Consider the following 56,789-nt stretch of genomic DNA (forward strand, 5'->3'; position numbering starts at 1 on the left):
GGGTTTGCCCCCCCCCGCCCAACCCCCGGCCGGGCCCCGCCCCCGGCGGGCCCCCCACCCCCCCCGGGGCGGCCGGCGGCCCCCCCAACGCCACCGTGCCGCAAACCCTGACCCGGCGCGAAGTGCAGTGCCTGCGCTGGGCCGCCGCCGGCAAGACCGACAGCGAAATCGGGATCATCCTCGACGTGTCGGTTTCGACCGTGCGGTTCCACTTGCGCAATGCCGCGGCCAAGCTGGGCGCGACGGGCCGCGCCCAGTCGATCCAGCTGGCCGCGGGGCTCGGCTATGTCGGGGCGGGCGCCGCCTGACCCCCTGCCCCGGCGCGGCTTGCGCGGTGCCTAGCCCTTCCTGACCGAGATGGTCTGCGCGGCGGTATATTCCATCAGCCCTTCGCGCCCGCCTTCGACGCCGACGCCCGACTGGCGCATCCCGCCAAAAGCCGCGAGCGGGCTGAGCGCCTGGGTTTCATTGACCCACACCGTGCCGCTCGCCACGCGCTCGGCAATCGCCAGGGCGCGGTCGGTATCGGCGCTCCACACCGAACCGCCCAGGCCATAATCGCTGGCATTGGCGCGGGCGAGCACGTCCTCGACATTGTCGAACTGGAGCAGCGGCAGCACCGGGCCGAACTGTTCCTCCTGCACGATCCGGCTGGTTTCGGGCGGGTTGTCGATGATCGTTACCGGGATGAAATAGCCCGGCCCCTCGATCGCATCGCCGCCCAGCACGATATTGTGCCCCTGCGCCCTGGAATCCGCGATCAGCCCCTTCACCCGGTCATATTGCGCGCGGTTGTTGATCGGGCCGATCTGGGTGCCCTGTTCCGACCCGTCGCCAACTTTCACCGTTTTCGCATATTCGACGATCGCATCGCGCAGCGGGGCGTAGATGTCCTTGTGAATGTACATCCGCTTGGTCGCGATGCAGATCTGGCCGTTGTTGTTGAACGCCGCCCAGAACAGCTTGGGCGCGATTTCCGCCACGTCGACATCGGGCATGACGATGGCCGGATCGTTGCCGCCCAGTTCCAGCGTGATCCGCTTGAGCCGGGGCGCGGCGCTTTCCATCACCTTGCGCCCGGTGGCGGTGGAGCCGGTGAAGCTGATCTTGTCGAACCCGGGATGCGCGGTCAGCCACGGCCCCAGCCGGTCGCCGCCGGTGATCACGTTGAGCACGCCGGCGGGCACGATGTCCTTGACCAGTTCGGCAAAGCGCAGCGTGGTCAGCGGGGTGAACGGCGAGGGTTTGAGGACCATGGTATTGCCGGTCAGCAGCCCCGGGCCGACCTTGAACATGGCCAGGATCAGCGGGAAGTTCCACGGCGCGATTGCCCCGACCACGCCCAAGGGCACGCGGCGCGTTTCGACCCGGCGTTCGGCGCTGTCCTCCACCACTTCGCGCGGCAGATCGAGGCTGGCCGCGCCTTTCAGCCAATAGCCCGCGCCGATCACTTCGCCTTCGGCCTCGTGATGGGGCTTGCCCTGTTCGCTGGTCAGCAGGCGCTTCAGTTCATCGACATTGGCGAGGATCGCATCGCCCATCGCGTTCAGCACCGCGCGGCGTTCGTCCATCGTTTTCGCCGCCCAGGCCGGCTGGGCCGCGCGCGCGGCGGCGACGGCGGCGTCCAGGTCCGCCTCGCTCGCATCGGGCGCGCTGGCCAGCACCTGTTCCGTCGCCGGGTTCAGCACGTCGAAGCGCTGGTCCGCGCCAACCAGCTTGCCGCCGATCAGCATCGCATATCCGCCATTGTTCGCCATGGTCATCCTCTCCAATCCGGTTTTGCCGCGAACTTGCACAGATCGGGGCGGGGTCCGTCAAGGGGCAAGCACGAGCAGGATCGGCCAACGGAAAGGACAGTGCCGCGGCCGCGCACCTGTCCCGGATTGGTAAAGTCGCACCACAGGCGATGGATCGCTTGCAATTGAGCGGTTTTGTCCCTTCAATGGGGCAGTCGCGGCACTGCTGCTGCGGATCACTTGCAAGGGTTGATAGCAGGGCATGGTGCGAATTCGGGACCGGTACGAGTATGATCCGGCAAAGGATCTGCTGGGCAAGGGCGGCTTCGCGCGCGTGTTCCGCGCGCACGACACCCTGCTCAACCGCGAAGTGGCGCTGAAGGTCTTCAGCAATTCGGGCAACGACCAGTATTCGGTGCTGTCGGAAATCCGCAAGGCGATCCAGCTCGAACACCCCAACCTGCTGCGCTATTACGACGTGGTCCTGCTCGAACAGGCCAATGCGCTGGGGGAAACCGAAGAACTCCAGATCGGCGTGATGGAATATGCCAACGCCGGCGACCTCAAGGGCTTTGCCCGCGCCAATCCCGGCTCGCCGCTGCTGCCCAAGTTCCTGCGCCAGGTGCTGCACGGGCTGGAATACCTGCACGCCCACGGGATCATCCACCGCGATCTCAAGGCGCAGAACATCCTGCTGGTCGAACGCAACGGCGAATTGACCGCGAAGATTTCCGACTTCGGGATCAGCAAGAACCTGGCCAGCGGGGATACCCGCAGTTCATCGATGCTGGTCGGGACCATCGAATACATGGCGCCCGAACAGTTCAATCCCAAGAAGTTCGGGGTCAACGGCAAGATCCAGTCGAACGTCGACCTGTGGGGCTACGGCGTCATGGTCCACGAGTTGCTGACCGACGCGACCCCGTTCGGCAAGCGCGGGGCTGATACCACCGCCGAACAGATCATGTCGGCGATCCTGGCCCCCGAATTGCCGGCCGAGATCGATAGCCTGTCGGAACCCTACCGCACGGTGGTGAAACGCTGCCTGGTCGCCAATGCCAAGGACCGCATCCAGAAAGCGTCGGAACTGCTCGGTTTCTTTGGCGAGCCGGGCTTCGAAGCCTTTGCCCCCGGGGCAAGGGCCCCCGCGCCGGAAGACACCCAGCCGATCGCCCGCCCCCCGGTGGCCGACGATGCCACCCAGTTCATCACCCCGGCCAGCGGCGGCAACGGCGGCGGCGACGACGATGGCACCGCGTTCTATTCCGCCGACGTGCCACCCCCGCCCGAAGTCGGCACCGGCCCGATCTTCATCAAGAGCGTCGACGAAGCGGAATTTGCCGCGCCTGGCGAAGGCCCTGCCAAGCCCGGCCTGCCCAAGTGGCTGCTGCCGGCCGGCCTGATCGTGGCCGCCTTGATCGCGATTGGCCTGTGGCTGGGCGGCGGAAGCGGCGATAGCCCGCAAGCCGTGCCGACGGACCTTGCCAGCGAAAGCAGCGGTTCCGCGCTGGATGCGGCCAAGCCGGACAAGGCCGAAATGGCCAAGGACAAGGACAAGGACAAGCCGGAACCGGCCAAGGCCGTCGCCGCGCCAGAGCGGGAAAAGGCCAAGGTCTGCCGCGAAGTCTGCACCGATGTCGAACAGCCGGTCCAAGGCGGCCGCACGCGGACCTCAAGCGTTTCGGCGGGCGAAATCTCGTACCCGTCCAGCGGCTCGATCCCGCAGGGCAAGGCCGCCGATGCGGCGCGGCGGGCCTGCGGATCGGGCTCGATGGTCAGCTATTCGGCGGTGCCGGATGGCCAGTGCGGCGGCAACATCTGCTTCGCCCGGGTAACCGCGACCTGTTCCTACTCGGACGGCCCGACCTCGCGAACGGTGCGGCAGTGCAAGCAGGTCTGCGACTGATGGCAAGCGTGGATCAAGCGGCCTGAGCTGATGGAGGTTTGGCAATGAGCCTGACGGAGCAGCTGGAAGAAGCGAAAACGCTGCTCGCAGCGCTCAACGCGATCCATTACGACATTACCGCGTTCAAGACCGCCGAATTGCAGAGCGAATTCGCGACGCGCTTTGTCGCGATCAAGCGCAACCTGACCCTGACCCGGCAGGAAGCTTTCACCGCCGAACGCGCCAAGACCGACGTGGCGCAGGACGCGGCCGAAATCACCGGGTTTTCCGAGCGCGCCACCGCCGCCCTGACCGAAGTCACCGGCACGGCCGAACGCACCCAGCAGGAACGCGCCGAGGCCGAGGCCAAGTCGCAGGCCGCGCTGCAGGATGCCCAGGCCACCGAAAAGGCCAAGCAGGACGCCGCCAGCGATGCCCTGGCCGCCGAAAAGTCGCGCACCGACGCCCAGCAGGATCAGCTGGCCTCGGAACGCGCCCGGCTGGATGCCGAGGCCGATGCCCAGGCCGCCGAGAAGTCGCGCCAGGATGCCGAAGCCGATGCCCAGGCCAGCGAGAAGGCCCGTCTGGACGCCGAACAGGACGCCCAGGTCGCGGACAAGGCCCGGCAGGATGCCGAAGCCGATGCCCAGGCCGCCGAAAAGGCCCGCCAGGACGCCGAAGCTGACGCCCAGGCCGCCGAAAAGGCCCGACAGGACGCCCTGGCCGATGCGCAAGGCGCGGACAAGGCCCGCACCAATGCCGCCGGCGATGCCCAGGCCACGGACAAGGCCCGCCAGGGTGCCGATGCCGACGCCCGGGCCGCCGAGACGGCCCGCCAGGCCGCAGCCAGCGATGCCCAGTCCACCGAAAGGGCCCGGCAGGCGGCAGAGCAGGACGCCCAGGGCGCGGAAAAGGCCAAGCAGGACGCCGAAAGCGACGCCCGGGCGGCCGAAAAGGCCAAGCAGGACGCCGAAGGCGATGCCAAGGCGGCCGAAAAGGCCAAGCAGGACGCCCAGCAGGATGCCGAAGCCGCCGAAAAGGCTAAGCAGGACGCTCAGCAGGATGCCCAGGCGGCGGAAAAGGCCATGCAGGAGGCCCAGCAGAGCGCTCAGGCCGCCGACAAGGCCAAGTTGCAGGCGCTGCAGAATGCCCAGGCGGCTGAAAAGTCGGCCCGCGATGCCGAAGGCGATGCCCAGGCGGCGGATCGCTCGCGCAGCGCCGCCGAAACCGACGCACAGGTCGCCGCGCAGCAATCGGCCAAGGCCCAGGCCGCCCATGCCGAAGCCGAACAGTTTGCAATGAAGGCCGCCACCAAGGCCAAGGAAGCCGCCAGCCACTCCGAAACCGCCAAGACCGAGATGAACGAGGCCAAGGCGGCCAGCGACAAGGCCGACGCTGCGCGCGCGGTCGCCGCCGAAGCATCGGACAAGGCCAAGCAGGAGGCCGAGGAAACCCTGCAGGCCGCCGAAAAGGCGCGGCAGGAAGTGCGCGAAGCCATCCAGGCTGCCCAGCGCGCCGCCGACAACCGGTTCGAGGCATCGGTCGCCTCGCAGAAGGCCGCGATGCACCAGTGGGAGGCCGAAGTGGCGATGGGCAAGGCCCGCGATGCCATGCAGCGCGCCGAAAAGTGCTCGAACGAGGCCGACGAGGCCGAAGCCCAGGCCAATGCCAATTCCAAGGAAGCCGAAAGCCAGGAACGCGCCGCCGGCGAATCCAAGGCCCAGGCCGGACAGGCAGAGACCCAGGCAACCTCGAGCGCCGACGAAGCGCGCGGCTATGTCGAACCGGCGCACCGCACGCTGGAAGAGATCGAGGACCTGCACAGCGATGCCCAGGACCTGGCCGACGCTGCCGCCGACGAAGTGATGGAAGCCAATTCGCACGCCATGGACGCCACGATGGATGAACTCGACGCCTGCGCGGCGGCGGACATGACGGAAAGCACCATGGAAATGGTCCGCGAGGAACGGCGGCGGCGCGATTACGGCGGCGGCGGCGGCGGCATGAACTACATCGAGTAATGACACGTCCGGCGGCCCGATCGGGCAACAGCGTGGTGGAGCAATGAATGGCAGACCCCGATCCCACTGAAATCCTGCGCCAGCTTCAGGAAATCCTGGCCGAAGCCGAAACGGTCAAGCAGCGGATTCTGGCCGAACTGCCGGTGCTCGACCAGACGCTGTCGCAATTCGAGACCGAGGCAGAGCTGCTCGCCGCCTTGATGCAGGAATCCAATTCCAGCGTGGAACAGGCCAAGCAGGCCGCGCTCGATGCGCGCCAGGACGCCTCGGAAACCGAGCGGCTGAAAAGCGGCGCGATGCGCGAATACCAGGAAATCGAAGCCGCCGGCGAACGCGCCAATGCCCAGCTGACCGAGGCGACCACCGCCGCCACCCAGGCGCAGGAAGCCGCAGCCCTGGCCGAAAAGGCCCGTCAGGATGCCGAGGCCGACGCCCAGGCCACCGAAAAATCGAAGCAGGACGCCGATACCGACGCCCAGGCGACGGAAAAGGCCAAGCAGGACGCCGAAAGCGACGCCCAGGCCGCCGAAAAATCCAAGACCGACGCCGCGCAGGACGCCCAGGCGACCGAAAAGGCCCGGCAGGATGCCGAAGCCGACGCTCAGGCCGCCGAAAAGGCCAAGACCGACGCCCAGCAGGACGCCCAGGCCGCCGAAAAGGCCAAGACCGACGCCCAGCAGGACGCCCAGGCCGCCGAGAAGGCCAAGACTGACGCCCAGCAGGATGCCCAGGCCGCTGAAAAGGCCCGGCAGGACGCCGAAAGCGACGCCCAGGCCGCCGAAAAGGCCAAGGTCGACGCCGAAAGCGATGCCCAGGCCAGCGAAAAGGCCAGGCAAGACGCCGAAGCCGATGCCCAGGCCAGCGAAAAGGCCAGGCAGGACGCCGAAGGCGATGCCCAGGCCGCGGAAAAGGCCAAGCAGGACGCCGAGCAAGACGCCCAGGCCGCCGAAAAGGCCAAACAGGACGCCGAAGCCGACGCCCAGGCCGCTGAAAAGGCCAAGCAGGACGCCGAACAAGACGCTCAGGCCGCCGAAAAGGCCAAGCAGGACGCCGAAGCCGACGCCCAGGCCACCGAAAAGGCCAAGCAGGACGCCGAGCAGGACGCCAAGGCCGCCGAAAAGGCCAAGCAGGACGCCGAACAAGACGCCCAGGCCGCCGAAAAGGCCAAGCAAGCCGCCGAAGCCGACGCCAAGGCTGCCGAAAAGGCCAAGCAGGACGCCGAGCAGGATGCCAAGGCCGCCGAACAGGCTGCCAACAAGGCCACCACCGAAGCCAACGAGGCCGAACAGTTCAGCCAGAAGGCCCAGGCCAAGGCGAACGAGGCCGAAGTGGCCGCCGAAACCGCCGCAAGCGAGGCGCGCGAGGCGCGCGAAGCGAGCGAGAAGGCCTCCGCCGAAGCCAAGGAAGCCCAGGCCGCCGCCGAAAAGGCGCGCGAGGAAATGAACGAGGCCCAGGCCGCCAGCGAACGCGCGAAGACCGCGCTGCGCGAGGCCGAACAGGCGTCCGAGGAAGCCAAGGTCCACGAAAAGCAGGCCGAAACCTACGCTAACGAGGCCAAGAAGGAAGCGCAGGAGGCCCAGGCCGCCGCCGAAAAGGCCCAGCGCGATGCGCAGCAGGCCGACGAATGCGCCGCCAAGGCCTGTCAGAAGGCGACCGAGGCCGAAGCATCCGCCCGGCAGGCCGCCGAATTCGAAAAGCAGGCCAAGGTTGCCGCCGACACCGCCGACCGCCACGAGCAGGACGCCAAGGAATATGCCGACCAGGCCCGCGACCGGGCGATCGAGGCGGGACGCGCCCGCGACGATGTGCTTTCGACCAAGCACGACGCCGAGCGCCTGCTCGACGAGATGAAGAAGCTGGCCGACCAGGTGACCGAGGCCGTTTCCGATGCCAAGGGCTATGCCGACGAAGCCTCGAAATCCGCCGAAGCCGCCGAGCGCTGCGCCGAACGGGCCAGCAACATGCTGGGCGGCTGATCGTCGCGGCGCGGGATGACCGGCACTAAGCCATTGCACCGGCTGACCGCCGCGTGCAGCATGACAGGGTAAAGAAGACGAATGTTGTCGGATCGGGGCTTATGAATATTCTGGATCTGCTTGAACTCGACGCCACTGCGTCCGAGCCGCAGCTGGTTGAGCGCGCGCGCGAAAAGCAGCGCTATTTCGCCAACCTGGCCAAGACCGCGCCGACGCGGATGCTGGCCGATGTCTATGCCCGCCGCCTGGCCGAGATCGAGACGTTCCTGGCCGCGCGCGGCCAGGACGGCGCCGCCCCGGACCGTGCGCGCCCGGCAGAGCGCCCCGCCGCATCGCCGCGCGCCGCAGCGGCCGGGATGGAATGCTACCTTGAGGCGGTGGGCGGCCCCGCCCCGCGCCGCATCCCCTTGCACACCGGGCTCAACATCATCGGCCGCGAACCGCGCCAGATGGGCAATCCGATCGTGCTTGACGACAATTTCGTCAGCAAGAACCACGCGGTGATCGAAGTGGTGCCCGGCCCGCCGGCCAGCGTGCACGTCTTCGACATCGGCGAAACCGGGGCCAAGCCCAGCACCAACGGGGTGTTCGTGGGCGATGCGCCGGGCCGGATCACCGGCCGCGTCGCGCTGAGCGGGGGCGAGCGGCTGCGCTGTGGCGATTGCCATTTCGTGTTCCACCTCAGCGCGGGCAGCGCCCCGGCGCCGCGCGCGGCGGCGGCGGCAAGCGATGACGAATTCAACCGCACCGTGATCATCAAGGCGCCCTACAAATGAGCGTGGCGGTATTGCGCGACGCGCTGGAAGGGGCGCAGCGGGAACTGGGCGCCTCATCGCGTGCGGGGTTCTTCGACGTGGCGCTGCAGGCGCTGCGCAAGATCGACGGGCACGGCGCGGGCACCAGCGAAGTGCACCTTTCGCCGGGCGCGGCCCACCTCGCCGGCGGCCTGCCGGGCGTGCTGGGCGCGCAGGTGCGGATCGTCACCACGGCGGCCAGCAGCACCCTGTCGGACGAAGTGATCCTGCCCGCCGCCGCCGCCGCGGTGCTGACGCTGGCGGAATGCACCGCCCTGCCCGATGCCGTCCGCCAGGTCACCCAGGGGCAGAGCGCCCCGGCCCGCGCGCTGTTCGTGCTGTGCGAGGCGGCCGAGGCCGATGCGGCGGAAAAGCCCGTGCGCGACCTCGCCCGCTCCACCCGGCTGACCGTCAAAGCGACCAGCCCGGCCGATGCGGCAGACGCGATCAGGGAATGGCTCGACGAGGTCCTGCCCGAAGCGCAGCGCGCCGCGACCGAGGCATCGCTGGGCCGGATCGGCAGCTATGCCCGCCAGATCGTGGCCGACGAGCTGAAATCGCTGGAACTGCGCAAGCAGCTGCTGAGCGACGATGCCGCGGCGCGGCGCCGGATTGGCGGCGGCCCGGGCGCCGGATCTGATCTGAACGGGCGGATCCGCAACATCCTGCAACGCAACCTGCAAGACGCCGAACGCGCCTTCAAGACCAAGTACGACGAGCTCAACCGGGTCAAGAAGGGCGAATTCCAGGCCCTGGCCGAACGCCTGTCGGGCGCGCTGGATGCCGACAACATGCGGCTGATCGAACTGGCTTCGAAGACCGAAACCACCGAAACCGAGATCGACGAGCAGTTCACCGAGACCTTCGTGGCCCGCCTGCGCAAGCAGATGCAGGACAAGATGGCCGATGACGTCAGCTTCATCAAGGAAGCCAGCGACTTGTCGATCAACCAGATCAACGGGCTGCTGGCCGCCGAAGGCTATGCCCCGATCAATCCCAAGGCGCTGCACGCCCCGCCGCTCAACCCCGGGCTGGTGCTGGAATCGCATTTCCACATCCAGCGCAAGTTCAACGGGGAAGTGACCAAGGACGGGCCGATGCAGTATTTCATCGCCCTGCGTGACTATACCGGGATGATCATGGTGCTGGTCGGGATCCTCGCCCCGCTGACCCTGGTCGCCACTTCGCCCGACGCGCCCGAAGGCAGCCTGCTGGCCTTCATCAACGAAATCGCGCCGGTGGTGAAACGGTTCCGGTCCTACCTGACCTTCCTCACCGCGATCCTGGTGGCGGTAATGCTGATCTATGGCTTCATCGACCTGCGCCGCCGCATCCCGGCCAAGCGGATCGAGGAGCGCGAACGCGACCTGCGCAAGGCGCGCGAATCGCTCGACAACGAGGGACGCCGCATGTTCAACGACAGTGCCCGCGACTGGGTCGGCCAGATCAGCGCCCACGTGCGCGAGCTGATCCCCGCGATCAACGCCGAAATCGAACATTCGGTCCGCGCCAGATCGCAGAACCAGGCCGAAGCGATGGAAGAACAGCGCCGCCGCCTGGCCGTGGAACAGGCCAGCGTCGAAACCCGGCTCAAGGGCGTCACCCTGCTCGAACGCAAGTTCGACATGTTGGCCAAGCGGTGAGCGGCGCCATGCAGCTGCGCATCTGGTCGCACACCGACATCGGCAACACCCGGTCCGAAAACCAGGACTGCGTCTATGCCAACGCGCCGCTGGGGCTGGCGATCCTGGCCGATGGCATGGGCGGGCACAACGGCGGCGAAGTGGCCAGCCAGCGCACCGTGTTCGGCGTGGCCGAACTGCTGGAGGACCAGCTGGCCGGCGAGATTGCCGACAGCGCCGCCCTGTCCAGCCTGATCGACGGCGCGATCCGCGAACAGAACCGCCGCCTGTTCGGCCAGGCCCAGGACGATCCGCGCCTGCACGGCATGGGCTGCACCCTGGTCGTGGTGGTGATCCGCCAGGGCCGCGCGCTGATTGCCAACATCGGGGATTCGCGCGCCTACCTGTTCCGCGACGGGCGGCTGGTCCAGATCACCACCGATCACAGCCTGGTCCAGGCCCAGATCGACAGCGGCCTGATCACCGAGGAGGAAGCCGCGGAAAGCAACGCGAAGAACATGCTGACCCGCGCGGTCGGCGTGGCCGCCGATGTGAAGCCCGATTTCTTCGAGGCGCGCCTGCAACCGGGCGACTGGCTGATGACCTGCAGCGACGGGATGCTGCAATGCCACCGCCCGGCCGAATTGCAGGCCGAAGTGGCCAAGGCCGTGCGCCGCGACGATCCGGCGCGCTACCTGGTCGAACTGGCGGTGGCGGCCGGCAGCACGGACAACGTGTCGGTGCAGGTGCTGGCGGTATGAACACGGGAGACGGCAAGACGGTGTCGGGGCAGGACGGGCAGGCATGAAGATCGGGATTGATCTGGGATCATCGAGCACGCTGGCCGCGTTCATCGGGGTGGAAGGCGATCCCATCCTGGTGCCCGACGCGGCCGATCCGCGCAGCCAGGCCACCCCCAGCCGGGTGCTGCTGCACGGCGACCGGGCGCTGATCGGCAGCTTTGCGGAAAAGCTCGGGCACGAAAACCCGGGCGCCACGCTGGTATCCAACTTCAAGCGCCATTTCGGCACCAGCCACGTGCTGGCCCGGCTGGGCGAGGAACCGCTGTACAGCGAGATGTTCGCCGCACTGCTGCTCAAGAAAGTGCGCGGCGACGTTGAGATCTACACCGGGCAGGCGGTCGATTCCTGCGTGCTGACCGTGCCCGCCCACTTTACCGACCAGCAGCGCCGGGCGCTGCTGTCGGCCGCGGACATCGCCGGGATCGAAGTGATCGCCCTGCTGGACGAGCCGATCGCGGCGGCCCTGCAGTTCACCAACCGGCACGTGCTGAACGATGAAGAGATCGTGGTGATCTATGACATCGGCGGCGGCACGTTCGACCTGTCGGTGCTGACCTGCACCGGCGATCAGGTGCATATCCTGGCCAAGTCCGGGCTGACGGACCTGGGCGGCTACGATTTCGACCGGATCATCGAACAGCGCTTTCGCGACGATTTCCGCGCCGCCTTCAGCACCGCCCCCAAACCGGGCGCTCTGAACGACGAGCGGATCGCCGCGCTGGCCGAAGCAACCAAGATCGCGCTGGGCCAGACCGGCGCGCGCTGGCCGGCCAACGACACCTATGTCGACGGGCGGTTCCTGCGCTGGACGCTGGACCCGGCGGACTATGACCAGCGCGCCGAAACCCTGCTGAAGCGCAGCGAGCTGGTGGTGCAGCGCACCCTGCGCGGGCTGGGGCTGGAACTGGGCGATGTGCAGCGCTTCGTGCTGATCGGCGGGGCCTGCCGCAGCCGGCAGGTGCGCGATTTCTGGCGGGCGCGGCTCGATCCGGACCGCACCAGCCTGGCCGAGGACCAGCCGCTGGCCAGCGTGGCGATGGGCGCGGCGCTCTATGCCCACAGCTTTGCCCGCGGCGACGGCGGCGGGGCGCAGTTCGTCTCCAACGTCCGCATGTCGAGCGTGACCGGCTACAACATCGGCATCCAGGAGGAAGCCGGGCAGGCATTCGAACGGGTGATCGACAAGAACATGGCCCTGCCCGCATCGGGTTCGGCGCTGGTCCGCCCGGCCCAGGGCGGCGCAGCCGGCTTTGCCGCGCGGATCTGCCAGTATCTCGACGATCCCACACTGCTCGATCCGGTCGGCCGGATCGCGATCCAGCCCAAGCACCTGGTCGGGCGCGACATGATCGAGATCGTGGTGCGTTATAACCAGGATGGCACGCTGGGCGTGAAAGTGGTGGATGCCGCCAGCCAGGCGGTGGTGCCCTTTGCGTTCGAGGACCTGACCGGGGGCGGGCGCGACCTGGAACGGCAGCGCAAGGCCCTGGCGGGTCTGCGCCTGAACACGATGGACGTCTGACACAGGGGAAATGACGACAATGGCAAAAATCCGGATCGCAAGCGGCCTGCTGGCCCTGACGGGCCTTGCCGCGGCATCGACCGCAGAGGCGCAGAACGTGGTTTACGAAGGCGATTGCAACCGCGCGCGGATCGTCCAGGCGGAAAGCACGATCGACAAGCTGATGCCCTTTACCCGCTACAAAGGTACCCAGGTGATCAATTCGTCGACCCTCGACAAGGGGACCTGCGTGGTCGACGACATGATCGTGTTCGACCTGGTCCAGACCTCGCGCTCGTCCAGCGCGGTGGTCTTTTCGACCCGGCGCAACGATGTCGGGATCGGCACCGGCGCGGGCGGGTGCATGGCCCCGTCGCGCTATGGCACCGACGCGCTGGGCACGGTCACGTTCGAGACCAAGCTGGAGACCAAGGACCAGCGCTGCGAACTTTACATTTCCGCCAAGTGGAAGGACACGATGAGCGACTTCGTCAACCGGGTCATCCCGCTGGCGGGGGGCGCGTTCGTGCTGGCGCAAAGCGCGCCGACCACCACGTTCAAGGCCTCGCCAATGGGGTTCGTCGGCCTGCCCTGACCGGGGCTGTCGGCCCTGCGGCGCGCATCAGCCGCAGGGCGCGGGGTTAAGGTGGGCCTGCTTCTGGGAAGATCGGCAGCCCGCAATCAAGGCCAACTCGACACGAACGCCGTCAGGCCAATGCCTGTCTCAGGCCGCCCCCGGCAGGGTGAGCGCGCCGTCGGCACCGAGCGGCATGTGCGGGCTCCACACCACTTCCCAGCCGTTGCCCTCGGGATCGGTAAAATAGCCTGAATAGAGGCCCTGGTCGCGGTCACGGATCGGACTGGTGATCGTGGCCCCCGCCTTGACCGCGAGGTCGAAGGCCGCATCGACGTCTGCCTTGGTCGGGACGAAGACCGCCCAGATTGATTTCGAAGTTTCGGCCGCCGCAATCCCGCTTTCATGCGCCAGATAGGCGTCGTTGACAAAGATCAGGACCGAAGTGCCAACCTTGTAGGCCACCGATCCTTCCGATGCGGGCATCCATGGCGTCCAGCCAAGTCCTTGCTCGTAAAAGCTGCGCAGCGCATGGATGTCCTTCGCGCTGACCATCACCATGTTTATGCGTGGATCCATTGCAAATCTCCTTTGACAATCAGCCTGAATGTTAAAGGAGCAGATGTCAACGAGGTGGCTATGCCCAAGAGCAAGGGTATCAGGGCGGCAAAGGCCGGGGAAACGCGCGGAGCGTTGATCGCCGCAGCGCGCAGGCTGTTTGCCGACAAGGGCTTCCATGCCACCAGCACGCCAGAAATCGTGGCGCTGGCCGGGGTCACGCGGGGTGCGTTACAGCACCACTTCGCGCGCAAGGAGGACCTGTTCCTGGCCGTGTTCGAGCAGGTCGAAGAGGACATGATTGCCGCCGCGCAGGCACAAGGAGCGGCAGAGCAAGGCGCGCGGTGGTCAGGCCTGAAAGCCAATCTCGACAGGTTCCTCGCAGCGGCGGCAAGGCCCGAGGTGCAGCGCATCCTGCTGATCGATGGACCCGCGGTGCTGGGCTGGGCCCAATGGCGCAAGCTTGAGGCCCACTACGGACTTGGGCTGATCGAGCAGGCTATTGAAGACGGCATGGCCGCCGGCCTGATCCGGATGCAGCCGGCGCGCCCGCTGGCGCACATGATCCTGGCCGTGATCGACGAAGCCGCGCTGCTGGTTGCCAATGCCGATGATCCTGACGCGGCCAGGCTGGAAGCGGGTGCGGCCGTGCAGACGCTGCTCTCGTCACTGGCTTGAGCGACGGCGGATCGGACCAATCAGCCGATCAAGCCATCACCGCGAGCGCCGACCTTGCCGCTAGGCCTCCAGCTCGACGTCCCAGTACAGCCAGTCGCGCCAGGTTTCGTGCAGGTGGTTCGGGGGAAAGCCTCGGCCGCGTTCCTGCAATTGCCAGTTGGTCGGGCGGATCGGCTGGACCAGCAGCGGCATGCCCGCCTGCTGCGGGGTGCGCCCGCCCTTCTTCAGATTGCACGGCGCGCAGGCGGTGGCGACGTTTTCCCAGCTGGTCTGCCCGCCCAGCCGGCGCGGCACCACGTGATCGAAAGTCAGCTGGTGCGGGCTGCCGCAATACTGGCAGGCGAACCGGTCGCGCAGGAACAGGTTGAAGCGGGTGAAGGCGGGAAACTCGCTGGGTTTCACATACTGGCGCAGCGCGATGACCGAAGGGATCGCCATCGACCAGGTGGGCGAATGGACCTCGCGGTCATAGGAGGCGACGATATCGACCCGTTCTAGGAACACCGCTTTGATCGCGGTCTGCCACGGCCAGACGCTGAGCGGGTAGTAGCTGAGCGGGGTATAGTCCGCGTTGAGCACCAGCGCAGGACAATCGGACAGGTGACGGAGGGGATCCTCCTCTGCGCTGCGGAACCGGGCCGCGCGCTCGATCAGCTCCGCCTTGAGCATGGCCTCTTGTTGCAGGCCGAGATGACGGTTCGGCGACAATCCATGGGCGCATGGAACAACGCCGCCGCGCCCGCGTCAAGCCTTGCGCCGGGACGCAATCCACAGGATGGATGGACGCGATGATCCGCACCCGCTTTGCCCCCAGCCCCAACGGCCTGCTGCACCTGGGCCATGCCCATGCCGCGATCGTCGCGCACGACCTGGCGCGCAGCCGAGGCGGCGAATTCCTGCTGCGGATCGAGGATATCGACGGCACCCGCAGCCGGGCGGAACTGGTCCCGGAAATACTGGCGGACCTTGAATGGCTGGGGCTGGCCTGGGACGGCCCGGTGGTGTTCCAGTCGGCCCGGCTGGCCAGCTACGGCGCGGCGGGGGACCGGCTCAAGGCCATGGGCCTGCTCTATCCCTGCACCTGCACCCGCGCGCAAGTGGCTGAACAGGCCCGCGAATTCGGTCCGGACGGGCCGATCTATCCCGGCACCTGCCGGGGCCGCAGCGCCCCGCCGGACGCGCCGGTCGCCTGGCGGCTCGACATGGCCCGCGCAGCCGAACAAGCCGGGCCGCTCGAATGGCTGGACGAGCTGGCCGGGCCGCAGGTCTGCCGGCCCGAGCAGTTCGGCGATGTCGTGCTGCTGCGCAAGGAGGCCCCGGCCAGCTACCACCTTGCCGCCACGCTCGACGATGCGGCCGACGGGATCACGCTGGTCACGCGCGGGCTGGACCTGTTCGCCGCCAGCCACGTCCACCGCCTGCTCCAGGCGCTGCTCGGCCTGCCGGTGCCGGTCTGGCACCACCACCTGCTGCTGCTCGAGCCGGACGGGCGCAAGCTGGCCAAGCGGCGCGGCTCCCCCGCCCTTGCCGACCTGCGCCGCGCCGGGGAAGATGGCCGCGCGCTCGCCGCCGCCTTGCGGGCCGGGCGGCTGCCCACTGGCCTTTCCTTCGGCAAAGGCGTAGGGTGATTGGCATGAACACGTTACTGATCCCCGTACTGATCATCGCCATGGCCATGGTCCTCGTCAGCCTGGGACGCGGCATCGCCGCCTTCATGCAAAGCACGCGCGCGGATCTGGAACGCGGCGACGCCAACGGGCCGAGCGAAATGCAGCTCAAGCAGAACAAGATGATGATGGCCCGCATCCTGTGGCAGGGCGCCGCGGTGATGGTGGTGGCCATGCTGCTGTTCGCCAGCCGCTGATCCCATGGTCAAGCTGAACAAGATCTACACCCGCACGGGTGACGATGGCACGACCGGACTGGTCGATGGTTCGCGTTGTCCCAAGCATGCCGCGCGGATGGAAGCGATCGGCGCGGTTGACGAGGCGAACAGCGCCCTAGGTGTGGTGGTGACCGCGCTAGCTGCGGTTGAGCACCGCGCTGCGCTGGTCCGGATCCAGAACGATCTGTTCGATCTGGGGGCCGATCTGGCCACTCCGGGAGAGGACTTTACCCCCGGCGAAATGACCCTGCGGATCGTGCCCGAACAGGCCGCCTGGCTGGAGGAGGAGATCGACCGGGTCAACGCCCCGCTGCCCCCGCTGACCAGCTTCATCCTGCCCGGCGGCAATCCCGCCGCGGCCCACACCCACGTCGCCCGCGCCACCACCCGCCGGGCCGAACGCGCGATGACCGCGCTGGCCGCGCAGGAACCCGTCAATCCGGCTGCGCTCGCCTATATCAACCGCCTGTCGGACTACCTGTTCGTGCTGGCCCGCGCGCTGAACATCGCGGCGGGCAGCGAAGTCCTGTGGGTGCCGGGCCAGAATCGCTAGCCAAGCGCGGTTTCCCCCGCTAGTCAGCCTCGCGTTTGCTGCAAGTGCGAAGGAAATGGACATGCGGACAGTGGCGGTTATCGGCGCGGGCCAGATGGGTTCGGGCATCACCCAGCAGGTGGCCCAGTGCGGCATGAAGGTGCTGCTGTCCGACATCGACGTGGCCCTGGCGGAAAAGGCCAAGGCCAACATCGACAAGGCGCTGACCCGCCTGGTTTCCCGCGAAAAGCTGACCCCGGCCGAAGCCGAGGCGGCCTTGGCGCGCATCACCCCGGTGGGTGACTATGCGATGTTCACCGAAGCCGACCTGATCATCGAGGCCGCGACCGAAAAGGAAGAAATCAAGCGCAAGATCTTCGAAGCAGCCGGCAAGGTGCTGCGCGAGGACGCGATCATGGCGTCGAACACCAGTTCGATCCCGATCACCCGCATGGCGACCAGTTCGCCCGATCCCAAGCGCTTCATCGGCCTGCACTTTTTCAACCCCGTCCCGGTGATGGGCCTGATCGAGGTGATCCCGGGCCTGGCGACCAGCCCCGAGACCGTGGCCCGCACCCGCGCCTTCGCGGAAAGCCTGGGCAAGCAGGTGGTTCAGGCCGAGGACGAGCCGGGCTTCGTGGTCAACCGCATTCTGCTGCCGATGATCAACGAGGCCGTGTTCGTGCTGGGCCAGGGCACTGCCAGCATCGCCGATATCGACAAGGGCTGCCGCCTCGGCCTCAACCATCCGATGGGGCCGCTGGAACTGGCGGATTTCGTCGGGCTCGACACCTGCCTCGACATCGTCAAGGTGCTTTACAACACCACTGGCGACAGCAAGTACCGTCCTGCCCCGCGGCTCATCTCGCCCTTCAAGACATTGAGCAATTGCGGCAATTCATCGATCGAGGTCTTGCGCAGAAAGCGGCCAATCCGCGTCACACGATCGTCATCGCGGCGAGTGGATTGCGCCCCGGCGGAATCGGCGGAGGCCTGACGCATCGAACGGAACTTGTAGATCGAGAAGAACTGGTTGTTGCGGCCGACCCGGCGCTGCAGGAACAGTGCCGGTCCGCCATCTTCGAGGTGGATCAACGCCGCAATGACCAGCAGGGGGATACATAGTACCAGCAAGGCCGGAATGGTGATCACCAGGTCCAGTCCGCGCTTCAGCGCCCGGCTGCGCAGGCCCAGCGGCCCGGAGGCGACCACAACCGTGCCAACACCTTCGGCGCGGCTGGCCCCCAGAATGCCAAGCTCGTTAACTTCACTATCGACGATTTCACCGCGCATCTGCCCGCCCTTGAGGACCATCGCCCAGGCCCAGCGGCGCTCTGGCGGACAGGACACGATCACCCGGTCCATGTTGCGAATGACGGTCGCGAAGCGGTCCAGTCCGTGGGGATCGTCAAGCCGCGGGGAAATTCCAGCCGATGCGGCATTGATCCGCAGGCAATCCGGCAGGTCGACCGCCGGTCCGCCATCGTCGATTACCAGGAGGTTGATCGCACGCGGGCCGACGCTGCGCAGGATATGGATGCTGACATTCAACCGGAGCCAGATCAGCAGGAACGAGGCGGCGACAAAGCCGCTGCCAAACCCGAAACGCGAGACAAACAGGCTGGATCGCGCCAAGAACAGCACCACGATCAGCAGGATTACCGCCAGCCCCATGGCCAGCAAGGCACGCTGCAGGCCCAGTGATGGCGAAACCAGCGACCCCACCGAATAGGTCTGGTTCAACAGGGCGATGGTCCAGAACAGCGGCAGCAACAATTGCGCCACGTCCCACACGGCAGGATCGAATGGACTGCCCAGATACAGATAGCTGACCAGCGCGAAGCCGAGCAGCAGCGCGGCCCCATCGCCCAGCAACTGGAGCATATACAGGCGCAACCTGCGCCGTTCGAGCGATGGCGCGAGCGCAAGCTGTCGGCTTGCAATTTCAGGCTGTACCGAAGTGGCCATATCCCCCGCGCCAAACGTATCCAGACGCGACCCCGGTGCAATCACCTAACAACAAAGCGCTTAAGTAGAAATGGTTAATTGCGTTTCATTGCGGCACGGGTGATTTCGGACAAGCCTTGGGCCAGCAGCAGTTCGGCCTGCTGGCTGTTGCCCAGCAAGGCGCGGTGCAAGGCGACCAGGCGGTCGACCAGGCGGGCCAGGCGCGGCCCGCGCCAGCGCCGCAACTGGTCGTGCAGGTCGCGCTTGTCCTTCCAGAAGATCCGGCGCGCAGCCGATTCGCTTTCGATCAGGGCGTTAATGTCGCCGCGCGGACCGACCTTGGCCGCCAGCATCGCCAGTTGCGCGGCGCGGCGCTCGATCGCCAGCAGCACGCCCACCGGGTTCAGCCCCAGTTCGCGCATGCGGCGCAGTTCCTGCGGCAGCTTGCCCGCCTCGCCGCTCAGCACGGCGTTGACGATCGGGGAAAGTCCGTCCTCCTCGGTCCGCGCCCCGATTGCATCGAGCGCGGCAGCTTCGGCCGTGCGCGGCGCCTGGGGACTGGCATCGAGATAGAGCGCAAGCTTGTTCACCTCGGACTGTGCCAGGCGAAGGTCGAACGAAACGCCCCGCGCAATCCGGTCGGCCAGATCGCCGGTCAGCCGCACCCCGGCGGCATCGGCCATGCTCCGCACCATGTCGCTCATTTGCCGCAAGTCAGGCGGATAGAACATCGCCACCACGGCGTCGGGCCGATTGGCGAGCAGCTTAGCGGTGCGCGACTTGTCGGTCGCGCCGCTGGCGACGATCAGCACCGGGCAGGCCTCGGCCTCGCCGCCAAGCAGGATCTCGACCGCGTCATGCGCCTCGTCGCCCTGCGCGCGAACATAGATGTGGCGCTTGTCCCCGAACAGCGAGGTCGAGCGCGCTTCATCCCCCAGCCGCACCGGATCGCGGCGCAGGTCGCCCCCCGACAGTTCGACCCGTTCCCCCGCATCGGGCAGGAGGGCAAGGATCTGCTGCGCCGCGTCAGCCGCGCCGGCCTCGTCAGGCCCGCAGAAGAAAAACACGCCGGCCTCGCGCGCAAAGCGCTGCGCCTGGCCGCGGAAATCCTTCTGGGTGGCCTTCACTGCGCCTTGGCCGGGGCGGCACGCAGTTGCAGCGCCACGCGGGTAACGATCCGGTCCGCCACTTCGCGCGACAGGTTTTCCAGCGCGGTGCGTTCGGCCGCGATGGTGGCGTATTCGGAGCTGACCACGTCGATCCCGGCATCGGACCCGGCGGTGGCATCGAGCACGATTGACCCGCTGGCCAGATCGACCAGCTGATAGCGCGCGCGCAGCGTGCGCCGTTCGCGCCCGATGGTATCGTCCGACAGCAGGCCCAACCCTTCGAGCTTGTCATCCAGCCGCACGTCGAGCCGGTAGCGCGCCGCGCCGCCGTGCCCGCCAGCGCCCAGCCGGTCGACCAGCGCGTTGCGGACCAGCCAGCCGGCCTTGCCCTCGATCGCCGGTACTTCGACCGCGCCCAGCCCCTGCGCCACGGCGCCATTGCCGCCGCCGGCATACATCGGCTGAAGCCCGCAGGCCGCGAGCGCGAAGGGCAGCAGCAGGGTGCCGAGCCGCTTCATGCCACCAGGTTGACCAGCCGGTCGGGCACCACGATCACCTTCTTCACTGCCTTGCCATCCAGCGCACGCTGGACCTTCTCGCTGGCCAGTGCAAGCGCCTCAAGCTCCTCGCGGGGCAGACCCTTGGGCACGGTCACGGTGTCGCGCAGCTTGCCCAGCACCTGGATCGCCACGGTCACCTCGTCCTCGACCAGCAGCGCGGGATCGACCGGGGGCCAGGCCGCATCGGCCACCAGCCCCTCGCCGCCGATCACGGCCCAGGCTTCCTCGGCCAGGTGCGGCATCATCGGCGCGGCCAGCAAGAGCAGGGTGCGGATCGCGGCAGAACGGCTAGCCGAAGGCGCGGCCTTGTCGATCACGCCGGTCAATTCATAGATCCGCGCCACCGCCTTGTTGAAGCCCAGCGCGGCAATGTCCTCGCCGATGGCGTGGACGGTCTGGTCGCGCTTGCGGTCGAGCGCCTTGTCCTCGCCGGTCGCGGCGGGATCGTATTGCCCGAACAAGCGCCACAGCCGCTGGACGAAGCGGGCGCAGCCCTCGATGCCGGCCTCGGACCAGGGCAGGTCACGTTCCGGCGGGCTGTCGGACAGCATGAACCAGCGCACCGCGTCGGCACCGTAAGTCGCGATGATGTCGTCCGGATCGACGACATTCTTCTTCGACTTCGACATCTTGATGACGCGGCCCACTTCGACCGGCTGACCATCGGCCTTGAGCGTGGCCGCATCGGCTCCGCGCTCGATCTCGGCCGGGCTGAAGTAAATCGGCTGGCCGTTGCCGGGGTCGACCCGCGAATAGGTTTCGTGCGTCACCATGCCCTGCGTGAACAGGCTGGCGAACGGCTCCTTCACGTCGATCAGGCCGATGTGCGCCAGGGCGCGGGTCCAGAACCGGGCGTAGAGCAAGTGCAGGATCGCATGTTCGATCCCGCCGATGTACTGCTCGACCGGCAGCCACTTCTTGACCACTTCGGGATCGAACGGCCGGTCGCCCGGCTGGCTGGCGAAGCGCAGGAAATACCACGAACTGTCGACGAAAGTGTCGAGCGTGTCGGTTTCGCGCACCGCGGGCTTGCCGCACTTGGGGCAATCGACGTGCTTCCAGGTGGGGTGGCGCAGCAGCGGATTGCCCGGCGTGTCGAAGCTGACATCCTCGGGCAGGGTCACGGGCAGCTGGTCCTTGGGAACCGGCACCACGCCGCAGGCATCGCAGTGGATGAAGGGGATCGGCGTGCCCCAGTACCGCTGGCGCGACACGCCCCAATCGCGCAGGCGGAACTGGGTTTCGGCCTGGCCCCAGCCATCGTGCTGCGCCTTGGCAATGATCGCGGCCTTGGCGTCCTCGACGCTCATCCCGTCAAGCCATTCGGAATTCACGATGCGGCCCGGGCCGGTATAGGCCTCGTCGCCGACGAACACCGGGTCGGTCTCGTCGCCATCGGCGACCACGCGGGTGACCGGCAATTCATACTTGCGGGCAAAATCGAGGTCGCGCTGGTCATGCGCCGGGCAGCCGAACACCGCACCGGTGCCATAGTCCATCAGCACGAAGTTGGCGACATAGACCGGCAAATGCCAGCTTTTCTTGAGCGGGTGCTCAACCGAATAGCCGGTGTTGAAGCCCTTCTTTTCCGCCGTTTCCAGTTCAGCCGCGGTAGTGCCGCCCTGCTTGCATTCGGCGATGAAGGCCTGCAGCTCGGGCAGATTTTCAGCCATGGCCTGGGCAAAGGGATGGTCCGCCGCGATGGCGACGAAGCTGGCGCCGAACATCGTATCGGGCCGGGTGGTGAACACCTCGATCCCGTCCTCGCTATCGACGAAGCGGAACTTCGCGCGCAGGCCCTGGCTCTTGCCAATCCAGTTTTCCTGCATCAGGCGAACCTTTTCGGGCCAGTTCTTCAGCTCGCCCAAACCCGCCAGCAGCTCGTCTGCGAACTGGGTAATCTTGAGGAACCACTGGTTCAGCTTGCGCTTTTCGACCAGCGCGCCGCTGCGCCAGCCGCGCCCGTCGATCACCTGTTCATTGGCCAGGACCGTCATGTCGACAGGATCCCAGTTGACCGCCGATTCCTTGCGATAAACCAGCCCGGCTGCGTAGAGGTCGAGGAACAGCGCCTGCTCCTGGCCGTAATAGTCCGGCTCGCAAGTCGCGATCTCGCGGCTCCAGTCGAGCGCGAAGCCGAGGCGCTTCAGCTGCGCCTTCATGTTGGCGATATTGTCGCGGGTCCAGCCGCCGGGGTGAACGCCCTTTTCCATCGCCGCGTTTTCCGCCGGCATGCCAAAGGCGTCCCAGCCCATCGGGTGCAGCACTTCATAGCCCTGCATCCGCTTGGCGCGGGCCAGCACGTCGCCCATGGTATAGTTGCGGACGTGGCCGATGTGGATGCGCCCGGACGGATACGGGAACATCTCAAGCACGTAGCTGCGCGGGCGGGCCGAATTGTCATCGGCCTTGAAGCTTTCGCGGGCGTCCCATTCGCGCTGCCAGCGCGGATCGGCGCTGGACGGATCGAAGCGTTCACTAGTCATGAGCGCCCCTCTAACGGGTCAGGCGCGCTTGTCGAGACTGCCGTTGGACGGCAGCCCCTTACTTGATCGCGCTGTTACGCAGGTCGCGGGCCTTGGTCAGGATCACGTCTTCCAGCTTCTGCACGGTCGCTGCCTGGACCGGGGCGTCCTGCCACACGCCGTTCTGCGACACCTGGCGGCTGGCGGCGACTCGCAGGGCATCGGCGCGCAGATCCTGGTCGAGGATGGTGACGGTCACCTTCATGCGTTCGCCGGGATTGTTCGGGTTGGCATACCAGTCGGTCACGATCACGCCCCCGTTCGAATCGGTCTGCAGCAGCGGCATGAAGCTGAGCGCTTCGAGGCTGGCGCGCCACAGGTAGCTGTTCACCCCGATGGTGGTGACGCGCGATGCGGCAAGCTGCGCCTTCGACGCCTTCTTCCCGCCGCCGCAGCTGACCAGCGCCAGGGCGGCCATGGCCACCAGGCCGGCCCGGCCCAGCGTGCGGAAATTCGGGGTGCGCTTGGTCATGCTGGCAGTCATCGCTTCAATCCGGATCCCTTTGGTTCGGCAGCCTCTATAGCCGAGGCGGGCCGCGCGGCAAGTGCGCACGGGCCTGCCGTCCACTAGCACGTCCACGCCGTGAATGCCTGCTGAACGGCCGTTAAGCTGCTATTCAACGGCTCCGCTGCACTTTGCGCTTGGATTCGCGCGGCAAACGCGGGACAATCGGGGCACAATGGACGGCATGCAGACAACCGGGCGGAACAGGCGGCGCGGCGGCGGAACGCCGGCGATGCTGCTGGCCTGCGCGGTCGGCCTGCTCGCCCTGCCCAGCGCGGTGCTGGCACTGGCCAACCGGATCGATCCGCGCCCGCTGGATCGCGGCGTGGCCAGCGAACGCAGCAGCTTCCAGCCCGCCATGGTCGATCCGCGGCTGGCCCGGTCGATCACCGTTCGCGCGCTGTCCAAGGGGCAGTTGTTCCGCTTTACCCCGGCGGCTTCGCCCAACCGGCTCGACCGGTCGGTCACCGTGGCCGTCCGCTTCGACCAGAACCACCCGATCGTGGTGCGCGGGCCGATGCAGGGCGGGGATGGCAGCGGCCTCCGCATCGCGCCCACTGCCTACAGCCTGGGCGCTGCGCGCGGCTATCAAAGCTTCGCGCAAAGCGGCGTTACGGAGATCCGCAAGGTCGACATGCCCGATCTGGCCAGTTTCCAGCCGTCGCGCGGCGCGGCCGACGATCCGTCGCGCTTCGCCCCCCGCATCGCGCTTGACGAACGGCAGAAAGCCGGGCGTTCGCCCCGCACGTTCGAACAGAACGACCAGATGGTCGACCTGGGCGGGTCCTATCGCCTGACCCGCAATATCAACGTCACTGCTGGCGTGCGGGTGACCTCGGACCGCGACCGCCTGAAGCCGCTCAGCGAAAGCCGGCAGGACAACCAGGCCGTCTACCTCGGCACCCAGTTCAAGTTCTGAACCGGGCCGATCGCCCCCGCATTTACGTATGCAAGCCGCTTGCCGCCCCGGGCGGCGCTGCATAAGCTCGCCTTTCCGGATTCCGGCTCCAGGGAAAGGGCGATCATGGCAAGAGTGGCTATCGTTACCGGCGGCACCCGCGGCATTGGCGAGGCAATTTGCAGGCGGCTGCAGAAGCAGGGTCACATCGTGATCGCCAACTTTGCCGGGAACGAGGAAAAGGCCCGCGCCTTTACCCAGGATACCGGCATTCCCGCGATCCGCTGGGACGTGGGCGACCACGAGGCTTGCATCCACAATTGCAACGACATCGCCGCCGAATTCGGCCCGATCGACATTGTCATCAACAACGCCGGGGTGACCCGCGACGGGGTGCTGCACAAGATGAGCTTCGATGACTGGAACGAAGTCATGCGGATCAACCTGGGCGGCTGCTTCAACATGGCCAAGGCAACCTTCCCCGGCATGCGCGAGCGCGGCTGGGGGCGGATCGTCAACATCGGCTCGATCAACGGCCAGGCCGGGCAGTACGGCCAGGTCAACTATGCCGCCGCGAAGAGCGGAATCCACGGCTTTACCAAGGCTTTGGCCCAGGAAGGGGCGAAGTTCGGGGTGACGGTCAACGCGATCGCGCCGGGCTATATCGATACCGACATGGTCGCCGCCGTTCCGGCCCCTGTGCTGGAAAAGATTGTGGCCAAGATCCCGGTCGGCCGGCTGGGCCACGCCGAGGAAATCGCCCGTGGGGTCGCCTTCCTGACCAGCGAGAACGGCGGCTTCATGACAGGCTCGACGATGAGCATCAACGGCGGCCAGCACATGTATTGAGGCGCTGCACCGGCCCCTGCGCACCAGCAGGTTGAGCCGGGGTTGAACGGCGCAAAGGCCGTGCAGAAGGAGGCCAAGGCACGGCAGAGCCGGTTTGCCTTTCTGCATGACCGGGCCCATGCCCGCAAATCATTGCGGGCATCCCCAAATTCCGCCTACTCTCGCGGTTATGACCACTCCGTTCCACCCGCCGGTCAAGCGCTCGGTCGAGATCGCCGGGCACAAGACCTCGATCAGCCTGGAACCGCTGTTCTGGGAACTGCTCAAGCAGGCTGCCCACGCCGAGGGGCTGCCGATCAACGCGCTGGTCGCCCGGATCGATGCGGAGCGGATCCGCGCGCCGGTCCCGCCGGGGCTGGCCGGCGCGGTGCGGGTCTGGCTGGTCGGCTGGCTGGCGGCCCGGCTGGTCTAACCCGCTGCCGCAACCTTGCGCAGGCGGGCGACGGCGTGTCATAGCCTGCCGCGATGGCCCTGACCCGAGAACGCGAGATTGCCTTTGGCCGACGCCACATCCACGAGTTGGATGGTATCCGGGGACTGCTAGCCTTTGGCGTGGTGCTGCTTCATTTCGGCATCAACGGATTGATCCAGCGGTTGACCGGATGGCCGGGCATGACGCTGTCGCTGGCGGTCGACGTTTTCTTCCTGCTGAGCGGCTATGTCCTCGCGCTGTCCTATGATGGCGATCCGCGCCGCTTCGCGATCAAGCGGATCTGGCGGCTGGCCCCGGTCTATTTCCTAACCCTGACGCTGGTGATCCTGATTGGCGCGGATCGCCAGGTCAGCGCGGCCGAACTGATCATGGCCCCGCCCCTGTTCGGGCTGGAACCGGCCAACTTTCCGGCCTGGTCGATCACCTGGGAATTCTACCTGCCGATTGCCGGGGTCCTGCTGCTGCGGCTGTGGCAGCCGCCCTGGCGCGTGGTGCTGGTGCTGGCAATGGCGCTGCATTGCCTGGCCGCCAGCCGGGTGCCGCTGGGCGACGTGCTGGGCGGGGTCCGGGCCGCTGCCGGACTGCTGACGGGGGCATGCCTGACCCGGCTGCGCCCCCTGCCCCTGCCCACCTGGCCGCTGGTCGGGGGGCTACTGCTGATCATGTTGCTGGCCGAACAATGGCACTGGTTCGCCGCATTGGTCCCGCCGCTGACGGCGATCACGATCCTGGCCGGTGCTGCCCGCGAGGGCCTGTTTTCCGCGCGTCCGTTCCAGTTTGCGGGGGCAATTTCCTACACCGCCTACATGGTCCATGCCCCGGTGCTGTTTGCCATGGGCGACCGGGCGCAGGGCAGCGTAGTGTGGAAGGTGGCGGGCCTCGCGATCACCGTGGTGGCCGCCTGGGCGATGACGCGCTGGGTGGAAATTCCGACCCTGCAACTGTGCCGCCGCTTGCTCGGCAAGTCCCCCGACCGCGCAGCCCCGCCCGTCAGTTAACCGTGACCCGGTAAGTCACGGCAAAGGAGGTTCCGGTCGGCAGGCTGGAGCGGATCACGCTGATGGTTCCGGCCGAATAGCCGACCCCCACCGGGTCGCTTTCATCGGTGCCGGTGGCGTTGTCGTCCTCGGCGGTTGCGGCGCTGGCGCAGTCGGCGCCGCTAAGCAGGCTGCCCGGCACGTAGCTGAGCATCGCGGGCAAGCTATCGGTGGCGATCACCGTGCTGGCGCTGGCGGTGCCGGAATTGCCGATCGTCACGCAATAGCGCAGCGTGGCGCCGGGAATGGCCTTCCAGTTGGTGCTTTCCACCCCGTTCGCCACCACGGTCATGGTCTTGGCCACGCTGATCACGGCAGCATCGACCATGAAGCTGGCATCATCGATGTTCCACCAGTTGGCCATGACCAGCGCATTGGGCTGGCCGCTGCGATGGACCAGCCCGTTGTAGGCGGCCCCCAGCGTGCTGGTGCTGCCCCCGCGCGCCTGGACCCGCACGGTCCACGGCCCGGAACTGCCCGCGTTCAGCGGGATCGTATAAGTCGGATTGGCGCTGTCCGAGCCGTTGTTGGTCCACACCGCGTCGTTGGCGGTCACGTCGCCGTGGGTGCCATCGTTGAACAGCTTGATCCCGCTGGCCACCGTGGTGCCCGCCGCGTTGACGATTTCGGCGGTCACGGGATTGGTCGCGGCGGTCGGCTTGGCATCGACCAGGGCGCGCAGCACCAGCGTCTGGCCAGGCGGCTGCGATCCCGCCGGGCTGGTCGCCGCCACGCCAAAGCCCTGTGCCACACCCAGCGTGCCGGTCACCACCGACCATTCGATATCGTCGATGTGGAACCAGGTGCGATAGGACAGCACGTGATCGGTGCCGATCGCCAGGGTCACCGTCTGCCCGGCAAAGGCGGCCAGCGAATAGGTCCGGCTCCACCAGCGTTCGGAGCGCGGGCTGACCGTCATCCCGTTCATGTGGGTGCCGGTCGCAGTTGTGTCATAACCGTTGTACTGGCCGTAACCCGCCGCCGTGTCCAAAACGAAGTCGGACCCGATGTTGGGCGAATTGGGATAGGTGGTGTAGAGCCCCAGGCTGTTGCCCACCAGCACGGTTTCCGTGCCGCCCGCCGGGGTCAGGGTGATGTGCAGGTTGTCGAACCCTTCGGAATCCCAGCCTTCATTGCGCCAGTTGAGCACCAGGTTGCCGGGATTGCTGGCCGGCACGGTAAAGGTGCGGGTCAGCATGGTCGCGTTCAGCCCGGCGGTTACCTCGTTGTTGCTGCGCGAACCGAGCAGATAGGAATAGCTGCCGGTGCGGGGCGAACCATCGGTGGTATAGGGGTTGTTGAGCGGTCCGCCATCGGATGTCACGCTGACGCTTTCGCCGGGCCGGACCTGCAGATCGTAATTGGCATCCAGCCGGGCCGCGCTGGCCCAGCCGGCGGGCAATTGCGTGCCGGCAGTGCTGTGTTCGAAGTTGCCGTTGATCGGGGTCTGCGGGTTAGCCGCCTTGGTGCCATTGGCGGTGACGTCGAAGTAGACCTGGTAGGTCTGCGCGCCGCCATCCTCGATAATCCAGCGCACTTCGCCGCGGCTGGCATTGCTGTCGCTGGCCCCGGCATAAATGCTGTCGTTATATTCCTGAATGGTCGCCAGCGTGCCGCCGGGGCGCACCACCCGGATCGAATTGGGATCGAGTGTGCCGGAAATGCCCAGCTGGGTCATCAGCGCGGCAAAGTCGATATCGACCTTGGCCGTGGAATTGACCGTGGAGGCGGCCGGCAGGGTCACCGGCACACGGAAATGCCAGTCCGATCCACTGCCCACGCCATCAGGATCCCACCATCCCGGCGCACTGCGCTGGGCCGCCCCGGCGCGGTCCAGCACCAGGGTCAGCATTCCCGCCGCGCACAGCACGGCGACCACAAGGCGCAGCAAGCGAACCACGCCGGTGGCATAATATGGTTAATCAGACCAAGGGGTTAGGAGCAGGTCCAGGACATTCCCCTAGGCGGCGTGGACAAAGTCGATGCCTGCTGTTCGGCCCCTGCCGCTGCCGCAACTGCCTCAACTACCCCGTCACCCCGGGCTTGACCCGGGGTCCAGCTTCCTTTCCTGCCCCCACGAAGAATAGCTGGCCCCCGGGTCAAGCCCGGGGTGACGGCACGGGAGGGGGAAGCGTCGGGCGCAAGTGCCAGTCCGCCGCCGCAAACTCCAGGTCGCAATTCGTCCACGCGGCGCAGGCGCGGGCCGATCAATCCCCGCCGACGCGTTCGATCTGCGCGCCGACCAGCGCCAGCTTCTCCTCAAGCCGCTCATAGCCGCGATCGAGGTGATAGAGACGGTGGACCTGAGTTTCCCCTTCGGCGGCCAGTCCCGCGATCACCAGGCTCATCGAGGCGCGCAGGTCGGTGGCCATCACTTCGGCGCCGTGCAGCTTCTTCACCCCGTGGACCACGGCGGTGCGGCCCTTGGTTTCGATATGCGCACCCATGCGGTTGAGCTCGGGCACGTGCATGTAGCGGTTCTCGAAGATCGTCTCGGTCAGCACCGAACTGCCTTCGGCCAGGCACAGCATGGCCATCAGTTGCGCCTGCATGTCGGTGGCAAAGCCCGGATAGGGCGCGGTCGACAGCGTCACCGCCTTGAGCGGGCCTTGCGCCGCGACATAGAGCCCGCCAGGGCGCGGCTCGACGAACACATTGGCATCGCGCAGCGCTTGCACGGTCGCGTCCATTTCCTCGACCACGGCGTGCTTCAGGAACACCTCGCCCCCGGTGATCGCGGCGGCGCAGGCATAGGAGCCCGCCTCGATCCGGTCGCTCATCACCCGGTAGGTCGCGCCGTGCAGGCGCGGGACGCCGTGGATCGTCAGGTCGCTGGTGCCGATCCCCTCGATCTCGGCGCCCATCGCCACCAGCAGGTTGCACAGGTCGACGATTTCGGGTTCGCGCGCGGCATTGTGCAGCACGGTCTTGCCGGTGCACAGCACGGCGGCCATCAGCGCGTTCTCGGTCGCGCCGACCGAGACCACCGGGAAGGCATAGCGCCCGCCGGGCAGGCCGCCATCGGGCGCAATCGCCTTGACGTAACCGGCGGCCAGTTCGATCGTCGCACCCATCGCTTCCAGCACTTTCAGGTGCAGGTCGATCGGGCGGTTGCCGATCGCGCAGCCGCCGGGCAGCGACACGGTCGCCTCGCCCATACGGGCCAGCATCGGCCCCAGCACCAGGATCGACGCGCGCATCTTGCGCACCAGTTCATAGGGCGCGACGCTGCTGGTGATGCGGGTCGCCTCCAGCGTCATCACCCGGCCGAAATCCTCGGGCCGGCTGCCGGCGATGCTGGTCGATACGCCGAACTGGTTCATCAGGTGCTGGAACCCGTCGATATCCGCCAGGCGCGGCAGGTTGCGCAGCGTCAGCGGCTCGTCGGTCAAAAGCGCGCAGGGCAGCAGGGTGAGCGCCGCGTTCTTGGCGCCGGAAATCGGGATGGTGCCGGACAGCTTGTGGCCGCCCTGGATGATGATCTTGTCCATGTCCTCGATTTAGACGGATTTGTGCAAGCGGCAAGCGCTGTGCATCCCTATGCACAGACAGGTTGCAACCGGACCCATCACACGGTTTAACTACGCTGTAATCTGAACAAGGTAACCGCCCGAGCATGACCGACACCGCACCCCGCAAGCCGATCCGCAAGGCCGTGTTCCCCGTCGCTGGCATGGGCACCCGCTTTCTGCCCGCGACCAAGGCGATCCCCAAGGAAATGCTGCCGGTGATCGACCGTCCGCTGATCCAGTACGCGGTGGACGAGGCGCGCGAGGCCGGGATCGACCAGCTGATCTTCGTTACCGGGCGCGGCAAGACCGCGATCGTCGAGCATTTCGACCATGCATTCGAGCTGGAAACGACGATGAAGGACCGGGCCAAGTCGCTCGAAATCCTCGAACCAACCCGGATCCAGCCGGGCAACCTGGTGGCCGTGCGCCAGCAGGTGCCGCTGGGGCTGGGCCACGCGATCTGGTGCGCCCGCGCGATCGTGGGGGACGAACCCTTCGCGATCTTCCTGCCGGACGAGCTGATGATCGCCAACAAGGGCTCGACCGGCTGCATGAAGCAGATGGTCGAAGCCTATAACGAGGTCGGCGGCAACCTGATCTCGGTGCTGGAAGTGCCGGAGGAGGACGTGTCTTCCTATGGCGTGATCGCACCGGGCGAACGCCGCGGCGCGCTGACCGAAGTGACCGGGCTGGTCGAAAAGCCGAAGCGCGAGGACGCCCCGTCGAACCTGATCATCTCGGGCCGCTATATCCTCCAGCCCGAAGTGATGCGGGTGCTGGAAGGTCAGGAAAAGGGCGCGGGCGGCGAAATCCAGCTGACCGACGCGATGGCGCAGATGATCGGCAGTCAGCCGTTTCACGCCGTGACCTTTGCCGGCAAGCGCTATGACTGCGGCAGCAAGACCGGCATGGTCGAGGCGACCCTGGCCCTGGCGCTCGGGCGCGAGGACATGGCCGACGAGGTGCGCGCCATCGCCAGGCGGCTGCTGGAGGCAAGCTGACCCCTTGCCCCGCGGCATCTCCCCTCTAAGGTAGCCAAAACGACTGCCGGAGAGGAACAGATGGCTGCGCTCGAATATGCCGTCAGCGAACACATCGCGACGATCACGCTCAACCGTCCGGAACGGATGAACACCATCTCGCGCGAGATGCTGGACGAGCTGTGCGTGGTGCTGACCCGCGCCAACGAGGATGCGGACGTGCGGGTGATCGTGCTGACCGGCACGGGCCGCGCGTTCTGCGCCGGGCTGGACCTGAACGAGGCGGCCAGCGGCGAAGGGATCGGCACCGGCGGCAGCTTTGCCGCCACGCTGGACCTGCGCAACACCCCGCCGACCGTGCTGCACGCGATCGACAAGCCGGTGATCTGCGCGCTCAACGGGTCGGCTGCCGGCTATGGCATGGACCTCGCGCTGGGCTGCGACATCCGCATCATGGCGCAGGAGGCGAAGCTCGCCGCCGCCTTCGTCAAGCGCGGGGTGGTGCCCGAAAGCGGCGGCACCTGGTTCCTCCCCCGGATGATCGGCTGGGCCAAGGCGAGCGAGATCATCTTCACCGGCCGCACCCTGACGGCCGCCGAATGCCTGGCCGAAGGGCTGGCCAACACGGTGGTCCCCGCCGAACAGGTGCAGGCCGAAGCGCGCCGCATGGCCGCCGAGATCGCCGCCAACGCGCCGCTTGCCGTCACTTCGGCCAAGCGGATGATGCGCATGGGGCTGGAGGAAACCTTCCCGACCCACGTCCAGCACGTCTACCTGCAACTGCTGCCGCTGTTCGCCAGCCAGGATTTCCAGGAAGGGATCAAGAGCTTCCTGGAAAAGCGCCCGGCCCAATTCACCGGGCGCTAGGGCGCCCTCCCCTGCCCCCGTATTCGCGCCTAGCCGCGCGCCATGCCGGGCTTAACCCTGTCCTGCTAGTTCCCCGCCCCAGGCAACCGTGCGTCGCCCATCCGTGCCGACGCCGCATCCGGGGGAACGAATTCCATGGCCACCAAGCCTCGCAGCACGATCAAGCGCCGCTTGACGCTCAGCCTGTTCGCGCTGGCCGGGGTCGGCGCAATGCAATGCGTCGTCGGCATCTACCTGCAATATTCGCTGAGCTGGAACGCCCAGGAACAGCGCGCCATCGCCGAAGCCCAGGTCGCGCAGATGGAAAGCGACATGATGCACGACGCGATCCGCAGCGACATGCTCGAACTCGCCTCGGTTCACGCCGCCGGCGACCTTACCCGCGCGGCCAAGCTCGAGCAGGACCTCGCCGGCCATCAGGCCCGGCTTGACCAGTCGATCGGCGAAGTCGCCGCCAAGCCGCTGGGCGAAGCCCTGAACGATCCGATCAAGCAGACCCGCACCGGCGCGGCGGCCTATCGCAGCGCCGCGAGCGAGGGGATGCGCGCGCTGCGCGCCGGCCGGCCCGGCGAAGCGGCGCTGGCCCCGTTCAACCGCCAGTTCGAAGCGTTCGAGGCCACCCAGGAAAGCCTCGGCGCTGCGCTCAAGACCGCGCTCCAGGCCAAGGTCGATGCGGCCGAGGCCAACCTTGCCTTCGCCACCGCGCTGCAATTGTTCAGCGCCCTGATCGAGGTGGTCTCGGTGATCGCGGCGGTCTTGTTCGTCAACCGGTCGGTGGTCAATCCGATCCGCGGCACGGCCGCATCGCTGCGCCGAATGGCCCAGGGCGACCTGTCCGAACGGCTCGACTCCAGCGGCGCGAGCGAGGAAATCGCCGAAATGATCGAGGCCGCCGCCGTGTTCCAGCAGACGGGCCTGGCCAAGGAAGCGGCCGAACGCGAACAGCAGGCCGCCGTCGCCACGCTGACCGCCGCGCTGGGCCGGCTGGCCGAACAGGACCTTGAATGGCGCGTGCGCGGCCCGCTGCCGGGCGGCTATGACGAGCTGCGGACCAATTACAACCGCGCGGTCGAATCGCTGGCCGAAGCGATGCGCCAGGTCCGGCTGGGGGCCGATACCGTGACCCACGGCATCGCCGATATCCGCGCCGCGTCCGACGATCTGGCCCAGCGCAACGAAACCCAGGCCGCCGCGGTTGACGAAGCCCACCGCGAAGCCGAAGCCGGCAGCCAGGTGGTGCGCCGCGCCACCACCGCCATGGCCGAAATCGAACGCTCGACCGGAGAAATCACCAAGATCATCGAGCTGATCGACGCGATCGCCTTCCAGACCAACCTGCTCGCGCTCAACGCCGGGGTCGAAGCGGCCCGCGCCGGGGATGCCGGCAAGGGCTTTGCCGTGGTCGCCACCGAAGTGCGCGCGCTGGCCCAGCGCACCGCCGATGCGGCGGCCAGCGTCAAGAGCCTGATCACCACCAGCACCGATCACGTCGCCGGCGGGGTCAAGCTGGTCAGCGAAACCGGCGAGCTGTTCAACCAGCTGGCCGGCAAGATCGGCGCCATGACCGGGATGATCCAGCAGAACGCCGCCATGGCCGAGGAAACCACCGCCGCCACCCACAGCCTGGCGAGCGAAAGCGGCCAACTCATCAGCCTGGTCTCGCGCTTCCACGTCGAAACCGGCGCACCGGGCCGCCTGACGCCGCTCAGCCCGCCAGCCAGCCCCGCCGAAACACTCCGCGCGCTGCCCCGGGTGCAAGGCAACCTCGCGCTGAAGCCCGATGCCGAGGCGCAGGACTGGTCCGAGTTCTAGCGGGCCTGAGCCTACCTACCCCCTCGTCACCCCGGGCTTGACCCGGGGTCCAGTTTCCTTCCCGCCGCAGCAAGGAATAGCTGGACCCCGGGTCAAGCCCGGGGTGACGGGAATAGGGAGGACGATGTGCGCGTATCCGGTTCTGCTATTCCAGACCTCGCAGTACAACCTGGCTTTCCGGACACGCCAACATTGCGGTCGTTCCCAACTTTGGCGTAGGCATTGCCTAATGCGCTTTATCCATACTGGCAGCTGCCATTGTGGCAGGTTGTCCGTCCATTTTGAGACGGGCAACGAACCCACCGTCTGTATTCCTCGCGCCTGCCAATGCAGTTTTTGCCAGAAGCATGCAGCCGCTTATCTGTCTGACCCTCAGGGCAAAATTGTCATAGCAACGAGTAGCTTGTCTATCGACACCTATAAGATGGGGCTGGGAATCACAGATTTTCACGTGTGTCACAACTGCGGCGTCTTACTGGCTGCGACTTGGGCGGATAGCGATGGCAGTGTGTTTGCCGTGGTGAATGTCAGAGTGCTTGACCAAGCCGCCGCGTTCACATCCGAACCTTTGAAAGCAAACTTCGATGGGGAGGAAGTATCAGAGAGGGAAACGCGACGTCGAAGGGCATGGACGCCAGCGTCAATCATCATGACCGACCGCTAACCGCAACTTCGCAGCCAGCACGGCCCTTCTGAACTCGACACCACAGCAGACGGTCCCAGCGAACCGCCCCGCCCCAATCCTGCCGCCACACACTCACCCCGTCACCCCGGGCTTGACCCGGGGTCCAGCTTCCTTCCCGCCGCCTAGGCCGCGATGCGCAGTGGCAGGGTCTTGAGGCCGCCGACGAAAGTGCTTTTCGCGCGGCGCGGTTCGCCCGCCAGTTCGACGCTGCCGATCCGGTCGAGCAGGGCTTCGAACAGCAGCCGCATTTCCAGCCGCGCGAGGTGCAGCCCCAGGCACTGATGCGCGCCCGCGCCGAAGGCGAGGTGGCGGGTCTGGTCGCGGGTCACGTCGAACTTGCGCGGATTGTCGAACTGCGCCGGATCGTGGTTGGCGGCGACATAGTTGATCATCAGCCAGTCGCCCTTGGCCACTTTCACGCCGGAAATCTCGACGTCCTCGGCCGCCATGCGCATGAAGTGCTGCACCGGGGTGGTCCAGCGGATCGCTTCCTCGACGATGTTCGGCAGCAGGCTGCGGTCGGCCTTGACCCTGGCGAACTGGTCGGGATCGCGGGCCAGCGCCAGCATCGCCCCGGCGGTGGAAGCGCTGGTCGTATCGTGCCCGGCGCTGGCGGTGATGATGTAGTAGCCCGCCAGATCGCGCGGGGACAGCGGCGCGCCATCGACCACCGCATTGGCCAGGATCGTGGCGACGTCACCCGTCGGATTGGCGCGGCGCTGCGCCGCCAGCTGTTCGAAATAGGCTTCGAAATCGGCCACCGCGCCGAACACGATCTGGGTGATCTGTTCGGGCGTCAGATCGGCCATGCCCGACTTGTTGAGCTCCTCGTCCTGCCCGCCGAACATCTGCTGGGTCAGGAACAGCATCCGCGCCTCGTCCTCCTCGGGCACGCCAAGGATCTGCATCACGACATGCAGCGGATAGGGCGCGGCGACTTCCTTCACGAAGTCGACGTCGGTGCCGGCCGCGACCAGACGGTCGGCGGTGCGCGCGGCGAGCGCGCGGATGTCGGCCTCGATGCTGCGCAGGTTCTTGGGCATGAACCAGTCCTGCGTCAGGCGCCGCAGCTTGGGGTGCTTGGGCGCATCGAGCGCGACCAGCGAGTTGACCAGGTTGGGGCTTTCATCGCCCTGCTGGGCGGTGATGTGCCGGGCGAACTGTTCGCCCTGGCGGTTGGTGAACACCACCGGACGCGGCGCGTTGAGGAAGGTCGCGTTGTCCTTCGAAATGCGCATCACATCGTCATAGCGGGTGATCAGCCAGAACGGCTCGTGATCGTCGTCGGGCGATTCGATCCGCAGCACCGGCGTTTCGGCGCGGACCTGGTCGAACAGGTCGAGCAGCGGATCCCAGTCCGCATAGCTTTGCGGATCGATCACGGCCTTCGCCACCGCGGGCGAAGCGACAGGTGCGTTCATCAATGGCTCTCCCGGGTATGCTTGTTCTGGTGGTCAGGCGGGGGCGTCAGCCCCCGGCCTGGGCCTGTTCGTAGGCGGCCTTGTATTCATCGCGCAGCAGCCGCTTGTAGAGCTTGCCGGTCGCCTCACGCGGGAGCTGTTCGCGAAAGTCGATCTGGCGCGGCATCTTCACCCGGCTGAGCTGCGGGGCAAGGTAAGCGTGCAGTTCCTCAGCCAGCGCCGGTCCGGCATCGGCCATGTCGAGCGGCTGGACCACCGCCACCACGCGTTCGCCCATGTCGGGATCGGGGGCGCCGATCACCGCCGCGTCGGCCACCTTGGGGTGCAGCACCAGCAGGTTCTCGATCTCCTGCGGGTAGATGTTCACCCCGCCCGAAATGATCATGAAGCTCTTTCGGTCGGTCAGGAAGACATAGCCGTCCTCGTCCTGGATGCCGACATCGCCCAGGCTGGTCCAGCCGTGCTTGTTGCGGCTTTCGGCGGTCTTGACCGGGTCGTTGTGGTATTCGAACGGCTTGGCGGTCAGGTCGGTCGGCTCGAAGAAGATCTGCCCTTCGGTGCCGCGCGGCACTTCATCGCCGTTCTCGTCGCAGACGCGAACAATCCCGGTCAGCGCGCGGCCGACCGAGCCGGGGCGCTGCAGCCATTCAGGGCTGGAAATGAAAGTGAAGCCGTTGCCTTCGGTCCCGGCGTAGTATTCGAACAGGACCGGGCCCCACCAGTCGATCATCGCGTGCTTGACCGGCACCGGGCACGGCGCGGCGGCGTGGATCGCGCACTTCAGGGTCGAAGTGTCGTATTTCTTGCGCACATCCTCGTCCAGCTTGAGCATGCGGACGAAATGGGTCGGCACCCACTGGCTGTCGGTCACCTGGTAACGCTCGATCGCGGCGAGCGCGTCTTCGGGATCGAACTTTTCCATCACCACCACGGTGCCGCCAACCTTGTGCACGGTCATCGACCAGCGCAGCGGCGCGGCGTGATAGAGCGGCGCGGGCGAAAGGTAGACCGCGTCTTCCTTGATCCCGAAAGCCATGCGGGCAAGGTCCGCCAGCGAATTGTTCTGCGCGATCGACGGATCGTCGGGCAGCGGGATCTTGACCCCCTTGGGCCGGCCGGTGGTGCCGGACGAATAGAGCATGTCCACCCCGGCGCGTTCATCGGCAATCGGGGTGGTGGGCATGGCATCAAGCGCGGCATCGGCGCTATCCGCGCCGTCCGTGCCAAAGCGCAGCTGCGGTACGCCGGGCGCCAGGCCCGCGACTTCGTCCATCACCGGGGCCAGGTAGGCCGAGGTGAACAGCAGCTTGGCGCCGCTGTCTTCGAGGATATAGGCCACTTCCGGCGCGGTCAGGCGGCTGGAAATGCAGACATAGTGCAGGCCCGCGCGCTGCGCGCCCCAGGCCAGCGCGAAATAGGCCGGGTGGTTTTCCATGCAGATCGCCACCGTATCGCCCACGCCGATGCCCTTGGCACGAAACAGCTGGGCGACCTGGTTGGAACGGGCGTCAAGTTCACCAAAGGTGATGACCTGGCCGCTGCCGGCCATGATGATCGCGGGCTTGGCGGGATTGGCCTGGGCGTGGACTGAAGGATGCATCGCAGAATCACTCTCCATGGGCGGCTGTTCCACCGCTTTGCGAATGGTTTAACCGATCGGTTAAGTGATGCAATGGGGAAGGCGGCCTGCCGCGCGGAAATGCGTGCCGAGCGCCAGCCTTCGTCACGCGATTGCCCCGCCGCAACAGAAAAGGGCGACGGTTACCCGTCGCCCTTTTCCCAGCATCCTCTCCGAAGCTGAAGCCCCGCTCCGGGACTTCCGCCCGGATGCGCGGAAGAAAACCTGTCTTACTTCGAACCGCCCAGCTGCACGCCTTCGGCGGCTTCGCGGGCCAGTTCGCCCTGCATGTAGGGAACCGGGCTGACCGCGGTGCCGGCGATCCGCACTTCATAGTGCAGGTGCGGCCCGGTCGAGCGGCCGGTCGAACCGACGTAACCGATCACGTCACCCTTGCGCACGGCCTGGCCGGCGGCTACGTTGAGGCGCGACATGTGACCATAGCGGGTCTGGATGTTGCCGCCGTGTTCCAGGCTGACGAACAGGCCATAGCTGGAGAACCAGTCGGCCTTGCTGACCACGCCATCGGCAGTGGCGCGGATCGGGGTGCCGGTGGGCTGCGCCAGATCGATTCCCTTGTGCGCGCGGCGGCCGCCGAGCACCGGGTGCCAGCGCAGGCCGAAGCTGCTGGTCAGCGCGGCGCCATCGACCGGATTGATCGAGGGGATCGCGACCTTGCTGGGCATGGTGATGGTGGTCGCGGCCGGGGCCAGCGGGGTGGTGATCAGGCCGGCGACCGGCGACTTGGCCGTGGTCATCACCGGGGTGATCATCGCGCCGTTGCGGCTATCGAGCGACTTCCAGCTGGCGAACAGGCGGCGGAATTCTTCATCGCTGCCCTGGGTCGCCTTGGCGGCGCGGGCTTCGCGCAGCGGGGCGGTGATGTCCGCATTGGCAGACGCGCTGTTGGCCAGGGCAAGATTGGGGAAAGCCAGGCTGGCGGCGGCAACGGCAAGGCCGGCGACCGAACGGAACTTGGCAAAAAGCGCGATAGCGACCACAAAAAACCCTTGTCTCAGCGTCCCGGACCGGGCGGACCGGAACGTGCGAACCCTAACTTTTGAGATGGTCGGACCCCCCGCCGTCTCGTTGAGCGTGGTTTGCCGGGGGCGGGATCAATGCGCAACCCCGGTATAGAATTCGCGCGGTAAACCGGCTTCACCGCGCGCCGAGTCGTTGAACGGTGGCTTAACCGCCCCTCTGAAGTGCCGCGTAACTAGCGATTTCCACAGGGATTCCGCGGATTCGCCGCGTGCGGCGCAAACTGCGGTGAAATGCGTTGAACCGAATCGAACATGGCGAATTTCATCGTCAAGGATTCGTTCCAGGATGCGCGCGCCGGTCTCGTCGCCGCTCGCCCGGACGCGCTCCAGCGTCATCGGCGTCACGTCCAGCCCGCGCGCTTCCAGCACCATCGGCACCACTGCCAGGCGGGCGGCAACATCGTGGCTGGTCTCGCGCGCGGCGTCCCACAGACCGCTGTGCGCCGGCAGCGCGCCGTAGTGGCTGCCGAGCGTGCGCAGCCGCCGCGCAAGCAGCGCGAAATGCATCGCCTCGTCCGCCGCGACCGCGAGGAAATCGGTGACGAACTGCGGCCCCATCTGCGCCCCGAAGCGCCCCGCCATGTCAAGCGCGAGGTCAATCGCAACGAATTCGATATGCGCCAGCGCGTGCCACAGCGCGATCCGCCCGCGCTGCGACCCGCCCTTGCCGCGCTTGGGCATCCGGTTGGGCGGCAGCAACTCGGGCGCGGCCGGGCGCGCCGGCTCGTCCGGCATGGCGCAATCGAAGACGAAGGCCAGCTTTCCGGCGGCCCAGTCGCGCGCGACTTGCCGTGCTGCAAAGGCCTTGGCCGTGGGATCGGCAGTCAGCAGCGCGGCGCGGATTGCCGCGGAAACCGAAGTCACAGCGCCTGCGCCGCCTCCAGCACTTCGGCGGCGTGGCCCTTGACCTTCACCTTGTCCCAGACTCGCGCGATCGTGCCGTCCGGGCCGACCAGCAGCGTGGTGCGGACCATGCCCATGTAGGTGCGGCCGTAGTTCTGCTTTTCGGTCCAGATCCCCAGCGCGTCGGACAGGCCGCCTGTTTCCGCGTCAGTCGCGAGCGGCGCCTTGAGGCCGTGCTTGGCGGCGAATTTCTGGTGGCGCGCCGGGCTGTCCTTGCTGATCCCGAGCAGCGCGGTGCCGGCCGCTGCGAAATCATCCGCCAGGGCCGAAAAATCAAGGTTTTCCGTTGTGCAGCCGGGGGTGTCATCCTTGGGATAGAAGAACAGCACCAGCTTGCGCCCGGCGAAATCGGACGGCTTCACCGCGCTGCCATCGGGCGCGGTCAGGGCGATGTCGGGCAGCTTGTCACCCACGGATGCGGACTTGCTCATGGCCTCAGATCTCCAGTGTTTCGCCAAAGGTTGCCGCCCAGGCCCGCGCCACGGCGGCGCGCGATTCGGCGAGGGCAGCGCTCAGCGCCTGCCAATCGCCGCATTGGCAGGCCTTGGCAAGCACCGCACGGGCCGCGGGCGGCGGCTCCTGCGCATCGGGGGCGAGCAGCCGCGCGGCGATCAGGAACCGGCCCAGCATGCCGTGGGCGGCCGGCACGTCGCCGGGCAGCAGCCCCGCCTCGGCCAGTTGCGCCACCGCCGCGCCCATCGAGGGGCTTAGGCCCCGGTGATCGCGCAGTTGCAGGTAGTGGGTGATGAATTCGATATCGACCAGCCCGCCGCGCGCCAGCTTCACATCGAGCGCGCCCTTGGCCGGCTTGTGCCGGGCCATTGTGCTGCGCATCTCGTGCACGTCGGCGCGCAGTTTTTCCGCATCGCGCGGCATGGTCAGCACCTGCCGGACGATCCCTTCGAGCTGCTCCCGGCCTGCTTCCGGCCCGTAGAGCACCCGGCTGCGGGCCAGCGCCATGTGTTCCCAGGTCCACGCGCTTTCGCGCTGGTAGCGCTCGAAACTGTCGAGGCTGACCGCGATCGGCCCCTGCTCGCCAGACGGGCGCAGGCGGGTATCGACTTCATAGAGCGCGCCTTCGGCCGTGGGGACCGAGAGCGCCGCGATCACCCGCTGGGCCAGCCGGTTGAAATAGAGCGTCGCGCCCAGCGGCCGCGCCCCGTCGCTGTCCGCCGCGTGATCGCCGGTGAACAGGAACACCAGGTCGAGGTCCGAGGCATGGGTCAGCACCCCGCCGCCAAGCCGGCCATAGCCCATTACCACCAGTTCACCGCCCGGCACCTTGCCATGGGCGCGTTCGAATTCGGCGGTGGCGGCGCGGGCCAGCACATCGAGCGCGGCTTCGGCCACGCGGCTCAGCGCCTGGCCGATCTCCATCGGATCGCGCGCCCCTTCGATCAGCTGGACCCCCAGGGCAAAGCGCCGCTCGCTGACCTTGCGCCGGACGTGATCGAGCATGTGCTGGTAATCGCCGTCCACCTCGCCCGAGGCGAATTCGGCGGCCAGTTCGGTGACGCTACCCGGCAGGTCGAAGGCGGAGGCATCAATCAGAGGATCGAGCAGGTCCGCACGCCGCGCCAGGGCATCGGCCAGCGGCGGGGCCAGGCTGAGGATCCGCGCCAGCAGTTCGAGCAGCGCCGGGCGCGCTTCGAGCAGGCGGAACAGGTTGACCGCGCTCGGCAGGTTGGCGAGCAGCTGTTCCCAGCGCAGCAGCGCCCGGTCCGGTTCGGGCGATTTGGCCAGCGCGGTCAGCAGCGGCAGCTGGATCGCGTCATAGGCGGCGCGTGCCGCCTCGCTGCGCAGCGCGCGCAGCTTGCCATCGCGCCAGCCGGCGATCCGCTGCGACAGGTCGGCCGGATCGGCAAAACCCAGCCGCGCCAGTTCCGCTTCCAGCGCCTCGCCCCATTGCGGAGCGACGGCGACCACGCTGTCCCCATCCCCGGCATGCTGGGCAATCAGCCGGTCATAGCGCAGTCCGACCGCCTCGGTGATCGCTTCCAGTTCGGCCACCAGCGCCGCGCCATCAGGCAGCCCATCGAGCCGCGCGACGTTGTCGAGCGCTTGCGCGTCATCCGGCAGCGAATGGGTCTGCTGATCGGCCACCATCTGCAGGCGGTGTTCGACCTGGCGCAGCCGGTCATAGCTGTCGCCCAGCAGCACGGCGTCGGCTGGATCGATCAGCCCCGCTTCGGCCAGCGCATCGAGGCTGGCGCGGGTGCCGCGCAGGCGGATCGAGGGGTGCCGCCCGCCATGGATCAGCTGGTGGGTCTGGGCGAAGAATTCGACCTCGCGGATACCGCCGCGCCCCTGTTTCAGGTTGAAGCCAGGGCCGGGCCGGGCCGGGCCGGAATGGTTGGCGCGAATCCGCTGGGTCAGCCGCCCGATCTCCGTAATCGCGCCGAAATCCAGGCTTTTGCGCCACACGAAGGGGCGGATCCAGGCAAGGAACTGTTCCCCCGCCGCGACATCGCCGGCACAGGCGCGGGCGCGGATGAAGGCCGCGCGCTCCCACGCCAGGGCCGAGCTTTCGTAATGGCTCAGCGCCGCGTCGATCGGGATCGCCAGCGGGCTGACCTCGCTGGCCGGGCGCAACCGCAGGTCGACGCGAAAGACATAGCCGTCCTCGGTCTTGTGGCTCATCAACTCCATCAGCGTGCGGGCGACGCGCTGTGCCGCCTCGCCCGGCTCGTCGCGTTCGCGGCGGGGCAGGGTCTGCGGATCGTAAAGCAGGATCGGGTCGATGTCGGACGAATAGTTCAGTTCCTGCGCGCCGTGCTTGCCCAGCGCCAGGGCCAGGAAGCCCTGGCTGGGCGCATCGGGCACGCGGCGATGGATCGCCTCGGCAATCGCGGCATCCAGCGCGCGGTCGGCAAAGGCGGACAGTTCGCCCGTGACAATCAGCAGCGGGAACGCGCCCGCCAGGTCGCCCACGGCGAGCGCGACGGCCAGCGCCAGCTTTTCGCGCCGCAGCGCGCGGCCGACATCGCCCGCGTCCGCCCCGGCGGCCTTGGCCCAGGCCAGCGCGCCCGCCCCGTCACCCGCGCTCAGCAGCGCTTCCAACGCGGGCAGCTTGTCCAGCCCATGGGCGAGGAACGGCGCGTGCGCCCGCGCGCGTTCGATTGCTGCGGTCCAGTCGTAACTCATGCCCGGTCGTAACTCATGCCATACCTGCCCTGCCTGTCCGTGGTCGGCCAATCAAGTCATTCGTCGATTGCCGCCCTTGATAGGCCTGCCGCGCTCTGCCAAGCGGCGGCAATGACGCAAATCAACGAGGTCCGTCCCGTGAAGCACCGCCTGCCGTTCATCGCCCTTGCTCTTGCCCTGTCCGCCCCGGCGCTTGCCAAGCCGCTGCCGGTGCCCAGTGTCACCCCGGTGGCGCTCAGCCAGCCGGGGCTGGAAGAAATGGTCCGCACCCTTTCCTCCGACGCGTTCGAAGGGCGCGCCCCCAGCACGGCGGGCGAGGACAAGACGGTGGCCTACCTGATCGACCGGTTCAAGGCTGCCGGCCTTCAGCCCGGCAACAGGGGCAGCTGGACCCAGGACGTGCCGACCGTGGAAATCACCGCGCAGAACGTGGCGGGGCTGGCCGTGACCGGCGGCAAGCAGACCATGCTGTTCGCGCCGGGCAAGGATTTCGTCGCCGGGTCCTACCGCGTTACCGCCAGCACCGACATCCGCGACGCCGAACTGGTGTTCGTCGGCTATGGCATCAACGCCCCGGAACTTGGCTGGAACGACTATGCCGGGATCGACATGAAGGGGAAGATCGCGGTCATCCTGGTCAACGACCCGGATTACGAGACGGCCAGCGAACAGGGCCTGTTCAAGGGCCGCCGGATGACCTGGTACGGCCGCTGGCCCTACAAGTTCGAGGAAGCCGCCCGCCAGGGCGCGGCCGGGGCGCTGATCGTGCATGACACTTTCCCCGCCGCCTATGGCTGGAACGTGGTCGAATCGAGCTGGGGCGGCGCGCAATACTTCGTCCAGAAGCCGAACGACGCGATGGACCAGACCCAGGCCAACGGCTGGGTCCAGAACGATGTGGCAAAGCAGATCCTCGCTGCCGCCGGACAGGACCTGACCGCGCTGAGCGCAGCGGCCAAGCAGAAGGGGTTCAAGCCCGTGCCGCTGGGGCTGAAGGCCAGCCTGAAGTTCGACAACCAGATCCGCAAGGGCCAGAGCCGCAACGTGATCGGCATTCTGCCCGGCAAGAAGCGGCCGGATGAATATGTGCTCTACACCGCGCACTGGGATCATCTGGGGCGGTGCAAGGCTGATGCCCAAGGTGATGACGTGTGCAACGGTGCGGTCGACAATGCCACCGGCACCGCACTGCTCGCCAGCCTGGCGCAGGCCAACGTCAAGGCCGGGGCGGCCGATCGCAGCCAGGTGTTCCTGGCGGTGACGCTGGAGGAATCGGGCCTGCTGGGGAGCGAATTCTACGCCCAGAACCCGGTCTATCCGCTGAACAGGACCGTCGGCGGGGTCAACATGGACGCCATCGCGCCCGGCAGCCCGGCGCGCGACGTGCAGGTGACCGGCGGCGACAAGAGCGAGCTGACCCGCTACCTCAAGGCGGCGATGGGGGCGATGAAGCTGTACGAAACGCCCGAGGACCACGTCGAGCGCGGGCACTATTACCGCAGCGACCATTTCAGCATGGCCAAGCGCGGCGTGCCGATGTTCGCGGTGGGGCGCGGCAGCGACTGGGTGCCGGGCGGCAAGGCCGCGGCCGAAGCGGTGGCCGGCAAGTACGTCAAGAACGACTACCACCAGCCGAGCGACCAGTTCGACGGCAAGTGGGACTGGTCGGGCATCCTCCAGGAAGGCGAACTCTATTACCGCCTCGGCCGCTCGCTGGCGATGACCGCCGACTGGCCGAACTGGCATCCGGGCGACGAATTCCGCGCCATCCGCGACCAGAGCCGCGCCGAGCTGCGTAAGGCAGGCAAGTAAGCCGATGACCGCGCCCGCGCTGGCCATGCCGCCCGAATGGCACCCGCAGCAATGGCTGTGGGTGGGCTTTCCGCACGATCCGGTCGAATGGCCGGGCTTCCTTGGCCGGGCGCAGGAACAGATCGCGCAGTTCGCCAGCGCGGTGGCCGAGAGCGGCCAGCCAGTGCGGCTGATCGTGCGCGACGAGGCCAATGCGGCGCGCGCCCGCGCGCTGTGTTCGGCGAGCGTCACGCTGGAAGTGCGGCGCTATGGCGACGTGTGGCTGCGCGATACCGGGCCGCTGGTGGTGCAGGACGGCGCGCGGCAGATCGCCCGCAGGTTCGGCTTCAACGGCTGGGGCGGCAAGTACCTGATGGACGGCGACCAGGAAATCGGGGCGGAACTGGCTGAGAGCGCCGGTCTGCCGGTCGAGACCTGCGACTGGATCCTGGAAGGCGGCGCGCTGGACGGCGATGGCACCGGGCTGGTCGCGACGACAGAGCAATGCCTGCTCAACCCCAACCGCAACCCGGCGCTTACCCGCGCCGACCTGGAAGCGCGGCTGGCACGCGACCTGGGCTATAGCCGCGTGCTGTGGCTGGGCGACGGACTGATCAACGATCACACCGATGGCCATGTCGACAACCTCGCCCGGTTCGTCGCCCCGAACGTGCTGGCCCTGCCTCGCGCCACCGGGGCGGACGATCCCAACGCCGCGATCTATGCCGATGCCAAGGCGCGGGCCGAGGCATTCGGCGTGAGCGTGCGGGAAGTCCCCTCGCCCGGCCGGGTCGAAACTGACGGGCGGATCGAGCCGGCGAGCTACATGAACTTCGCGATCACCTCGAAGCTGGTGGTGGTCCCGACCTATGGCACCCAGCACGACGCCGATGGCGTCGCCGCGATTGCAGAACTGTTCCCGGGCCGCGAGGTGGTGGGCATTCTGGCCGATGCCGTGCTGGCCGGGGGCGGCAGCTTCCACTGCGCCAGCCAGCAGATGCCGGTGCTGTAAGTCAGCACCGCTCCGCCAAACCCCTCGTCACCCCGGGCTTGACCTGGGGGCCAGCTGTCTGTGCGGCGCCAAAAGCTGGGCCCCGGGTCAAGCCCGGGGTGACGGTTATTAAGGTATGGGTAGCGGGCGATTGACTCCACGCAGGCGCTGCAATAGTTTCAATTGCAACCTTATCAACCGGGAGACCTTGGGCCGATGGCCGACCTGTTCGACAATCCGCTGGGCCTCGACGGCTTCGAATTCATCGAATTCTGCGCCCCGGAAAAGGGCCTGCTGGAGCCGGTCTTTGCGGCGATGGGCTTTACCCTGATCGCCCAGCACCGCTCCAAGGACGTCCAGCTGTGGCGGCAGGGCGGGATCAACCTGATCGCCAACTACGAGCCGCGTTCGCCTGCGGCCTGGTTCGCCGCCGAACACGGCGCATCGTGCTGCGGCATGGGCTGGCGGGTGAAGGACGCCGCCAAGGCCTACAAGCTGGCCCTGGAACGCGGGGCCGAACCGGTCGAAAGCCGCACCGGAGTGATGGAACTGCGCCTGCCCGCGATCCGCGGGATCGGCGGTTCGATCATCACCCTGGTCGACCGCTATGAGGGGCAGGAACACGGAGACCTGTCGATCTATGACATCGACTTCGTCTACCTGCCCGGCGTCGATCGCCACCCGGCGGGCGCGGGGTTCCACACTATCGATCACCTGACCCACAACGTCTATGGCGGGCGCATGGCGCACTGGGCGGCGTTCTATGAACGGATCGCGGGTTTTCGCGAGATCCGCTATTTCGACATCAAGGGCGAATACACCGGCCTCACCAGCAAGGCGATGACCGCGCCCGACGGCAAGATCCGCATTCCGCTGAACGAGGAAGGCCGCAGCGGCGGCGGACAGATCGAGGAATTCCTGCGCCAGTACAACGGCGAGGGGATCCAGCACATCGCCTTTGCCTGCGACGACCTGATCGGCGCCTGGGACCGGCTGAAAGCGCTGGGCACCCCGTTCATGACCGCCCCGCCCGCGACCTATTACGAAATGCTGGACGAGCGCCTGCCCGGCCACGGCGAGCCGGTGGACCAGTTGCAACAGCGCGGCATCCTGCTGGATGGTTCGACCCAGCAGGGTGACCCGCGCCTGCTGCTCCAGATCTTTTCGGAAACGATGGTCGGCCCGGTGTTCTTCGAATTCATCCAGCGCAAGAAGGACGAAGGCTTCGGCGAAGGCAATTTCACAGCGCTGTTCGAAAGCATGGAACGCGACCAGCTGCGGCGCGGGGCCTTGCAGGTGGAAGGAGCGGCGCAGTGACCGCCCCCGTCCTCCAGCGCATCCACCACGTCGCCTATCGCTGCCGCGACGCGAAGGAGACGGTCGAGTGGTATTCGCGGGTGCTGGGGATGACCTACACCACCGCCTTTGCCGAGGATACCGTCCCCTCCACCGGCGAGGACGATCCCTACATGCACGTGTTCCTCGATTGCGGCGGGGGCAATGTGCTGGCCTTTTTCGAGCTGCCGCAGCAGCCCGAGATGGGCCGCGATCCCAATACCCCGGCCTGGGTCCAGCACCTCGCCTTCGAAGTGGCCGACGAGGCCGCGCTGCTGGCCGCCAAGGCGCATATCGAAGCCCAGGGGATCGACGTGCTTGGCCCCACTTACCACGGCATTTTCCGCTCGATCTATTTCTTCGATCCCAACGGCCACCGGCTGGAACTGGCCTGCAACATCGGCACGGCCGCGCAATATGCCGAGCTGCGCGAACTGGCCCCCGCCATGCTCGACGAATGGAGCCAGACCAGGCGCGCCCCGCGCCACGCCGCCTGGCTGCACGAAGACCCGGCCGAACGCGGCGATGCCGCGGCCGATTGATGCGCGCCTGATACATCTACGATACACAATTCGCACTTCCCCTGCCCGGCCAGGGCATTATGGGAATCGGGGTGCGATCGTTCATCATCCTGGGGCCAGCCTGCTGCCTGCTGGCGCAGCCGCAAGCAGCGCAGGCGCAGCGCGTGAGCGAAAATGCCACCACGCAGTCCAGCGACGCCTTCGGGCGATCGGTCGGCAACGAAAAGACCGGGCTCTATACCAGCGAGGACGTGCGCGGGTTCAATCCGGTCGATGCCGGCAACGTCCGGCTGGAAGGGCTGTACTTCGACCAGATCGACCGCGTGTCGATGCGCCTGATCGATGGCAACACGATCCGCGTCGGCCCGGCCACGCTGCGCTATGCATTCCCCGCGCCGACCGGACTGGTCGACTATTCGCTGTCCAAGCCCGATGGCAAGACCGTCTATTCGCTCAATCTTGAAGAATCCGGATCGAGCGCGCGCGGGCCAGGCGCCTCGCTGGAATTCAAGCAGGATCTGGCGGGTGGCGAACTGGGGCTGGCGGGCGGCATCGGCGGGCGCAATTCGCACCGCTTCGAAGGCGGCCGCAGCCAGTTCCGCAACTTCGGGCTGACCCTGGGCTGGCGCCCCCGTCCGGAAACCGAAGTGCTGCTGTTCGGCGGGGGGTTCTTTACCCGCAGCGACGAAGCGCGCCCGTCCTATTACCCGATCGGCACAGCGCCCCCGCCGCAGATCGAACGCGGAATCGACCTGACCCAGAGTTGGACCCCGCGCGAGACTGACAGCTGGACCGGCGGCGGCATCGTCAAGACCCCGCTGGGCGGGCTGCGGCTGGAAGCCGGCCTGTTCTATAATGTGCGTATCCAGCGCAGCGTCTTTTCCGATATCATGGCGGGCGTGGACAGCGATGGTTCGGTGGCCGCGCGCCGCGTGATTGCCGATGGCCACAATCGCGATGCCTCGCTGTCGGGGGAATTGCGGCTGGTGAAGCACTGGCAGGCCGGCAGCCTGAGCCACCAGGTAACCGCCAGCCTGCGCGGGCGCGACCGGGACCGGCGCTTTGGCGGCAGCCGCACCGTGGCGCTTGGCCCCAGCACCATCCTCCGGCCGGATCTGCGTCCGCTCCCGCCCTATGCGCTGGGCGCCAAAAACCGGGATCAAGTCAACCAGTTGACCTATGGCCTGGCCTGGTCGGCCGTATCGGACCGCGGCTTCAGCCTGGATGCCGGTGTTTCCACTACCAGCTACCGCAAGACGATCGACTTTGCCGACCCAGCCCTGGTCGATCCGGTCACGCGCGACCGCCCGCTACTGTTCAATCTGGGCGCATCGTACAGCCCGCTGCGCAATGTCATGCTCTATGCCGGGGTCAGCCACGGCCAGGAAGAAGCGCTGGTCGCCCCCGATGTCGCCACCAATCGCGCCGAAGCCCCCGCCGCGATCCACACCCGTCAGGTCGAAGCGGGCATCAAATATGCGATTTCGCCGCGCCTGACCCTGATCGCGGGCGGCTTTCGCATCACCAAGCCCTATTTCAACCTCGATCCGGCGCTGCGCTATCGTCAACTTGGCACGCTGCGCAACCAGGGGGTGGAACTGTCGCTGACCGGCCAGCTGGCGCCGGGCCTGACGTTGGTTGGCGGGACCATGCTGCTTGATCCGCATATCTCGGGCGAAGCGGTGGCAAGCCACCTGATCGGCATGCGCCCGGTTGGCCAGATCCGCCGCCGCAGCGCGGCCAATGTCGATTGGCGGCCGCGCGGCGGCAAAAGCGCGCTGAGCTTCGACATGGCGCTGGAAAGCCTGTCGCGCCGGGTCGGCAATGCGGCAAATACGCTTTATGCCCCGGCGCGGACCACAGTGAATCTGGGCGCGCGCTATCGCTTCACGGCGGCCGGGGCCGATTGGCTGCTGCGGCCACAGCTGCTTAACGCGTTCAACAATTATGGCTGGCAGGTCAGCACCAGCGGCGGCTTCACCTACAACGCCCCGCGCACTTTCACCTTGCAGCTGGCGGCCGATTTCTAGATCGGGCGGACCAGCGCGGTGGTGTGCTTCATCCGCTCCATCGAAAAGCTGGAACTGACGTCGGCCAGGTCCGGCACGGCGGCGATCAGGCGGCGATAGATCCGGTCGTAATGCGCGATGTCGCGCACCGCCAGCTTGAGCAGGTAATCGACATCGCCGGCCATGCGGTGGCATTCGATCACCTCGTCGATCCGGTCGACCCCGCGCTGGAACGCTTCGAGCCATTCGGGATCGTGCCGCTGGGTGCGGATCGCGACGAACACCGTGGTGGCGAGGCCCAGCCGCGCCGGATCGACCAGCGCCACCCGCCGCGCGATCACCCCGCTGTCCTCCAGCCGCTTGATCCGCCGCCAGCAGGCATTGCTGGACAGGCCAACGCGTTCGCCCACTTCGTGCACCGGGATCGCGGCATCGGCCTGCAAGACCCCCAGGATCGCCCAGTCAATCGAATCCAGTTGCGCGATTTGATCATTCATTGGGACAAATTAACCGTACTCTCCCGAAATTGCCAGAAATCAGGTGATGATTTCGCACCGCCGCGCTCATATCCTTGCACGCAACAAGGAGCTTTCACCGATGTCACTGACCAAGCTGTTCACCGAGCATCCCGCCAGCGTTGACGAGAGCTATGGCGAGCATCTGGCCATGGCCACGGGGTTCGGCCTGCGGATGATCCTGGGCGGGATCGCCTGCCTGATCCACGGTCTGCTGCCGTTCCTGTTCGTCAAGACCGGCAGCCGCCAGATCGGCGCGCTGCATGACATCATGGTGGTCAACCGCAACCGCAAGCAGGCGCGGGTGCAAATGCCCGCGGTGCTCGACTTTGTAATCTGAAGCACCCTCCCCCGCCCCCGCACGGGGGGAGGCAGGGGCCGGCCACGCGCCTGTGGGTCGCGTTTACGGGCAGGCTGGCCGGCCCCTACACCACTTCGATCAGCTCTTGAGCCGCGCGGTTTCCGATGCGGTGCTGGCCGGGCCGGTGTTGCGGCTGGTCAGCCCGAACACGCGCGGGTTGCGGTCGAACGGTTCGGGGTCGCCGGCGCGCGGCTGATAGCCGAACAGCGGGCTCATCCCCGGAATGCGGCCCAGCCCGCCGAACAGGTCGAACCCGCGGTCGATCCAGTCGCGCAGCGGTTCGTCATCGGTCATCGGCGGCACATCGGCGCAGCTGGCGCACCACAGGAACACCGCCAGCGCGCGGTAATCGGCATAGTTCGGCGCGTCGCCGCCCAGCCACTGCCGATCGCGCAGCAAGGTGCGCAGCGGTTCCAGCTCGGGCAGGACCTTGCCGAACACTTCCTCGCGCCCCTTGGCCAGCTCCTCGCACGGCGCGCCCCACATGTTGAGGCGGCTTTCGGTGATGTAGGCCACGTCCTCCGGCTTGCAGCGGTCGCGGTACTGCACGGCATAGCAGCGCACCCACGGCCCCACCGCCGTCTTCCACAGCCACCCTTCGAGGAATTCGATCAGCGGCTTCATCGCCGGATCGGGAATCAGCGTCGGCCGATCCGGGTACTTCGCATCGAGGTATTCGGCGATCAGCCAGCTATCCAGCACCCATTCGCCATCGTCCTGGATCGCGGGCAGGCGTTCGCTGCGCCCGCCGGTGCGGTCCATGATTCCCGTGAACCCGCCATCGACCACGTCAAGGTCGAACCCCTTGTGCTTCAGGGCATATTTGGTCGCCCAGACGAACGGGCTGGTGGTCGCTCCGCTGGCGTGTTGCAGGTCATAGAAAGTGATGCGGTTGTCCTTGGCCATTGGCAAATCCTCTCTTTTTCCGGCCATCACGCGGGGCTTGCGTCCGATCCGGTTTGGCGCAAGAATAGGCGTAATAACTTACAATTTCCAGAGAGGATGGAACGCCCCGATTCTGCGCAGGGAATCGGCGGATGCGGGGCCCGCCATGCTCTCCGGATGAACCTGACAACACAATGGGAGAGTGAGACATGGCCCAGAATCCGGGACCGCCGAGCACCTATGCCGAAATCGTCGACGTGCCGTTCGCCCAGCGCGAACTGGTCCAGCGCCACAGCCCCGGCGGGCGCTATATCGACGCGCTGACCGATGTGGACAGCCCGTGGGTACCGTTCGGCGACAATGCCGCGATCAAGCACCTCGCCTTCGACGTACGGCAGAACCTGTTTTCGAACATCCTGTGGGTCAAGGGTCCGGGCGCGGTCGGCACCCACCTGCACCGCGGCACGATCACCATGGTGTGCCTGGAAGGATCGGTGCGCTATCTGGAATATGACTGGGTGGCGACGCCGGGCGGGCTGATCCTGGAAGTGCCGGGCGAAAGCCACACCCTGGTCACCGAACACCCGCAGGGCTGCAAGCTGTTCGGCTGGATGCAGGGGCCGATCGAATTCTACAATTCGGACGCCAGCTTCGCGTTCACCGCCGACGTGTGGTGGTTCATGGAACACTACGAAAACCACTGCAAGGAACACGGGATTCCGATCAACCCCAAGCTCTACCTCTAGGCCGGAGGGCGCGCCCATGTATCTCAAGAACGCGTGGTATGTCGCCGCCTGGTCGCACGAGCTGGGTGATGAGCTGATCACCCGCACCATCTGCGACCAACCGGTGCTGCTCTACCGCAAGGAGAATGGCGAGGCGGTGGCGATCGGCAACCTCTGCCCGCACCGCTTCGCGCCGCTGCACATGGGCCGCAAGGTGGGCGACAACGTGCAGTGCATGTATCACGGCATGGTGTTCGGCGAGAGCGGGGCCTGCGTGCTCAACCCGCATCGCGGCGGGGTAATTTCCCCGGCGATGCGGGTGCCGGCCTTTCCGCTGATCGAACGCCACGGCGCGATCTGGCTGTGGACCGGCGAGGCGGACGCGGCGGACGAGGCGCTGCTGCCCGATTACAGCTGCTATTCCGCGCCGGGCTTTGCCGTGATCCGCGGGGTGATGGACGTGGCCGCCAATTACGAGCTGATCAGCGACAACCTGCTTGACCTGACCCACGCCGATTTCCTCCACGAAGGCACCCTGTCGAGCGAGGCGATCACCATCAGCAAGCTGGAAACGCTGGAGGCCGGATCGACCGTCTGGGCCAACCGCTGGTGCCCCAATGGCGATGCCGCGCCGGTCTGGGGCCAGCTGATGGAAAGCCAGCTGGGGATGAAGGCCACCGATCCGGTCGATCACTGGCTCTACATGCGCTGGGACGCGCCGGGGCACCTGCTGCTGGATGTCGGGATCACCCCGCCCAGCCAGCCGCGGGACAAGGGCGCCTGGGTGTTCACCGGCCACCACCTGACCCCGGTCAGCCAGGATCGCACGCTCTATTACTGGACCGTGGTGCGCAATCACGGGCTGGACGATCCGGCGGTGGAAGCGTTCTGGCAGGGGTCGATCGATTATGCCTTTGCCGTGCAGGACAAGCCGATGATCGAAGCGCAGCAGGCCGCGCTGGCCGGGCGGCATATCGACGAGCTGCGCCCGGTCGGCATCCCAGCGGACGTCGCCGGAGCCAAGGCGCGGCGGATGCTGGCGCGGCTGATCGCGGGCGAAGCGCGCGGCGAACGCGCCCGGCCGGGGTCGGAAAAGCTCGATGCGCTGCTCGCCCGCCAGGAAGGGAGCGCCGATCCGGTGCTGCCGGTGGTATGAAGGCGCTCGACCAGTTCGCCATTGCCGGGCGCAGCGCGCTGGTGACCGGCGCGGCCTCGGGCATCGGGCTCGCCTATGCCGAGACGATGGCCGAGGCCGGGGCCAGCGTGACCCTGACCGACATCGATGCGACCGGGCTGGAACGCGAAGCCGCGCGCCTGGCGGGCGAGGGTTACGCGGTGCGCACCGCCGTGCTCGACGTGACCGACCGCGCCGGCTGCGACGCGGCGGTCGCGGGCCATGTCGCCGCCTATGGCGGGCTCGACATATGCTTCGCCAATGCGGGCCTGGGCGAAGGGCCGGGGTTCGTCGCACCGGACGGCAGCCGGGTGGAAGATGGACAGGTCGATACCTATGACCCGGCGCTGTGGGACCGGAGCATCGCGATCAACCTGACCGGCAGCTACAACACCATGCGCGCCGCCGCGCGGGCGATGAAGGCGGGCGGCGCCAGTGGTGGAAGGGGGGGCGGGTCGATCATTGCCACGGCCAGCAACGCCGGGCTGATCCTGGAGCCGATCGTGCCGATGCCCTACCACCCGGCCAAGGCGGGCGTGCTGCACCTGGTCCGCGCGCTGGCGCTGGAACTGGCGCGGTTCCGCATCCGGGTGAACGCCATCGCGCCGGGCCCGTTCGTCACCAACATCGGCGGCGGTTGGGCCAAGCAGGACCCGGCGGTCAAGCAGGCGTTCGATGCCACGATCCCGCTGGGGGCCATGGCCGAAACGTACCAGATGAAGCCGCTGGCGCTCTATCTGGCCAGCGATGCCTCCAGCTTCATGACCGGATCGACCCTGCTGATCGACGGCGGCGTGGCGCTGGGCCCGCCGCGGTGAAAGCGGCGATCTTTACCGGGCTGCACCAGCCGCTGGCAGTGGAGCAGCTGCCCGATCCCGCGCCGGGTGCGGGCGAAGTGGTGGTCAAGGTCGCGCGCTGCGGGATCTGCGGCAGCGACCTGCACATGGCCGAAGACGCCGCCTATGGCGCCTGCCCCGGCGACGTGTTCGGCCACGAGTTCGCCGGTGAAGTGGTCGCACTGGGTAAAGGCGCCGAGGGGCTGAAGACGGGCGATCTCGTCTCGGTCATTCCGCTCAAGAGCTGCGGGACCTGCGAGCACTGCCGCAAGGGCGAGGTGCAGTGGTGCGCCGGCTTCGGCCTGCAGGGCGGCGGCTACGCTGAATATGCCGTGACGCGGCCCAACCAGTGCGTGAAGCTGCCCGCCAGCGCCAGCCTGGCCGATGGCGCGATTATCGAGCCGCTGGCCGTGGCGCTGCACGGGGTGCGGCTGTCGGGCCTCAAGCCCGGGGACAGCGCGCTGGTGCTGGGCGCGGGGCCGATTGGCCTGGCGGTCGCCTTCTGGGCGCGGCGCATGGGCGCGGGCCGCGTGGTGGTGCAGGACCTGGCCGACTGGCAGCAAGACCGCGCGCTGGCGATGGGGGCGCAGGCGTTCATCGCCGGGGCGGCCGATCCGGTGGCGGCGAGCGATGCCGCGTTTCCCCACGGCAAGCCCGATGTGGTGTTCGAATGCGTCGGCGTGCCGGGACTGATCGCGCAAGGTGTGCGGCAGGTGCGCAATCGCGGCACGGTGCTGCTGCTGGGGCTGTGCACCCGGCCCGATACGCTCGACACCTTTGCCATGCTGCAAAAGGAAGTGCGGCTGGTGACCAGCGCCTTCTTCACCCGGCAGGATTACGAGGCTGCGCTCGACGCGCTGAGCGCGGGCGCGGCCGAACCGCGCCTGCTGGTGACCGAAACGATCGGGCTTGATGCCGTGCCAGAAGTGTTCGCCGCGCTGAAACACCGCACCGCGCAGTGCAAGGTGCTGATCGCGCCCTGACGGCGCCCTTGGCCGGGAGACGCAAAAAAGGGGTTTCGGGATCGCTCTCGAAACCCCTTTTTGCTGGGCCCTGGCGCCCCTTCCCGCCATCGACAGGAAGGGGCTGCCCTGGCCTACTTGTCGCCCAGCGCCTTGTCCTCGTTGGCGCGCTTGATCAGGTACTGGCGGATGTTCTCGACGTCATCGGCGCTCAGCGCCGACTTGAACGAGACCATGCCCTTGGGATTGTCGCCGTGCATCAGCACCCCGTCGATCACCACCGCGCGGATCCCTTCAGCGGCGTTGATGTACTGCGAACGGCGCAGGTCGGGGTTGATCGTGCCCGGCAGCGCGGCATCGCCGTGGCAGACAGAGCAGTAGCGGGCGAACTTGTCCGCCCCGGCGGCAACCTGTTCCGGCTTGCCGGTGAAGGGCGGCGGATCCAGCGGCAGCTGGTTCAGTTCCTTCATCGCGGGCAGCTGGCCCTTGGCGCCCAGCTTGAACACCAGCAGGCGGCTGATGTTGTAGTGCCCGGCGCTCTTGCGGGCGACAACGCCGGTGGCGATGTCCCACACGCCGCCCCAGCCGGCCATCACGGCGACATACTGTTCGCCATCGACCAGGTAGGTCATCGGCGCGGCGATCACCCCGGTCTGGGTCGGGAACGACCACAGCTTCTGGCCCTTGTCGGCGCTGTAGGCGGCGAAATAGCCATCGGCATTGCCCTGGAACACCAGGTTGCCCGCGGTCGACAGCGTGCCGCCGTTCCACGGCCCGGTGAAAGTAACGCGCCAGGCTTCCTTCTGCTTGACCGGATCCCAGGCAATCAGCGCGCCGGTGGTGGCGGCCTTGGCCCCTTCGCGCACGGCCTTGTCGGCGGGAGCGGCGGTCAGCGCGCCGTCCATCCCGGTCTGGAAGCCGATGTCGGTCGGCTTCCAGTCCTTGGCTGCGGCATAAGGCATGGCGGCCAGGTTGGCGGGGATATAGACGAGGCCGGTCTGCTGGCTGAAGCTCATCGGCTGCCAGCTGTGCGCGCCCGCCGCGCCCGGCAGGGCCAGGAACGGCTTGCCGGTCTTCTCATACTTGGCATCCGGGTTGATCTGCGCCCGCCCGGTCTTGGGGTCGATCCCGGTGGTCCAGGTCTGCGGCGCGAACGAACCCGCGCTGATGAACTGGCCCGACTTGGCATCGAGCATGTAGAAATAGCCGTTCTTAGGCGCATGCAGCACCACGCGGCGCTTCTGCCCGTTCACGTCCAGATCGGCAGCGGTGATCTGGGCGTTGGAATCGAAGTCCCAGCGGTCTTCCGGGGTTTCCTGGAAGTGCCACTTGTATTCGCCGGTATCGGCATCCACCGCGACGATCGAGCTGGTGTAAAGGCTGTCGCCCTCGCGCCCGTTGGCGGCCGGGTTCCACGGCTCGGCATTGCCGGTGCCGAAGTAGACCAGGTTGGTCGCGGGATCATAGGTGATCGAATCCCACACGGTGCCGCCACCGCCCAGTTCCCACCACTTGGAATTGCCCCAGGTCTTGGCGGCTTCTTCCATCGCCTTGTTCTCGAACCCGTCGGCCGGGTTGCCGGGCACGGTGTGGAACTTCCACAGTTCCTTGCCGGTCTGCGCATCATAGGCGGCGAGATAACCGCGCGCCTTGTATTCGCTGCCGCCCGAACCGATCAGGATCTTGCCCTTGGCCACGCGCGGCGCGCCGGTGATGGTGTAATCCTTCTGGTTGGGGACCACGGTCTGTTCGAACACGACCTTGCCGGTCTTCTGTTCGAGCGCGACCAGCCGCCCGTCGAGCGTGCCGACATAGACCTTGTCGCCATAAAGCGCGACGCCGCGGTTCACCGCGTCGCAGCAGGCGCGGACCAGCGTGTCGCGCGGGACCTTGGGATCATAGGACCACTTCAGTTCGCCGGTCTTGGCGTCGAACGCCTTGACCATCGACCAGGCGGTGGAAACGTAAAGCACCCCGTCGTGCATCAGCGGGGTGGCTTCCTGCCCGCGCGCGGTTTCCAGGTCGTGGCTCCACGCCAGGCCCAGTTCGCCCACGTTCTGGTCGCTGATCTTGGTCAGCGGCGAAAAGCGCTGTTCGCCGTAATCGCGGCCATAGGTCAGCCATTCCCCTTCCGGGGCAGAGGCGATCATCGCATCGGTCACCCCTTCGGTTACCGGCGCGGAGGCCTGCTTGCCGCAGGCGGCCAGCGGCAACAAGGCAATCGCAACGAGCAGCTTCAATCGCATTTCAGGTCCCTCTCCTAAGTCCCCC

At 67.1% G+C, this 56,789-nt stretch carries 49 protein-coding genes and 1 pseudogene; 31 read left to right on the top strand and 19 right to left on the bottom strand.

Features of this window, described 5'->3' with window-relative positions; genetic code table 11:
* On the top strand, positions 1 to 308 hold a 308-nt coding region (locus tag ACE3N9_RS10700; RefSeq protein ID WP_374283678.1), incomplete at its 5' end, for a helix-turn-helix transcriptional regulator.
* Positions 309 to 338: 30 nt separating this feature from the next.
* On the opposite strand, the gene ACE3N9_RS10705 is transcribed toward ACE3N9_RS10700, so the two are convergent.
* Positions 339 to 1,757 (bottom strand): aldehyde dehydrogenase family protein, encoded by a 1,419-nt coding sequence (locus ACE3N9_RS10705; protein WP_374283819.1) that lies wholly within the window; start codon positions 1,755 to 1,757, stop codon positions 339 to 341.
* 241 nt (positions 1,758 to 1,998) lie between these two features.
* On the opposite strand from ACE3N9_RS10705, the gene ACE3N9_RS10710 reads away from it, so the two are divergent.
* From ACE3N9_RS10710 to ACE3N9_RS10745, 8 genes are all read left to right on the top strand, one after another.
* Positions 1,999 to 3,642, top strand: coding sequence for a serine/threonine-protein kinase (locus ACE3N9_RS10710; protein WP_374283680.1), 1,644 nt, complete (start codon positions 1,999 to 2,001; stop codon positions 3,640 to 3,642).
* Positions 3,643 to 3,686: 44 nt separating this feature from the next.
* Positions 3,687 to 5,642: a hypothetical protein gene (locus tag ACE3N9_RS10715; RefSeq protein ID WP_374283682.1), complete on the top strand. Its 1,956-nt coding sequence runs from the start codon at positions 3,687 to 3,689 to the stop codon at positions 5,640 to 5,642.
* A gap of 47 nt (positions 5,643 to 5,689) precedes the next feature.
* On the top strand, positions 5,690 to 7,618 hold the full coding sequence (locus ACE3N9_RS10720; RefSeq protein ID WP_374283684.1) for a hypothetical protein: 1,929 nt from the start codon (positions 5,690 to 5,692) through the stop codon (positions 7,616 to 7,618).
* Positions 7,619 to 7,719: 101 nt separating this feature from the next.
* The gene (locus ACE3N9_RS10725; RefSeq protein ID WP_374283686.1) at positions 7,720 to 8,394 is read left to right on the top strand and encodes an FHA domain-containing protein; all 675 of its coding nucleotides are present in this window, start codon (positions 7,720 to 7,722) and stop codon (positions 8,392 to 8,394) included.
* On the top strand, positions 8,391 to 10,055 hold the full coding sequence (locus ACE3N9_RS10730) for a hypothetical protein (RefSeq protein WP_374283688.1): 1,665 nt from the start codon (positions 8,391 to 8,393) through the stop codon (positions 10,053 to 10,055). The genes ACE3N9_RS10725 and ACE3N9_RS10730 overlap by 4 nt, the downstream gene beginning before the upstream one ends.
* An 8-nt stretch (positions 10,056 to 10,063) precedes the next feature.
* Positions 10,064 to 10,795, top strand: a complete 732-nt coding sequence (locus tag ACE3N9_RS10735) for a PP2C family serine/threonine-protein phosphatase (protein WP_374283690.1) — start codon at positions 10,064 to 10,066, stop codon at positions 10,793 to 10,795.
* Positions 10,796 to 10,838: 43 nt separating this feature from the next.
* Positions 10,839 to 12,359 carry an Hsp70 family protein gene (locus tag ACE3N9_RS10740; protein WP_374283692.1) on the top strand — a complete coding sequence of 507 codons (1,521 nt, stop codon included), beginning with the start codon at positions 10,839 to 10,841 and terminating at the stop codon, positions 12,357 to 12,359.
* Between the two features lie 19 nt (positions 12,360 to 12,378).
* Positions 12,379 to 12,933 (top strand): hypothetical protein, encoded by a 555-nt coding sequence (locus tag ACE3N9_RS10745; protein ID WP_374283694.1) that lies wholly within the window; start codon positions 12,379 to 12,381, stop codon positions 12,931 to 12,933.
* Positions 12,934 to 13,062: 129 nt separating this feature from the next.
* Here the strand turns inward: ACE3N9_RS10745 and ACE3N9_RS10750 are convergent, their stop codons facing one another.
* On the bottom strand, positions 13,063 to 13,491 hold the full coding sequence (locus ACE3N9_RS10750; RefSeq protein WP_374283696.1) for a VOC family protein: 429 nt from the start codon (positions 13,489 to 13,491) through the stop codon (positions 13,063 to 13,065).
* A gap of 12 nt (positions 13,492 to 13,503) precedes the next feature.
* Here ACE3N9_RS10750 and ACE3N9_RS10755 point away from each other — a divergent pair, with 12 nt between their 5' ends.
* The gene (locus ACE3N9_RS10755; RefSeq protein WP_374283698.1) at positions 13,504 to 14,148 is read left to right on the top strand and encodes a TetR/AcrR family transcriptional regulator; all 645 of its coding nucleotides are present in this window, start codon (positions 13,504 to 13,506) and stop codon (positions 14,146 to 14,148) included.
* A 60-nt stretch (positions 14,149 to 14,208) separates the two neighbouring features.
* Here ACE3N9_RS10755 and ACE3N9_RS10760 read toward each other — a convergent pair whose 3' ends face one another.
* Positions 14,209 to 14,817, bottom strand: coding sequence for an HNH endonuclease (locus tag ACE3N9_RS10760; protein ID WP_374283700.1), 609 nt, complete (start codon positions 14,815 to 14,817; stop codon positions 14,209 to 14,211).
* Between the two features lie 119 nt (positions 14,818 to 14,936).
* On the opposite strand from ACE3N9_RS10760, the gene gluQRS reads away from it, so the two are divergent.
* The 4 genes from gluQRS to ACE3N9_RS10780 all read left to right on the top strand — a co-directional run bounded on the left by gluQRS (position 14,937) and on the right by ACE3N9_RS10780 (position 17,562).
* Entirely contained in the window at positions 14,937 to 15,776 is an 840-nt protein-coding gene (gene gluQRS, locus ACE3N9_RS10765) for a tRNA glutamyl-Q(34) synthetase GluQRS (protein WP_374283820.1), read from the top strand.
* A gap of 5 nt (positions 15,777 to 15,781) precedes the next feature.
* A complete protein-coding gene (locus ACE3N9_RS10770; RefSeq protein WP_374283702.1) occupies positions 15,782 to 16,012 on the top strand; it encodes an HIG1 domain-containing protein in 231 nt (76 codons plus the stop codon).
* Positions 16,013 to 16,016: 4 nt separating this feature from the next.
* Entirely contained in the window at positions 16,017 to 16,586 is a 570-nt protein-coding gene (locus ACE3N9_RS10775) for a cob(I)yrinic acid a,c-diamide adenosyltransferase (protein ID WP_374283704.1), read from the top strand.
* A 61-nt stretch (positions 16,587 to 16,647) separates the two neighbouring features.
* Positions 16,648 to 17,562, top strand: a complete 915-nt coding sequence (locus ACE3N9_RS10780) for a 3-hydroxyacyl-CoA dehydrogenase family protein (RefSeq protein ID WP_374283821.1) — start codon at positions 16,648 to 16,650, stop codon at positions 17,560 to 17,562.
* Here the strand turns inward: ACE3N9_RS10780 and ACE3N9_RS10785 are convergent.
* From ACE3N9_RS10785 to ACE3N9_RS10805, 5 genes and pseudogenes are all read right to left on the bottom strand, one after another.
* Positions 17,484 to 18,533: pseudogene (locus ACE3N9_RS10785) on the bottom strand (sugar transferase); the annotation flags it as partial. The gene ACE3N9_RS10780 and the pseudogene ACE3N9_RS10785 overlap by 79 nt on opposite strands.
* 74 nt (positions 18,534 to 18,607) lie before the next feature.
* Positions 18,608 to 19,639, bottom strand: coding sequence for a DNA polymerase III subunit delta (gene holA, locus ACE3N9_RS10790; RefSeq protein ID WP_374283706.1), 1,032 nt, complete (start codon positions 19,637 to 19,639; stop codon positions 18,608 to 18,610).
* Positions 19,636 to 20,139 carry an LPS assembly lipoprotein LptE gene (gene lptE / locus ACE3N9_RS10795; protein WP_374283708.1) on the bottom strand — a complete coding sequence of 168 codons (504 nt, stop codon included), beginning with the start codon at positions 20,137 to 20,139 and terminating at the stop codon, positions 19,636 to 19,638. The genes holA and lptE overlap by 4 nt, the downstream gene beginning before the upstream one ends.
* Positions 20,136 to 22,667, bottom strand: a complete 2,532-nt coding sequence (gene leuS / locus ACE3N9_RS10800; protein ID WP_374283710.1) for a leucine--tRNA ligase — start codon at positions 22,665 to 22,667, stop codon at positions 20,136 to 20,138. Before leuS ends, lptE begins: the two co-directional genes overlap by 4 nt.
* A 58-nt stretch (positions 22,668 to 22,725) precedes the next feature.
* Entirely contained in the window at positions 22,726 to 23,178 is a 453-nt protein-coding gene (locus tag ACE3N9_RS10805) for a DUF3576 domain-containing protein (RefSeq protein ID WP_374283712.1), read from the bottom strand.
* A 265-nt stretch (positions 23,179 to 23,443) separates the two neighbouring features.
* Between ACE3N9_RS10805 and ACE3N9_RS10810 the strand changes: the two genes are divergently transcribed.
* The 4 genes from ACE3N9_RS10810 to ACE3N9_RS10825 all read left to right on the top strand — a co-directional run bounded on the left by ACE3N9_RS10810 (position 23,444) and on the right by ACE3N9_RS10825 (position 26,389).
* The gene (locus ACE3N9_RS10810) at positions 23,444 to 24,130 is read left to right on the top strand and encodes a hypothetical protein (protein WP_374283714.1); all 687 of its coding nucleotides are present in this window, start codon (positions 23,444 to 23,446) and stop codon (positions 24,128 to 24,130) included.
* Between the two features lie 105 nt (positions 24,131 to 24,235).
* Positions 24,236 to 24,958, top strand: coding sequence for an acetoacetyl-CoA reductase (gene phbB / locus ACE3N9_RS10815; protein WP_374283716.1), 723 nt, complete (start codon positions 24,236 to 24,238; stop codon positions 24,956 to 24,958).
* A gap of 169 nt (positions 24,959 to 25,127) precedes the next feature.
* The gene (locus ACE3N9_RS10820) at positions 25,128 to 25,370 is read left to right on the top strand and encodes a ribbon-helix-helix domain-containing protein (protein ID WP_374283718.1); all 243 of its coding nucleotides are present in this window, start codon (positions 25,128 to 25,130) and stop codon (positions 25,368 to 25,370) included.
* Between the two features lie 53 nt (positions 25,371 to 25,423).
* Positions 25,424 to 26,389, top strand: a complete 966-nt coding sequence (locus ACE3N9_RS10825) for an acyltransferase family protein (RefSeq protein ID WP_374283720.1) — start codon at positions 25,424 to 25,426, stop codon at positions 26,387 to 26,389.
* Here the strand turns inward: ACE3N9_RS10825 and ACE3N9_RS10830 are convergent.
* Positions 26,382 to 28,328: a hypothetical protein gene (locus ACE3N9_RS10830; RefSeq protein WP_374283722.1), complete on the bottom strand. Its 1,947-nt coding sequence runs from the start codon at positions 28,326 to 28,328 to the stop codon at positions 26,382 to 26,384. The genes ACE3N9_RS10825 and ACE3N9_RS10830 overlap by 8 nt on opposite strands.
* Positions 28,329 to 28,635: 307 nt before the next feature.
* Positions 28,636 to 29,919: a UDP-N-acetylglucosamine 1-carboxyvinyltransferase gene (gene murA / locus ACE3N9_RS10835; protein WP_374283725.1), complete on the bottom strand. Its 1,284-nt coding sequence runs from the start codon at positions 29,917 to 29,919 to the stop codon at positions 28,636 to 28,638.
* Positions 29,920 to 30,044: 125 nt separating this feature from the next.
* On the opposite strand from murA, the gene galU reads away from it, so the two are divergent.
* The 3 genes from galU to ACE3N9_RS10850 all read left to right on the top strand — a co-directional run bounded on the left by galU (position 30,045) and on the right by ACE3N9_RS10850 (position 33,599).
* Complete coding sequence (gene galU / locus ACE3N9_RS10840; RefSeq protein ID WP_374283727.1) at positions 30,045 to 30,941, top strand: UTP--glucose-1-phosphate uridylyltransferase GalU; 897 nt, start codon at positions 30,045 to 30,047, stop codon at positions 30,939 to 30,941.
* Positions 30,942 to 31,001: 60 nt separating this feature from the next.
* Entirely contained in the window at positions 31,002 to 31,787 is a 786-nt protein-coding gene (locus ACE3N9_RS10845; protein ID WP_374283728.1) for an enoyl-CoA hydratase/isomerase family protein, read from the top strand.
* A gap of 135 nt (positions 31,788 to 31,922) precedes the next feature.
* On the top strand, positions 31,923 to 33,599 hold the full coding sequence (locus tag ACE3N9_RS10850; RefSeq protein WP_374283729.1) for a methyl-accepting chemotaxis protein: 1,677 nt from the start codon (positions 31,923 to 31,925) through the stop codon (positions 33,597 to 33,599).
* Between the two features lie 807 nt (positions 33,600 to 34,406).
* Here the strand turns inward: ACE3N9_RS10850 and ACE3N9_RS10855 are convergent.
* From ACE3N9_RS10855 to ACE3N9_RS10880, 6 genes are all read right to left on the bottom strand, one after another.
* Positions 34,407 to 35,705 (bottom strand): cytochrome P450, encoded by a 1,299-nt coding sequence (locus ACE3N9_RS10855; protein ID WP_374283730.1) that lies wholly within the window; start codon positions 35,703 to 35,705, stop codon positions 34,407 to 34,409.
* A 46-nt stretch (positions 35,706 to 35,751) separates the two neighbouring features.
* The gene (locus tag ACE3N9_RS10860) at positions 35,752 to 37,305 is read right to left on the bottom strand and encodes an acyl-CoA synthetase (protein WP_374283823.1); all 1,554 of its coding nucleotides are present in this window, start codon (positions 37,303 to 37,305) and stop codon (positions 35,752 to 35,754) included.
* A 248-nt stretch (positions 37,306 to 37,553) separates the two neighbouring features.
* On the bottom strand, positions 37,554 to 38,324 hold the full coding sequence (locus ACE3N9_RS10865) for a M23 family metallopeptidase (protein ID WP_374283731.1): 771 nt from the start codon (positions 38,322 to 38,324) through the stop codon (positions 37,554 to 37,556).
* 114 nt (positions 38,325 to 38,438) lie between these two features.
* Positions 38,439 to 39,230, bottom strand: coding sequence for a ferritin-like domain-containing protein (locus ACE3N9_RS10870; protein WP_374283732.1), 792 nt, complete (start codon positions 39,228 to 39,230; stop codon positions 38,439 to 38,441).
* A complete protein-coding gene (locus ACE3N9_RS10875) occupies positions 39,227 to 39,700 on the bottom strand; it encodes a peroxiredoxin (RefSeq protein WP_374283733.1) in 474 nt (157 codons plus the stop codon). Before ACE3N9_RS10875 ends, ACE3N9_RS10870 begins: the two co-directional genes overlap by 4 nt.
* 4 nt (positions 39,701 to 39,704) lie before the next feature.
* On the bottom strand, positions 39,705 to 42,413 hold the full coding sequence (locus tag ACE3N9_RS10880) for a bifunctional [glutamine synthetase] adenylyltransferase/[glutamine synthetase]-adenylyl-L-tyrosine phosphorylase (RefSeq protein ID WP_374283734.1): 2,709 nt from the start codon (positions 42,411 to 42,413) through the stop codon (positions 39,705 to 39,707).
* Between the two features lie 111 nt (positions 42,414 to 42,524).
* On the opposite strand from ACE3N9_RS10880, the gene ACE3N9_RS10885 reads away from it, so the two are divergent.
* From ACE3N9_RS10885 to ACE3N9_RS10905, 5 genes are all read left to right on the top strand, one after another.
* On the top strand, positions 42,525 to 44,225 hold the full coding sequence (locus tag ACE3N9_RS10885) for a M28 family metallopeptidase (protein WP_374283735.1): 1,701 nt from the start codon (positions 42,525 to 42,527) through the stop codon (positions 44,223 to 44,225).
* Between the two features lie 4 nt (positions 44,226 to 44,229).
* Positions 44,230 to 45,216: an agmatine deiminase family protein gene (locus tag ACE3N9_RS10890; protein ID WP_374283736.1), complete on the top strand. Its 987-nt coding sequence runs from the start codon at positions 44,230 to 44,232 to the stop codon at positions 45,214 to 45,216.
* A 195-nt stretch (positions 45,217 to 45,411) separates the two neighbouring features.
* Complete coding sequence (gene hppD / locus ACE3N9_RS10895; protein WP_374283737.1) at positions 45,412 to 46,512, top strand: 4-hydroxyphenylpyruvate dioxygenase; 1,101 nt, start codon at positions 45,412 to 45,414, stop codon at positions 46,510 to 46,512.
* The gene (locus ACE3N9_RS10900) at positions 46,509 to 47,072 is read left to right on the top strand and encodes a VOC family protein (protein WP_374283738.1); all 564 of its coding nucleotides are present in this window, start codon (positions 46,509 to 46,511) and stop codon (positions 47,070 to 47,072) included. The genes hppD and ACE3N9_RS10900 overlap by 4 nt, the downstream gene beginning before the upstream one ends.
* Before the next feature lie 71 nt (positions 47,073 to 47,143).
* Complete coding sequence (locus tag ACE3N9_RS10905; protein ID WP_374283739.1) at positions 47,144 to 49,081, top strand: TonB-dependent receptor domain-containing protein; 1,938 nt, start codon at positions 47,144 to 47,146, stop codon at positions 49,079 to 49,081.
* Here ACE3N9_RS10905 and ACE3N9_RS10910 read toward each other — a convergent pair.
* Entirely contained in the window at positions 49,078 to 49,557 is a 480-nt protein-coding gene (locus ACE3N9_RS10910; RefSeq protein WP_374283741.1) for an Lrp/AsnC family transcriptional regulator, read from the bottom strand. The genes ACE3N9_RS10905 and ACE3N9_RS10910 overlap by 4 nt on opposite strands.
* 100 nt (positions 49,558 to 49,657) lie before the next feature.
* Between ACE3N9_RS10910 and ACE3N9_RS10915 the strand changes: the two genes are divergently transcribed.
* Positions 49,658 to 49,915 (top strand): DUF6356 family protein, encoded by a 258-nt coding sequence (locus ACE3N9_RS10915; RefSeq protein WP_374283742.1) that lies wholly within the window; start codon positions 49,658 to 49,660, stop codon positions 49,913 to 49,915.
* A 99-nt stretch (positions 49,916 to 50,014) separates the two neighbouring features.
* On the opposite strand, the gene ACE3N9_RS10920 is transcribed toward ACE3N9_RS10915, so the two are convergent.
* Positions 50,015 to 50,842: a beta-etherase gene (locus ACE3N9_RS10920; RefSeq protein ID WP_374283743.1), complete on the bottom strand. Its 828-nt coding sequence runs from the start codon at positions 50,840 to 50,842 to the stop codon at positions 50,015 to 50,017.
* Positions 50,843 to 51,030: 188 nt separating this feature from the next.
* On the opposite strand from ACE3N9_RS10920, the gene ACE3N9_RS10925 reads away from it, so the two are divergent.
* The 4 genes from ACE3N9_RS10925 to ACE3N9_RS10940 are packed head-to-tail and all read left to right on the top strand — an operon-like array spanning position 51,031 to position 54,539.
* Positions 51,031 to 51,567: a 2,4'-dihydroxyacetophenone dioxygenase family protein gene (locus tag ACE3N9_RS10925; RefSeq protein ID WP_374283744.1), complete on the top strand. Its 537-nt coding sequence runs from the start codon at positions 51,031 to 51,033 to the stop codon at positions 51,565 to 51,567.
* 16 nt (positions 51,568 to 51,583) lie between these two features.
* Positions 51,584 to 52,702 (top strand): Rieske 2Fe-2S domain-containing protein, encoded by a 1,119-nt coding sequence (locus ACE3N9_RS10930; RefSeq protein ID WP_374283745.1) that lies wholly within the window; start codon positions 51,584 to 51,586, stop codon positions 52,700 to 52,702.
* Positions 52,699 to 53,538 (top strand): SDR family NAD(P)-dependent oxidoreductase, encoded by an 840-nt coding sequence (locus ACE3N9_RS10935; protein WP_374283746.1) that lies wholly within the window; start codon positions 52,699 to 52,701, stop codon positions 53,536 to 53,538. Before ACE3N9_RS10930 ends, ACE3N9_RS10935 begins: the two co-directional genes overlap by 4 nt.
* A complete protein-coding gene (locus tag ACE3N9_RS10940; protein WP_374283747.1) occupies positions 53,535 to 54,539 on the top strand; it encodes an alcohol dehydrogenase catalytic domain-containing protein in 1,005 nt (334 codons plus the stop codon). Before ACE3N9_RS10935 ends, ACE3N9_RS10940 begins: the two co-directional genes overlap by 4 nt.
* A 113-nt stretch (positions 54,540 to 54,652) precedes the next feature.
* Here ACE3N9_RS10940 and ACE3N9_RS10945 read toward each other — a convergent pair whose 3' ends face one another.
* Entirely contained in the window at positions 54,653 to 56,764 is a 2,112-nt protein-coding gene (locus ACE3N9_RS10945) for a PQQ-dependent dehydrogenase, methanol/ethanol family (protein ID WP_374283748.1), read from the bottom strand.
* Positions 56,765 to 56,789: the final 25 nt, after the last annotated feature.

This window comes from Novosphingobium sp., assembly GCF_041905565.1.
In the GTDB taxonomy this organism is placed as follows: Bacteria; Pseudomonadota; Alphaproteobacteria; order Sphingomonadales; family Sphingomonadaceae; genus Novosphingobium.

Bases quoted from the DNA above. Each gene is read 5' to 3' on its own strand.
- ACE3N9_RS10705 (WP_374283819.1), bottom strand. From the start codon at position 1,757: ATGGCGAACAATGGCGGATATGCGATGCTGATCGGCGGCAAGCTGGTT.
- ACE3N9_RS10710 (WP_374283680.1), top strand. From the start codon at position 1,999: ATGGTGCGAATTCGGGACCGGTACGAGTATGATCCGGCAAAGGATCTG.
- ACE3N9_RS10715 (WP_374283682.1), top strand. From the start codon at position 3,687: ATGAGCCTGACGGAGCAGCTGGAAGAAGCGAAAACGCTGCTCGCAGCG.
- ACE3N9_RS10720 (WP_374283684.1), top strand. From the start codon at position 5,690: ATGGCAGACCCCGATCCCACTGAAATCCTGCGCCAGCTTCAGGAAATC.
- ACE3N9_RS10725 (WP_374283686.1), top strand. From the start codon at position 7,720: ATGAATATTCTGGATCTGCTTGAACTCGACGCCACTGCGTCCGAGCCG.
- ACE3N9_RS10730 (WP_374283688.1), top strand. From the start codon at position 8,391: ATGAGCGTGGCGGTATTGCGCGACGCGCTGGAAGGGGCGCAGCGGGAA.
- ACE3N9_RS10735 (WP_374283690.1), top strand. From the start codon at position 10,064: ATGCAGCTGCGCATCTGGTCGCACACCGACATCGGCAACACCCGGTCC.
- ACE3N9_RS10740 (WP_374283692.1), top strand. From the start codon at position 10,839: ATGAAGATCGGGATTGATCTGGGATCATCGAGCACGCTGGCCGCGTTC.
- ACE3N9_RS10745 (WP_374283694.1), top strand. From the start codon at position 12,379: ATGGCAAAAATCCGGATCGCAAGCGGCCTGCTGGCCCTGACGGGCCTT.
- ACE3N9_RS10750 (WP_374283696.1), bottom strand. From the start codon at position 13,491: ATGGATCCACGCATAAACATGGTGATGGTCAGCGCGAAGGACATCCAT.
- ACE3N9_RS10760 (WP_374283700.1), bottom strand. From the start codon at position 14,817: ATGCTCAAGGCGGAGCTGATCGAGCGCGCGGCCCGGTTCCGCAGCGCA.
- gluQRS (WP_374283820.1), top strand. From the start codon at position 14,937: ATGATCCGCACCCGCTTTGCCCCCAGCCCCAACGGCCTGCTGCACCTG.
- ACE3N9_RS10770 (WP_374283702.1), top strand. From the start codon at position 15,782: ATGAACACGTTACTGATCCCCGTACTGATCATCGCCATGGCCATGGTC.
- ACE3N9_RS10775 (WP_374283704.1), top strand. From the start codon at position 16,017: ATGGTCAAGCTGAACAAGATCTACACCCGCACGGGTGACGATGGCACG.
- ACE3N9_RS10780 (WP_374283821.1), top strand. From the start codon at position 16,648: ATGCGGACAGTGGCGGTTATCGGCGCGGGCCAGATGGGTTCGGGCATC.
- lptE (WP_374283708.1), bottom strand. From the start codon at position 20,139: ATGAAGCGGCTCGGCACCCTGCTGCTGCCCTTCGCGCTCGCGGCCTGC.
- leuS (WP_374283710.1), bottom strand. From the start codon at position 22,667: ATGACTAGTGAACGCTTCGATCCGTCCAGCGCCGATCCGCGCTGGCAG.
- ACE3N9_RS10805 (WP_374283712.1), bottom strand. From the start codon at position 23,178: ATGACCAAGCGCACCCCGAATTTCCGCACGCTGGGCCGGGCCGGCCTG.
- ACE3N9_RS10810 (WP_374283714.1), top strand. From the start codon at position 23,444: ATGCTGCTGGCCTGCGCGGTCGGCCTGCTCGCCCTGCCCAGCGCGGTG.
- phbB (WP_374283716.1), top strand. From the start codon at position 24,236: ATGGCAAGAGTGGCTATCGTTACCGGCGGCACCCGCGGCATTGGCGAG.
- ACE3N9_RS10820 (WP_374283718.1), top strand. From the start codon at position 25,128: ATGACCACTCCGTTCCACCCGCCGGTCAAGCGCTCGGTCGAGATCGCC.
- ACE3N9_RS10825 (WP_374283720.1), top strand. From the start codon at position 25,424: ATGGCCCTGACCCGAGAACGCGAGATTGCCTTTGGCCGACGCCACATC.
- murA (WP_374283725.1), bottom strand. From the start codon at position 29,919: ATGGACAAGATCATCATCCAGGGCGGCCACAAGCTGTCCGGCACCATC.
- galU (WP_374283727.1), top strand. From the start codon at position 30,045: ATGACCGACACCGCACCCCGCAAGCCGATCCGCAAGGCCGTGTTCCCC.
- ACE3N9_RS10845 (WP_374283728.1), top strand. From the start codon at position 31,002: ATGGCTGCGCTCGAATATGCCGTCAGCGAACACATCGCGACGATCACG.
- ACE3N9_RS10850 (WP_374283729.1), top strand. From the start codon at position 31,923: ATGGCCACCAAGCCTCGCAGCACGATCAAGCGCCGCTTGACGCTCAGC.
- ACE3N9_RS10855 (WP_374283730.1), bottom strand. From the start codon at position 35,705: ATGAACGCACCTGTCGCTTCGCCCGCGGTGGCGAAGGCCGTGATCGAT.
- ACE3N9_RS10860 (WP_374283823.1), bottom strand. From the start codon at position 37,305: ATGCATCCTTCAGTCCACGCCCAGGCCAATCCCGCCAAGCCCGCGATC.
- ACE3N9_RS10875 (WP_374283733.1), bottom strand. From the start codon at position 39,700: ATGAGCAAGTCCGCATCCGTGGGTGACAAGCTGCCCGACATCGCCCTG.
- ACE3N9_RS10880 (WP_374283734.1), bottom strand. From the start codon at position 42,413: ATGAGTTACGACTGGACCGCAGCAATCGAACGCGCGCGGGCGCACGCG.
- ACE3N9_RS10885 (WP_374283735.1), top strand. From the start codon at position 42,525: ATGACGCAAATCAACGAGGTCCGTCCCGTGAAGCACCGCCTGCCGTTC.
- ACE3N9_RS10890 (WP_374283736.1), top strand. From the start codon at position 44,230: ATGACCGCGCCCGCGCTGGCCATGCCGCCCGAATGGCACCCGCAGCAA.
- hppD (WP_374283737.1), top strand. From the start codon at position 45,412: ATGGCCGACCTGTTCGACAATCCGCTGGGCCTCGACGGCTTCGAATTC.
- ACE3N9_RS10910 (WP_374283741.1), bottom strand. From the start codon at position 49,557: ATGAATGATCAAATCGCGCAACTGGATTCGATTGACTGGGCGATCCTG.
- ACE3N9_RS10915 (WP_374283742.1), top strand. From the start codon at position 49,658: ATGTCACTGACCAAGCTGTTCACCGAGCATCCCGCCAGCGTTGACGAG.
- ACE3N9_RS10920 (WP_374283743.1), bottom strand. From the start codon at position 50,842: ATGGCCAAGGACAACCGCATCACTTTCTATGACCTGCAACACGCCAGC.
- ACE3N9_RS10925 (WP_374283744.1), top strand. From the start codon at position 51,031: ATGGCCCAGAATCCGGGACCGCCGAGCACCTATGCCGAAATCGTCGAC.
- ACE3N9_RS10930 (WP_374283745.1), top strand. From the start codon at position 51,584: ATGTATCTCAAGAACGCGTGGTATGTCGCCGCCTGGTCGCACGAGCTG.
- ACE3N9_RS10935 (WP_374283746.1), top strand. From the start codon at position 52,699: ATGAAGGCGCTCGACCAGTTCGCCATTGCCGGGCGCAGCGCGCTGGTG.
- ACE3N9_RS10945 (WP_374283748.1), bottom strand. From the start codon at position 56,764: ATGCGATTGAAGCTGCTCGTTGCGATTGCCTTGTTGCCGCTGGCCGCC.